This window comes from Fibrivirga algicola (genome assembly GCF_011742925.1).
Taxonomy (GTDB): domain Bacteria; phylum Bacteroidota; class Bacteroidia; order Cytophagales; family Spirosomataceae; genus Fibrella; species Fibrella algicola.
In genome coordinates this window covers 1-57,671 of the sequence record NZ_WAEL01000010.1, presented here as the reverse complement: position 1 = coordinate 57,671, position 57,671 = coordinate 1, and the positions used below count along the sequence as shown (strand labels likewise).

At 54.1% G+C, this 57,671-nt stretch carries 42 protein-coding genes (1 of these 42 running past the window's edge); 10 read left to right on the top strand and 32 right to left on the bottom strand.

Translation table 11 applies throughout. The features are described from left to right. The 7 genes from F7231_RS22890 to F7231_RS22860 all read right to left on the bottom strand — a co-directional run. A protein-coding gene (locus F7231_RS22890) for a hypothetical protein (protein WP_166693693.1) crosses the window boundary here: on the bottom strand, positions 1 to 654 show its beginning. It extends 1,041 nt beyond the left edge of the window; the window shows 654 of its 1,695 coding nt (coding positions 1-654); the start codon lies at positions 652 to 654; the stop codon falls past the left edge of the window. A gap of 186 nt (positions 655 to 840) precedes the next feature. Continuing rightward, the gene (locus F7231_RS22885) at positions 841 to 3,102 is read right to left on the bottom strand and encodes a hypothetical protein (RefSeq protein WP_166693692.1); all 2,262 of its coding nucleotides are present in this window, start codon (positions 3,100 to 3,102) and stop codon (positions 841 to 843) included. An 89-nt stretch (positions 3,103 to 3,191) separates the two neighbouring features. After that, positions 3,192 to 4,388, bottom strand: coding sequence for a BatA domain-containing protein (locus F7231_RS22880; RefSeq protein ID WP_166693691.1), 1,197 nt, complete (start codon positions 4,386 to 4,388; stop codon positions 3,192 to 3,194). A 26-nt stretch (positions 4,389 to 4,414) separates the two neighbouring features. Continuing rightward, positions 4,415 to 5,263, bottom strand: a complete 849-nt coding sequence (locus F7231_RS22875) for a DUF58 domain-containing protein (RefSeq protein WP_166693690.1) — start codon at positions 5,261 to 5,263, stop codon at positions 4,415 to 4,417. Positions 5,264 to 5,325: 62 nt separating this feature from the next. Next, the gene (locus tag F7231_RS22870) at positions 5,326 to 6,294 is read right to left on the bottom strand and encodes an AAA family ATPase (RefSeq protein WP_166693689.1); all 969 of its coding nucleotides are present in this window, start codon (positions 6,292 to 6,294) and stop codon (positions 5,326 to 5,328) included. Between the two features lie 173 nt (positions 6,295 to 6,467). Then, on the bottom strand, positions 6,468 to 7,088 hold the full coding sequence (locus F7231_RS22865; protein ID WP_085415113.1) for a DUF4159 domain-containing protein: 621 nt from the start codon (positions 7,086 to 7,088) through the stop codon (positions 6,468 to 6,470). Between the two features lie 65 nt (positions 7,089 to 7,153). Further along, entirely contained in the window at positions 7,154 to 9,448 is a 2,295-nt protein-coding gene (locus F7231_RS22860; RefSeq protein ID WP_166693688.1) for a fused MFS/spermidine synthase, read from the bottom strand. Positions 9,449 to 10,318: 870 nt separating this feature from the next. Here F7231_RS22860 and F7231_RS22855 point away from each other — a divergent pair. Beyond that, entirely contained in the window at positions 10,319 to 11,008 is a 690-nt protein-coding gene (locus F7231_RS22855) for a YetF domain-containing protein (RefSeq protein ID WP_166693687.1), read from the top strand. Positions 11,009 to 11,386: 378 nt separating this feature from the next. Here the strand turns inward: F7231_RS22855 and F7231_RS22850 are convergent, their stop codons facing one another. From F7231_RS22850 to F7231_RS22785, 14 genes are all read right to left on the bottom strand, one after another. Further along, positions 11,387 to 12,601, bottom strand: coding sequence for a helix-turn-helix domain-containing protein (locus F7231_RS22850; protein WP_166693686.1), 1,215 nt, complete (start codon positions 12,599 to 12,601; stop codon positions 11,387 to 11,389). A gap of 38 nt (positions 12,602 to 12,639) precedes the next feature. Then, the gene (locus F7231_RS22845) at positions 12,640 to 13,317 is read right to left on the bottom strand and encodes a hypothetical protein (protein ID WP_085412543.1); all 678 of its coding nucleotides are present in this window, start codon (positions 13,315 to 13,317) and stop codon (positions 12,640 to 12,642) included. A gap of 146 nt (positions 13,318 to 13,463) precedes the next feature. After that, a complete protein-coding gene (locus F7231_RS22840) occupies positions 13,464 to 15,905 on the bottom strand; it encodes a TonB-dependent receptor domain-containing protein (protein ID WP_166693685.1) in 2,442 nt (813 codons plus the stop codon). A 140-nt stretch (positions 15,906 to 16,045) separates the two neighbouring features. Next, entirely contained in the window at positions 16,046 to 17,467 is a 1,422-nt protein-coding gene (locus F7231_RS27785) for a S41 family peptidase (RefSeq protein ID WP_166693684.1), read from the bottom strand. Between the two features lie 312 nt (positions 17,468 to 17,779). Next, a complete protein-coding gene (locus tag F7231_RS22830; protein ID WP_085412540.1) occupies positions 17,780 to 19,117 on the bottom strand; it encodes a TldD/PmbA family protein in 1,338 nt (445 codons plus the stop codon). An 82-nt stretch (positions 19,118 to 19,199) separates the two neighbouring features. Continuing rightward, complete coding sequence (locus tag F7231_RS22825) at positions 19,200 to 20,840, bottom strand: TldD/PmbA family protein (RefSeq protein WP_166693683.1); 1,641 nt, start codon at positions 20,838 to 20,840, stop codon at positions 19,200 to 19,202. 35 nt (positions 20,841 to 20,875) lie between these two features. Continuing rightward, positions 20,876 to 21,511 (bottom strand): ATPase, encoded by a 636-nt coding sequence (locus F7231_RS22820; RefSeq protein ID WP_166693682.1) that lies wholly within the window; start codon positions 21,509 to 21,511, stop codon positions 20,876 to 20,878. After that, positions 21,508 to 21,750: a M20 family metallopeptidase gene (locus tag F7231_RS22815; RefSeq protein WP_166693681.1), complete on the bottom strand. Its 243-nt coding sequence runs from the start codon at positions 21,748 to 21,750 to the stop codon at positions 21,508 to 21,510. The genes F7231_RS22820 and F7231_RS22815 overlap by 4 nt, the downstream gene beginning before the upstream one ends. Positions 21,751 to 21,846: 96 nt before the next feature. Next, positions 21,847 to 23,487, bottom strand: coding sequence for a TldD/PmbA family protein (locus F7231_RS22810; protein WP_085412536.1), 1,641 nt, complete (start codon positions 23,485 to 23,487; stop codon positions 21,847 to 21,849). 146 nt (positions 23,488 to 23,633) lie between these two features. Continuing rightward, positions 23,634 to 24,980 (bottom strand): TldD/PmbA family protein, encoded by a 1,347-nt coding sequence (locus F7231_RS22805; RefSeq protein ID WP_085412535.1) that lies wholly within the window; start codon positions 24,978 to 24,980, stop codon positions 23,634 to 23,636. A gap of 110 nt (positions 24,981 to 25,090) precedes the next feature. Beyond that, positions 25,091 to 26,734, bottom strand: a complete 1,644-nt coding sequence (locus F7231_RS22800) for a TldD/PmbA family protein (RefSeq protein ID WP_085412534.1) — start codon at positions 26,732 to 26,734, stop codon at positions 25,091 to 25,093. A gap of 260 nt (positions 26,735 to 26,994) precedes the next feature. After that, positions 26,995 to 29,367 carry a M12 family metallo-peptidase gene (locus F7231_RS22795; protein WP_166693680.1) on the bottom strand — a complete coding sequence of 791 codons (2,373 nt, stop codon included), beginning with the start codon at positions 29,365 to 29,367 and terminating at the stop codon, positions 26,995 to 26,997. A gap of 496 nt (positions 29,368 to 29,863) precedes the next feature. Further along, positions 29,864 to 30,931, bottom strand: a complete 1,068-nt coding sequence (locus F7231_RS22790) for a hypothetical protein (protein ID WP_229370262.1) — start codon at positions 30,929 to 30,931, stop codon at positions 29,864 to 29,866. A gap of 83 nt (positions 30,932 to 31,014) precedes the next feature. Beyond that, positions 31,015 to 31,800, bottom strand: a complete 786-nt coding sequence (locus F7231_RS22785; RefSeq protein WP_166693679.1) for a helical backbone metal receptor — start codon at positions 31,798 to 31,800, stop codon at positions 31,015 to 31,017. A gap of 184 nt (positions 31,801 to 31,984) precedes the next feature. On the opposite strand from F7231_RS22785, the gene F7231_RS22780 reads away from it, so the two are divergent. The 3 genes from F7231_RS22780 to F7231_RS22770 all read left to right on the top strand — a co-directional run bounded on the left by F7231_RS22780 (position 31,985) and on the right by F7231_RS22770 (position 37,219). Next, the gene (locus F7231_RS22780) at positions 31,985 to 32,875 is read left to right on the top strand and encodes a GLPGLI family protein (RefSeq protein WP_085412531.1); all 891 of its coding nucleotides are present in this window, start codon (positions 31,985 to 31,987) and stop codon (positions 32,873 to 32,875) included. Between the two features lie 129 nt (positions 32,876 to 33,004). Continuing rightward, a complete protein-coding gene (locus F7231_RS22775; RefSeq protein WP_166693678.1) occupies positions 33,005 to 35,863 on the top strand; it encodes a TonB-dependent receptor in 2,859 nt (952 codons plus the stop codon). Between the two features lie 192 nt (positions 35,864 to 36,055). After that, positions 36,056 to 37,219 carry a glycosyltransferase family 2 protein gene (locus F7231_RS22770; protein ID WP_166693677.1) on the top strand — a complete coding sequence of 388 codons (1,164 nt, stop codon included), beginning with the start codon at positions 36,056 to 36,058 and terminating at the stop codon, positions 37,217 to 37,219. A gap of 97 nt (positions 37,220 to 37,316) precedes the next feature. Here the strand turns inward: F7231_RS22770 and F7231_RS22765 are convergent, their stop codons facing one another. The 3 genes from F7231_RS22765 to F7231_RS22755 are packed head-to-tail and all read right to left on the bottom strand — an operon-like array spanning position 37,317 to position 39,881. Next, entirely contained in the window at positions 37,317 to 37,910 is a 594-nt protein-coding gene (locus F7231_RS22765) for a class I SAM-dependent DNA methyltransferase (protein ID WP_166693676.1), read from the bottom strand. Beyond that, a complete protein-coding gene (locus tag F7231_RS22760) occupies positions 37,907 to 38,713 on the bottom strand; it encodes a PIG-L deacetylase family protein (RefSeq protein WP_085412527.1) in 807 nt (268 codons plus the stop codon). The genes F7231_RS22765 and F7231_RS22760 overlap by 4 nt, the downstream gene beginning before the upstream one ends. After that, positions 38,697 to 39,881, bottom strand: a complete 1,185-nt coding sequence (locus F7231_RS22755; RefSeq protein WP_166693675.1) for an acyl-CoA dehydrogenase family protein — start codon at positions 39,879 to 39,881, stop codon at positions 38,697 to 38,699. The genes F7231_RS22760 and F7231_RS22755 overlap by 17 nt, the downstream gene beginning before the upstream one ends. 197 nt (positions 39,882 to 40,078) lie before the next feature. Between F7231_RS22755 and F7231_RS22750 the strand changes: the two genes are divergently transcribed. Together F7231_RS22750 and F7231_RS22745 are read left to right on the top strand one after the other, a co-directional pair. Further along, complete coding sequence (locus tag F7231_RS22750) at positions 40,079 to 41,764, top strand: hypothetical protein (protein WP_166693674.1); 1,686 nt, start codon at positions 40,079 to 40,081, stop codon at positions 41,762 to 41,764. 136 nt (positions 41,765 to 41,900) lie between these two features. Next, positions 41,901 to 42,929 carry a phytanoyl-CoA dioxygenase family protein gene (locus F7231_RS22745; protein ID WP_166693673.1) on the top strand — a complete coding sequence of 343 codons (1,029 nt, stop codon included), beginning with the start codon at positions 41,901 to 41,903 and terminating at the stop codon, positions 42,927 to 42,929. A 5-nt stretch (positions 42,930 to 42,934) separates the two neighbouring features. On the opposite strand, the gene F7231_RS22740 is transcribed toward F7231_RS22745, so the two are convergent. Together F7231_RS22740 and F7231_RS22735 are read right to left on the bottom strand one after the other, a co-directional pair. Next, positions 42,935 to 43,876, bottom strand: a complete 942-nt coding sequence (locus F7231_RS22740) for a homoserine kinase (protein WP_166693672.1) — start codon at positions 43,874 to 43,876, stop codon at positions 42,935 to 42,937. A 223-nt stretch (positions 43,877 to 44,099) separates the two neighbouring features. Continuing rightward, a complete protein-coding gene (locus F7231_RS22735; RefSeq protein ID WP_085412523.1) occupies positions 44,100 to 45,800 on the bottom strand; it encodes a sodium:solute symporter family transporter in 1,701 nt (566 codons plus the stop codon). A 238-nt stretch (positions 45,801 to 46,038) separates the two neighbouring features. On the opposite strand from F7231_RS22735, the gene F7231_RS22730 reads away from it, so the two are divergent. Then, a complete protein-coding gene (locus F7231_RS22730; RefSeq protein WP_085412522.1) occupies positions 46,039 to 47,106 on the top strand; it encodes a DNA topoisomerase IB in 1,068 nt (355 codons plus the stop codon). 48 nt (positions 47,107 to 47,154) lie between these two features. Here the strand turns inward: F7231_RS22730 and F7231_RS22725 are convergent, their stop codons facing one another. Continuing rightward, entirely contained in the window at positions 47,155 to 48,546 is a 1,392-nt protein-coding gene (locus F7231_RS22725) for a TolC family protein (protein WP_166693671.1), read from the bottom strand. Between the two features lie 171 nt (positions 48,547 to 48,717). Between F7231_RS22725 and F7231_RS22720 the strand changes: the two genes are divergently transcribed. From F7231_RS22720 to F7231_RS22710, 3 genes are read left to right on the top strand one after another with little or no spacing between them, the layout of a single operon-like run. Further along, complete coding sequence (locus tag F7231_RS22720) at positions 48,718 to 50,379, top strand: amidohydrolase (RefSeq protein ID WP_166693670.1); 1,662 nt, start codon at positions 48,718 to 48,720, stop codon at positions 50,377 to 50,379. 46 nt (positions 50,380 to 50,425) lie between these two features. Next, on the top strand, positions 50,426 to 50,860 hold the full coding sequence (locus tag F7231_RS27860) for an Rpn family recombination-promoting nuclease/putative transposase (RefSeq protein WP_166693805.1): 435 nt from the start codon (positions 50,426 to 50,428) through the stop codon (positions 50,858 to 50,860). After that, a complete protein-coding gene (locus F7231_RS22710) occupies positions 50,857 to 51,153 on the top strand; it encodes a hypothetical protein (protein WP_166693669.1) in 297 nt (98 codons plus the stop codon). The genes F7231_RS27860 and F7231_RS22710 overlap by 4 nt, the downstream gene beginning before the upstream one ends. Position 51,154: 1 nt before the next feature. On the opposite strand, the gene F7231_RS22705 is transcribed toward F7231_RS22710, so the two are convergent. The 5 genes from F7231_RS22705 to F7231_RS22685 form a co-directional block, all read right to left on the bottom strand. Further along, positions 51,155 to 52,333 (bottom strand): amine oxidase, encoded by a 1,179-nt coding sequence (locus F7231_RS22705; protein ID WP_166693668.1) that lies wholly within the window; start codon positions 52,331 to 52,333, stop codon positions 51,155 to 51,157. 110 nt (positions 52,334 to 52,443) lie between these two features. After that, on the bottom strand, positions 52,444 to 53,268 hold the full coding sequence (locus F7231_RS22700) for a hypothetical protein (RefSeq protein WP_166693667.1): 825 nt from the start codon (positions 53,266 to 53,268) through the stop codon (positions 52,444 to 52,446). A gap of 20 nt (positions 53,269 to 53,288) precedes the next feature. Beyond that, a complete protein-coding gene (locus F7231_RS22695; RefSeq protein ID WP_166693666.1) occupies positions 53,289 to 54,161 on the bottom strand; it encodes a hypothetical protein in 873 nt (290 codons plus the stop codon). A 7-nt stretch (positions 54,162 to 54,168) separates the two neighbouring features. After that, positions 54,169 to 54,744 (bottom strand): hypothetical protein, encoded by a 576-nt coding sequence (locus F7231_RS22690; RefSeq protein ID WP_166693665.1) that lies wholly within the window; start codon positions 54,742 to 54,744, stop codon positions 54,169 to 54,171. Positions 54,745 to 54,812: 68 nt separating this feature from the next. Next, positions 54,813 to 57,671: Ig-like domain-containing protein (locus F7231_RS22685; protein ID WP_208295668.1), on the bottom strand; the 2,859-nt coding region annotated here is incomplete at its 5' end.

Genomic DNA, 57,671 nt, shown 5'->3' with positions numbered 1-57,671 from the left:
TGTTTTGTCGAGCCAGAGAGTTAGCTGGGTACGTCCGCGCGAGAAAGCCACATACGCCAGTTTAAACGCCTGATCGTCGCCGGTAAGCCGTGTACTATCAACCGTTTTCTGGCCAAACTTTAGCCGAAGCATCCCGCCTTCTTCCGTATTTAGTTTACCCGTTACGGTTTGCTGCTCGCCCTGCCGAACAACCCCTTTCCAGCGTAATTGCTGAAGCTGACCGGGTGCATTGTATGGCAACCAGGTTACCAACTGCCGCGACAGTTTCGCCAACACATCGCCCGGGAAGTCCTGCCCCAACAGCCAGACCGTATCGACGGGCACGGTTGTTTTCATCGCCCGAAAAGCGGCAGCGGAGAAGGTTGTTTTGATACCCAGGTCAGCGGCCGTCGAGCGCACATAGTCGGCAGGTACGTTATCGGCGGCCAGCAGGATTGATCCCGACGGCAGCGTCTGTTGCCAGCGTGGCTGAAGCCACAAACCCAGCACGGCCAGCCACAGCAGGCCGTGTAAGCCCAGCCGAACCGCTTTGCGACTAGGGCTCAGTCCTCGCTGTCGGCGCTGTAACCAGATGGGCAATACCAGCAGTGCCAACACTAGAAAAGCCAGTAACCAGGTTTCGGGTAACGTCCAGTCGAGGGGAGAAATGGTCATCGGAAGGGGAGAAATGCGACTTAATGGGTAGTTGATATAACGTCGGCTTCGCTAGTCGTGCCCTTCGACCAGGCCGGTTCGCCGCCGCGATCCCCGACAGGTTCAGGGTGACAGAATAACCAAGTCTCTCATGAACGTACCTGGGTTTCCTGTCTACGTACCACGGACTTGAGTCCGTGGTACGGTTCATTTCATGCCGCGCCAGAAAGCATCTTCCAGGCGTTTTTCGGCTACCGACGTTGGGCGGCTACCGGCAGTTGAGGCAGGAACAAACAGCGCCAGTTTAGTCTGTAGTTGTGCAATGGCTGCTGGCGATAACCGTTGCCCCGAAGCAAGCCGCTGCAAATCGGTCAGGACCGACCAGTTGGGCATACCACTCCGCATCAACGGTCCACTCAGTGCCGCACTCAACTGACTAACCTGTTGCCGCTGACCAGGCGTTAGCTTCGGCAAATCGATCAGGCCCAGTACCTCGGCAACGAGCGTGGCCACGGGTACGTTGGCATATTGGCGCGCCATCTGATGCTTTTCGGGAGCGTCGCCTAGCTCACCGGTCAGGCGGGTTTCTTTCTCTTTCAGCGGTGGCGGATCATAGCCACTCTTTTTGGCATAGGCACGAGCTTTCTGCTGGGCTATTTTCAGGTATTCGAGGGCTTTCACCTCAAATGGACGTGCTTTTTCGGGTTCATACAGCCGCAACTGCAGCTCTGACTGCCACATCTGTTCCAGGGCCATTTTCAGCAAACTGCGCGTCGATTGTTCGTAGAACGTGTTCACTTCGCCATTGTCGTGGTTGTGCACATATTGCTCCATCATAGCTGCCAGGGGGTCTTTATCGCCATTTTGTGCGCTGTGGTCGTCGTGATCGTGGCCCACTTCGGCTTTGGCAGCGGCCTGTTGTTCGGCTTTTTCAGCCAGTTTAAACGCGAATGATTTGGGGGCGGCTTCACCGCTTTTTTCCTGCTCAGTGTCGTGCTTGTGCATATACCCATCGAGCAGGTTAGCGTCGTTGTCGGCCAGGGGTGTATGACCACCAATCTGGTTTTCAAACTCCTCACCCATGTACTGCCCGTAGCGCAGGCGAAGCACTTTCTGATCGAAGCCAATCTCGTTCGACTCCGCGTTGAACGCTTTGGCCGCTAGCTTTTTCCGCTTGGCAATCAGCTTGTCCGTATCGATAATGATCTGCCGCTGACTACGAAAATACTCGGGCATGATGTTTACGGCCATTGTGGCCAGTTCGGCTTCTTCGTTTCTAGCCGTGTCTTTAAACACCACAAAATATGTATCCGATTTGGTCAGTTGGGGTTCAGGTTGGCGGTTATCGATGGCTGCCCAGTAGTAATACAGTTCGTCACCGGGAGCAAAACCGAGTTTGGCCAGATCGAGCGTGTGGCTGGCCTGCGCCATTTTGAATGGCCCATTGCTCACGGGGAAACGGCTTTCGCGAAACTTTACGTTCTCGCCCGACCCGCGTGCCAGGGTAGCCACAATGAAGGCCTGCTGCACCCGAAAATCGTCGGAGATCTGGGCCGTCACCCGTACCTGCATCGGCTCGCCCATCTTGTGAAACCGGTACAGCTCCTTCGCCGTGGGTTTAATCACCGGCGGAATATCGGCCCGGGCATCAAGGCGGTAGAAGTCGGACTGGTAAATCAGGGAGTCTTTGTTGGCTGGCGTTTTCCAGTAGGCCCGAAGCGCATACAGCCCCGAATTCAGCAGCCGATCCTGATACCGAAAACCAGTCTGTTGGCGGGAGAACGGCAACTCATCGCCCCGGCTATTCACCAGCCGCACCGCCACCCGGCTTGTTTCGCTCAGAGTCACCTGCCAGCTTAGGGACGAGCCGACGTAGGCCGTCACGTTCAAATCGCCGCTGGTGCGGGTAGGTAATCCGGTGTAAGCTGGGGGTGATACCGTCAGTTCGGCCGACCGGAACGCAGGCGGTACGATGGGTGTAGCTCGTTTTTCAGAGGAACTGGTCGGCAACTGTACTACCTCATCGGCGGCTTTGGCTGATTGGTTCGGCCAAAAGTGGATCACGCCGAAAACAGCAGAAGAAGCCAGGAACAGGAACAGATACGGCCGAAGGTTTTGAAACGCGACAAGCGGCTGGGGCGTCTGTGCGGCTTGCTCAGCAAGGCGTTCGAGTTGCAGTTGTTCAGCCAGATTTGGGTGCTCTTTGGTCAGCAGCGGCAGGCTATATTCGGTCTGGCCCAGCGTTTTGTGCAGCAGTCCGATGGCTGCTTCCCGCTTGGGTTCAAACGCACCGAGCCACCAGGCAGCACCAACGGTGGTCAGCACCCACGTACCCAGCACAAAGCCGATACCAACCGGCAGCAACGCAACCAATAGTCCAGCAGATAGGCCAATCAGTACACTTTTCAGCACGCCGTTGGTATAGAGCTGCGTAGTAACAGAACGAATAAGTTGATGAAGTGACTGCATAACCAGGTAGCACCTAACCGGGCAGTCGCTTCTGCTCCAGCTTTGGTAGTATGTGTTTTTTTACTCCTGAAGCTTCGGCTTCAGGCTACTTACGCCTGCCGCTGACTGGCCAGGTAGCGTTCGGCCAGCAACAATCCTAAAAATAACAGCAATAACCCGGTCTGTAACCAGTTTACGGGATGGGTGGCGGTATTCACCGTCTCGGCGGACTGGTCAGCCACGAACAACGACGCCAGTTGTGCACGTGGTAGCGGAGCCACCTCTGCCGACATACCCAGGTGATTCAGCAATTGGCCAGCCAGCCACTCGGGCAACTGCCCGCTCGTAACCAGTTCGTTTGTTTGCGGCATTAGCGGCTCGGGTACGTAGGTAACGTTTGCTCGATCTGCGTTCCCTACCTGCCCGGTGAGCGTATACAACGTACCTGGCAACGGGTCAGCTACCGCCTGGTCGGTCAACACCCAGGCGTAAGTTATCCCCTGAACAGGCTGATTGTCGATCGTGAACGGCAGGCCATACACCGTTGTAAGTGCAGTAAGCGCTGCCTGAATAGTACGTCGTTCATCGGCCTGCCTGACCTGCAACAGCACCCGCAACGGAGCCGTAGCTGCCACCCTGTCGGGGGATACGGCCCCGGCGACCACCGCCAGCCGCTTATCCGAGCCGAGGGTTAGCTGCTTGCCAGAGGGCAGTGCAATAGCCCGTAGCGACGAGTTCGTAGCCGGGGCATCGGCCGCATGTAGCACAAAACCGGTGGGTACGTGTAAGCGGGGCGCATCGGTCCAGGCCGTGCTGTTGGTCAGGTACGTGTGCAGTTGTACCTCGGGTTCAGCCAGTTCATGGATAGCCGTTTGCCACTGTAGTAGGTTAGGTAAGGCGCCCGTCGGCAAGTCGGTCAGTGACGTAACAGGTGTAAGCGGCGTAGTGGCCCAAACCAGCCGTTCCTGCCTGGCCAGGGCCTGTTCCAGCTCAAACCGGTACGCACGAATCACCGCCGTGCTCGGCTCGACTAGGTGTATTTTCCGACCGGCGGGAGCTTTGTCTGGTGTATTCAGCGAAGGGCGGGCCAGCAGCAGCGTGAGCGCGATGAGCAGCAAACACCGTAATAGAAGCAGCAGCCAGTTGTCGAACCGGAATCCTCGTTTAGGCGGCTGGTTAGGCGTTTCGAGCCAGCGCAACATGGCCCAGGGCATTGGTTTCGCCTGTTGCTGATGCCAGAAATGCAGGGCAATCGGCACGGCAACAGCAAGCAAACCCCAGAGAAGCGATGGATGTTGGAAAAGCATAATGTGTTAAACAGCGTTTTACCCGGTTAGCTCAATAATTCCCTCAATACCAACGCGGGGGGGTCGGTCAGTAAGGCACGTACCCGACTCAGATAGGGCAAGTGCAGCTGTTCATTCAGCGTTTGAAAATAGGCCGTTGCCGCCGCCCGAACCTGCGCCTGCACCGCTTCAGACTGCACCTCAACAGTCTGGCCCGTTTCCAGATCCTGAAACTGGTAAAAGCCACTCAGATTGAAGTCGACCTCCTGCTGCCCCAGCACCTGAATCAGCAATACCTCGCGGCGCGGTGTCGCTGCCGTTCGAAGTAGGGTGAGCCATTCGTCATTGAGTTGCAGCAGGTCCGATACCAGCACCAGTAGTTCAGTTTGGTTGCGTCGCTGCCCCGGTAATTCAGGTACGGTATCTGCCCAGCCACCAGCGGCTTTTGCGCCTGCCAACGTACCCAGCACTTTCTGAAATGCCTGTTTACCCGGCGGCACGAGTGCGTCGATGGTTCCATGCTGCAAGCCGTAGAGGCTCAACTGGTCGCCCTGCCGATTGGCAATGTACGCCAGCGAGGCCAGCAAGACTTTGGCGTATTCCAGCCGACTCACCCCACCTTCGGTGTAGTTCATCGACCCCGACAGGTCGAGCAGTAGCCGTACCTGGTGGCTGCTTTCGGTTTCCGACTCGCGCACCAGGTGTTTATCTGTTTGGGCGAACCGTTTCCAGTCAATCCGTTTTGGATCATCGCCGGCCCGGTAGTCGCGGTACTGCGCAAACTCCACCCCCACCCCCGACCGGCGGCTCTGGTGCAGCCCCAGCGTCATTTCGTCGCTGACGAGTTTTCCCACCAACGGAAGATTGTTGAGTTTAACGAGTTCTAAAGCGGTCATTTTCTAAGAGTAATGAACAAACGCAGACGACAACCTACCCAGGCGAGTGCATGAGTAGCGTACTATCCCTTCACAATCGCTTCAATAACCTTGTCGCTGGTGATCCCTTCCGAATCGGCCCGGAAATTCAGGGCGATGCGGTGACGAAGCACGGGAAAAGCCAGCGTGGCAATGTCTTCGGGAATAACCGAGAAACGACCATTCAGCACAGCGCGGGCTTTGGCGCACAGGATCAGGGCCTGACCCGCACGCGGACCGGCACCCCAGTCGCACCACTGCTTTACAAACGACACCGGGCTGTCGGCGGGGCGGCTGCTGCGCACCACCTTGTTTACATAGGCCAGCAGTTCGTCGGAGATAAATACCTGACGGGTCAATGTTTGCAGTTCCGTTACGTCAGCATCAGTCAGGATAGTCGACAGCGTGGGGCGATCGGTGCCGGTGGTAGCGCGGAGTACGGCCAGCTCTTCCTGCTCTGAGGGGTAACCGAGGCGGATATACAGCAGAAACCGGTCGAGTTGTGCTTCGGGAAGTGGGTATGTACCTGCCTGCTCAATCGGGTTTTGCGTGGCAATGATCATAAACGGCTTCGGCAGCGGGTAGTCGGTACCGGCGTAGGTGACCTTGTATTCCTGCATGGCCTCGAGCAGCGCCGCCTGCGTTTTGGGCGGTGTCCGGTTAATCTCGTCGGCCAGCACCATGTTGGCGAAAATGGGTCCCTTGTTGAACTGGAAAAACTTCTTGCCGGTGTTGTGGTCTTCTTCCAGTACTTCAGTACCCACAATGTCGCCGGGCATAAGGTCGGGCGTAAACTGAACTCGTTTGAACGACATGCTCAGCGTTTTAGCCAGCGTACTCACCAGCAGCGTTTTAGCCAGACCCGGAACACCTTCCAGCAGGCAGTGTCCGCCAGCCAACAGCGTGATCAACACTTCGTCGATGGCTTCTTCTTGACCAATGATAACTTTACCAATTTCCGCTTTCAGCAGGGGTAGCTTGGCAACCAGTGATTTGTAGTGTTCTGTATTCATGGGTTGTAGTCTGACGAAGAAAATAAGGCGCTATAGCACGGAGTTACGCCGGTCCGGCGTGCCGGGAGATTTATAGAGGTACACGGAGCTTATTTCACGCTTATGAATAGATTTCTGTGTACCTGTGTGGATCTCCCGGCAGCTCTGTGTCACAATTCTTTTTCCCCCTGAACTCATATGCCGGTAAGTGCGTGAACCACAATATTGACTCCGAACTTGGTGTTGTCTTCGGCCAGGAACCGCTTGTTGCGGAAATCATAGTCCCACTCGCAGCCATAGTCTTTATTACTGTACAGCACCCCAATGCGCCCGTTGACCATGATGGCCTTCAGGTAGTCGTGCACCAGATCGTCGCCCCAGCCGTTGAGCTCAAACGACGTGGTGGGCGGGCCATCGGGAAACCAGAAAAACGCTTTATACAGGGGGTGATTATTCGGAATCTTTTGCAACGCCTTGGGCCCAAACGTGCGGGCCATTTCCTGCTCAAACGACTTGGCAAATAACCCGTCAATGTCATGGTTACAGTCGTCGACGAACACAAAGCCGCCATTCTGTACGTAGCGCTTGAAATGGTCGCGCTCGGCTGCCGAAAACTCAACCAGTTTGTGGCCGCTGAGGTAGCAGAACGGACTTCGGAACAAATCGTTGCTGTTGAGTTGCACAACGCGCTCTTTCTCCTCAACCGGAATGGTTGTGTACTCAATGAGCGAGTGCAGTATGTTGGCGGGCATCCGCTGGTCAGTGTCCCAGTCGCCGGAGGTATATTGGATGCGCGTGAAGATGAAGGGTTTCACTGAGCCAATATACACAAAAATGAGCCAAAACCGCGTTTAAAGCCTTAATTAGCGATAAAATACAGTTAATCAAAGGCTAGTTTATCCCGTCCGCGGAGGCTGTATTCGTCTTTCGGGAATAGATCGGTGTTGATCTCTTTAGGCATCTCCGTCAGGCGGGGAAGTAACTTCAGGGTGGGTTTGTACTTCGCCAGCAGAGCCTCAACGGCAATACCCGACCGCCCGTAATGGTGTTGGCTGAAGGCACTGGCAGCCCGCTGATCGATCTGCGGCCAGTTGAGGCTAATTGGCTGATTACTACCAATCAGCATGAGCTTATCGCAGTAGGCTACGTACGGAAAAACCAGACGAAATGTGTTAAGCACCCGAACGGTAGGGCACCAGGTAACAGCCAGTCCCTGCGGCGCCAGCCGCGATCGTAACAGCTCGAAATATTCTTTCGAATAGATATTTCCTGAAAAAGCGGACGAGGGACGCAGGGCATCGGCCTCGATTACATCGTACTGAACCGCTTGGTTGCGAATGGCGTACCGGCCATCCCGGAAAATCAGGTGCAGACGCGGATCGCCGAGGACCGACCAAACGGCCGTGTCGCCTGCCCGGGTAGCATATTTCGCCAACACCAGTGCTTGATTACTGGCAATCTCGAAGCAGTCGATTCGTTTGGTTTCGGCACGACCGGCAATGCCATTAACTGTTCCGGCCGATCCCAGACCAATGACGGCTACCCGCCGGGGGTTGGGGTGAATCAGTACCGGCAACGCCCCCAGCAACGTATGCACTTCATCGTGCAGGTAGGGCATGCCACTTTGCCCCAGCCCATTGACGAACACAATACCGCTTTTTTGGTCGGGTGCCAGCTTAATCACAGAAACCGCCGACTCATTTTCGTGGTACAGAAACTGACCGGCCGACGATACCCCATTGATCACCTGCCAGAACCGATCATTACCCGGTATCAGCATCAGCACGCCGACTAATGCGCCCGCTGCCAGCACAGTGGGCATCATGGCCCAGTAGCGACGCACAAGCAACAGTAACAAGTACAGCAGGCTAAACAACGCAATGATTTTGAGCAGCACAGCCGTACCCAGGCTCGGAAAACCAACCCAGGTGGTAGCCCAGGCCCCAACCGCCGACCCGATAATATTGATGAACTGCAACCAGCCTACCCGACGACCTACCTCACTGTAGGTTGTTTGAACAAGCGATTGCGACAGGGAAAAGCTGAGACCCATTAGAAACGTAGGAACAAACAGCAGAAACAATGGAACAGCCCCGTAGATGTATACGCTGATCTGCCAGCCGATGGTAGGCTCGTAACTACCAAAATAGTCCCACAGAAACCGAAGGGCCGGCAGTCGGTCAATGACGTTGATAAACACGGCCATCGACACCGCCGTGTAGGCGTAGAGGGTCACCTGCGCCAGCAGAAACGCCCGCTCGCGCCAGGCAGCGGTACGTTGGGCTGCCGACCGGCATAGATACGTACCTGCAGCCGTACCTATGGCCATTGACCCCAGGTAAATGGCCAGCAGCACAGCAAACGTGAGCGACACTGATTTGATCAGCGTTTCCAGAATGCGAAACCAGATCAGTTCGAGCGAAAGGGCCGCAAAACCAGACAGGGCATAGTGCACTGACCAGGCGGTCAGTGCCGGTGTAAACGTAAACGGAGTAGCAACCTGTTCGGAGCGCTTTTCGCTGGCGACTTCACTTGGTTGCCGCCCGGACAGCAGCAGCGCCGACACCACGCATAGCCCATTACAGGCCGCCCCTACCCAAAGCGACTGGTCGTAGCCCAGTTGCCGAACAAAAACAAAACCGGTGACCAGCGCCCCGAATGCCGCCCCCAGTGTATTCACAAAGTACAGTAAGCTAATGTAGCGGGCCTGCTGCCCCACATTGCCAAACCGAAACGCCCGCGACAACACCGGCAACGACACGCCCATTAGAAACGTGGGCAGAATAAGTACGCCAACAACCACTGTGTAGAGCAGTACAGGTACGTTACCCAGCGAAGGTGCCGACGCGTAGAGCAGATCGTAGAGTATAAACTTACTGCAGAGCGCAAAGAGCAGGATACCCACTTCGGCCCCAATAAAGTAGCGAAGATTCTGCCGGGCCGTCGACCGGTCGGCCAGACGGCCACCCACCAGATACCCCACCCCCAGGCCCGTCATAAAGGCAGTGACAATCAGGCTGACGCTGACCGTGTCTGAACCCGTGTAGAAAACCAGTAACCGCTGCCAGATAATCTGATATAGCAGCGCGGCAAAGCCCGAGACAAAGAACAGAAACAGAAGACCAGGTACAGAGATTGACTGTCGTTCCTGAGTGACGGGTAGCGGTGTGATCATATATAGAGAAATTGGCCGGGCAAACTAACACCCGGCCGATTCTGAACAACCAGCTAGTCCTTACTTTTTTTACGCTTTCTGACCCGATGAGTATACAGCGACTCCATTGACGTAAACGAGATATTCAGTTTTAATGAGTTGAAAACCAACGCTCATCACTTACTATAGGGCAAGGCTGTCTTGGTAGCTACATACAACGCGTAGGAAACACAGGAGCGCACGTTGGCGTGCAGATCCAGCACTCTACAGGGGTTAGTTCAGGCTTTTAAAACTCCCACTCTGTGGCGTTGTCATCGTCGCTTTCAGGAAGAATTTAGTCTGACGAAGCGACTCTCAAGCCGATGGGTCGACTCCGCTGAGCCTTTCAGAAGGTACACTTTCTCACTGATATCGGTGGTTTAGCCAGTTCACCTCCTGTCAAACTACTGGTAAGGGTGGCCTGTATAATTTTAGAAATAACGGCGCCCCTGTGCGCTACTTTGCTGAGTTTCTTTCGGCCATCAAAGTGTGATTTCGACCACAACGATGAAGTTAAATTCGTTCTATGACGGCATTAGTACCAACAACCTGCGGAACTACATCATACCAATTAGCCATATGAACTAAAATTTTCCGAAAAATTATCGGACTATGTGTATACCCTGAAACCTTTTGGCTGCTTTACTGGTTTTACCCATAACTATCGCATAAAGCCTGTCTGCCCGCCGCCGACAGGCTTTTTTTATTTGTCTATTCATCAGCCAGCATACTGCCGTCTACGGACAACTTTGCCTGGTGTGAACTCACAGTGCCCTGGTCAGCTCGTAGAATAAGTTACAACAGGCTGGATCACGATTGAACTAGTTATCATTGAGTTCACTACATGATTTAATGAAAGAACCTGTTTCGCCGTTCGACTGGCAGCGCATTTGGCTGCACGATTACCCGATAACGTACCTGGGCGAAGTGGCCTTTCGCAGCTTTTTCATGTTCGTTATTATCCTGACGGCCCTGACTGTCTCCGGGAAACGCGAGGTTCGACAGCTGTCCGTCTACGAATTAGTCTTGCTGATCGGCCTTGGTTCAGCGGCCGGTGACCCCATGTTTTATGATGATGTACCGCTGGCCGCGGTAATTGTCGTTTTCATTGTGATTATGGTCTGTTATAAGTTCATTACTCGGCTTAGTGATCGCAATGAAACCATACGCCATAAGATTGAGGGGGTTCCCGTTTATGTGATCGAAGACGGTTGTATCCTCACGAAGAACTTTAACGACGAAGACCTGGGCAAAGATGAACTCTTCGTCGATCTACGACAGGCAGGTATTGAACAGCTTGGTGAAGTGCGCGTGGCGATTCTGGAGCCCAACGGCCAGTTGAGCATCTACAAACAACCCGACAACCAGATAAAACCGGGCCTTCCTATTTTGCCTAAGGCACTGGAAGCTCAAACCACTCACATTGTTACATCAGGCACATATGCCTGTGCACAGTGTGGCCACACGCAGTCCATGCAGCCCGATCAGGATACTACCTGCCCTGGCTGTATACACCATGCATGGGTCAAGGCGCAGGGCTGATGAAAGTTTTCCGAAAAATTATTCGACAATTTTCAAACAGTGCAACTTTTTGCCCTTTACCATCGTTTTACCCATAACTATCACAGAAAGCCTGTCTGCCTCCGCCGACAGGCTTTTTTGCGTTGTTGCCAATCTGCGCCCAGATAGCGCTGTAGTACTCCTCAATGCAAACCAGCCTACGAAGGTTATCAGCAGGGTTAGGGGCGACAAAGAGGCAAAAACAAAAATTTTCCGAAAAACTATGCGGCTATTTTCAAACCACGAAACCTTTTCCTTTTCTCCGTGGTTTTACCCATAACTATCACAGAAAGCCCGTCAGCCATCATGCCGACGGGCTTTTTTTGTATTGATTTCGACAGGCAGTCTGGATCGCCCTAGTTAGGCCGTAAACTCTTTTGGCGACGTACCCGTAAATTTTTTAAACGCCCGGTTGAAGGTCGCTTTTGAGTTGAAGCCACAGTCGAGGGCCAGGCCCAGGAAACTCAGGTGCGCATTGGCTGGGTCACGTACCTGCCGCTTGAACTCATCAACGCGGTACTCATTCACAAAATCATTGAAATTTTTGCCCGCCCCCGCATTGATTACCTGCGAGAGTAACACCGGGTTGGTGTGCATTCGCCGCGCCAGATCAGGCAAGGCCAGATCTGGTTCCAGATACGGCTTTTCGCTGTTCATAAAGTCCAGCAAGGTTGAGAGCCGTTCGGGCAAGTCGGGCAGAATGGCGGGCACTTTTGCCTGATCAGCGGATTGTGTAGGTACGTTCGCCTGACCGGTGGATTCCGAACCATTGCCTTCGATTAACGCTGGCACGTTACCCTCCGGTATAACGGGATCACTACCGGCCAGCTCAGGTTTGAATACTAATTTCCGGGCCAGTTGTGTTTGGGCATAGCCTTCGATGCTCACATAATAGATCAAAACAACTCCGGCGAGGTTTCCCCACCAATCCTGCCAGAAGGAGAGATCGAGCCACATATCGACCAGCGTCACAGTCAGGCTGATCGTAGCGGTGACAATCAGGGCAACCAGGAAATTGCGATACCAGCGAAAACTGATGGTGTCGGTTTCAGAAAACTGGTGCTTGATCCACCGCCGATAACCCCGGTATAATTGAAACGATAAGTACAGATACACGTATTGCTGTACAATCAATACCACGAATTCAATGTTACCCAGTTGAAGCGGATTATGCACGTTCGTTTCCCACTGTTGTACGAAAGCCGGCCCCTGTGCAAACACAGTGACGTGATAAACCCAATGAAGGATAAACGGCAACGCATGCCAGCCATCACGAAGTCGAAATCGAAAGGTGGCGTCGAACTGACTTTTGAGGTAGAAATAAATAAGCGGCCCCAGCAGGTAGCCTACATCACGGGGAAAAAACTCCAATTGCTGCCATAAGATTTCGATACCACCGAACCCGAGCATATACACCCAAATCTCGAAGCAAAGGCCCACCAACACGCCCCCAAGCAGTTTATCTGACAGCCGTTCTTCACGGTACCCCCTTATCCACAAGAGAATAGCATAGACCCATCCCTGTACAAAGCCAAACAGTAAGGGGGTTGAATAAGCGGAGAAGTAAAACGTCATGGATAGATCGGGTGTTGGCGGGAAACGAAATGGCTAAACTAGTCGAGATCAATTACTCTACCTGCGTCTTCTTTTTTTACGACCAGAAACGGCTTGCCTGCGTCGATGCGCTTGCCACTCATTACCACATCTACCTGCTCACTATTGGCTAGATAAAGCTTTGTACCGACTGGAAATGAGAACCGTTTGTTACCTTTTGGCCCAATCATAAAACCGGTAGTACCATTTCCAGTTGCAGTAGGTTCGTAACTGATCAGCGTTAGTTTTCGGGGTAATAAGCTTGTGCTGTGCAGCACGAATGTAATCTTCCCAGCGTTGGCCTCAACCGCGGGTTTATAATCTCGTGTTTTGTCGGCAGTGCCCTCACCCGTTGTCAGGGTTTTCCCCCCATCCGCTGCTGACACGGTCAGGATCAACCCTTTGGTTGTTTCGCCGTCGTTACTGAAATAAAGTTTAGAGCCAACCGGCCAGTTACACGGAATGGTTTCCCGCTTATTCATGGTAAAGCCATAAGCTATACCCGGCCCCTCGACCCGGAACATGCGATGATAGCCAAGCGTATTCTTCAGCATGAACGATACCCGGTCAGTTGTCGCGTCGCCCGATACAGATGCGATGGCTACCGGTGCAGGTGCGTTGGGCGTTTGGGCGGGCGTAGTCTGAGTGGCACCTAGTACGAAACTGTAGGCAAATGCGAGTGTGACGATTGATTTCATGAGCTATGTTTTTGCGATTAATTGTGACAAATTTGGCTGCAGCAGGCGTGGTGAATCGCCTCAAAAAAGAAGTTGAGACACGTTAATTCTAGTTATATCAGGGAGGATAATACCCTGCAAATCGACTTCAGTCAGATAGATCCCGGTTACAGATTCCCCTTCGTTTTGATACGCTCGGCGCCGGTGTTGTCTTTCCGCTCGCGGGCACCTTTCACCTCGTTGTTCCCGAAACGGTAGCTGAACCGGATGGTAGCGCGGCGGCTTTCCCACTTGCGGTAAATATCGAATTGCGCACCGCTGGCAAACTCGCCCGCCTGTTTCCACCGCATGGTGTTTAGCAGGTCGTCGATGCCGAAGCTGACCCGGCCGCGACCATCCAGTACCTTCTTCTGCACATTCAGGTTCAGGGCGCCCAAGCCACCAATCTGGTAGATCGTCTGGCGGGTTGGAGCGTTCCAGAAGCCCGACACCTGCGCTTCCCATACTTTCGAGAGCGTAAACGAATGCTGCATGTACCCCTCGAACGCAAACGCCCGCTGATCGAACGATTGGCCTGCGGTGATGCTGCCCTGATACCGGTTCCAGGTAGCCCCGGCGTAGAGGTAGGCGTTCCACCATTTGGTGATGGGCAACGGCGTGTTTACCGACAGGTTCAGCACGTTCGCTTTGCCCACGTTGGCAACTGTTTGGTAGCCCGTCAGGCCCTCCTGCCGAATGACGTCGGTCGAGAAATCGCTGGTTGAACTGTAGGCGATTTTCACCGTCATCGCCCATTTATAGGTGTAGTTCAGTTCGGCATTGTGCGTATAGGCAGGGCGCAGAAATGGATTGCCGCGCTGACTGGTATACGGGTCTATCTGGTACACAAACGGATTCATGTCCTGGTAATTGGGCCGCCCAATCCGCCGACCGTAGTTGACCGACAGCTGCCCGTTTTTCGATACCTGGTACTGCACGTAGGCCGTTGGAAACAGATTCAGGTACGTGGTATCGGGGCGATTGATGGTGCGATTGAGCAAATCGGTTGACCGGCCGTTTACCGTCGAATTCTCAGCTCGAAGCCCCGCCTGCAGGGTCAGTTTGCCCACCTTCCGGTTCAGCGAGGCATAGGTGGCCGTCACGATTTCGCGGTAGGTGAAGCGGTTAGTGCGGTTTACGTCAGGTTGGGCGGGTGTACCGGGCTTCTCGAAACCCGTGAACGCCAGCAGGTCGTTATCGGTATCTACGTCGGTGTGTTTGAGCCCCGTTTCCAGTGTCACTGAAGCATCGGACCGGTGGCTTTTCCATTCTTTCGTCAGGTCAGCCCTGACCGTCAGGATCGTGATGTCGGTGGTGGCATCGAAGCGGTTTTGGCGGGCGAATAGTGGCTGACCTTCCGCGCTCGTGTACTCGCTGGTGATACGGCTGGGGGCGGTGTTGCCAAATTTAGTATAATCGGCATCCACATACAGGTTCAGGCCCAGCGTGTCGGTATACTGGTAGTTGAGGGCCGCGTTGATCCGGTTGTTCTGACTGGGACTGTCGACCCGGTTGGTCAGGCTCGAATCGGGCATGGCGCGCTTACCGAAAATATTGGTCGTGGTGTACGTACCGAACTGGTTATTGGCCCTGTTGCCCGCTACGATCAAGCCGATGGTATGACGCGTTCCGATGGTATAATCGGCACCCGCTTTATAGACGCCCGCCCGCGTTCCGTCGGAATCGAACCCACGTTGGAGAAATTGTGCTCCGCTCAAGTATCGGTTGATGCTTACGTTAGTGTTCTGGAAATTGTCGCTTCCCGACAGGTTGCCGAACAGGTTCAGGCGTTTGGCGCGGTAGTTCAGGTCAACGGCGGCATTGACCCGGTAATGATCGCTTTGGCCATAGCCTGCCGACGCATTACCGTTCAGACCCAGACTTTTGTCACGCCGGAATTTGATGTTGATGATCCCCGCTCCGCCCTGTGCATCGTACCGCGCCGAGGGGTTCGAGATCAGTTCAACCGTGGCGATGTTGGCCGCTGGCGTTGCCCGAAGCAGATTGGCCAGATCACGCGCCGATAGGTTCGATGGCTTTCCGTCGATGAATACGTTCACGCCCTGCTTACCCGCCATCCTGACGTTATCATTCGGATCGATCACCACACCGGGGGCCTGCTGAAGTAGTTCGTAGGCGGTTTTGCTCTGCGCTGAGGCATTAGCCGCCACGTTCAACACCGTCTTGTCGGCCTGCTGTTCTACGTAAGGCTTACTGGCCCGGACCGTCACCGCAGTCAGCGTCTGAGCTGCTGATCGAAGCACGATAGGTTCCAGGTACGTTGCCTGACCAGCCTGCACCAGTACGTCGTTGCTCGTGGTGTTGATCATACCCACGAACGACGCCTGAACCCGGTAAGCGCCTTCAGGTACGTTGCTAAACGTGAAGCGACCTGCCTCGTCGGCCACGGTGCCTTTCACAAAGGTGGAGTCGACAGCGCGAAGCAATTTCAGCGCAGCAAATGAGGCGGGCGTGTTTCCAGTGTTCTGAACAGAACCTGTAATGGATTGGGCTGTGGCGAAACCCATCACCATGCATACCAGAAAAGCGGAGTAGAGCAGACGTACCATTGGTCGGATCAGCAGCGGCACGTTGGTCGACGTTGACCAGTTGGTGCGCTGAATGATGAACCAAAGGTGGTCGATGCCCCCTCCCCGCTCGCCTCAGCTTTAATTTGAGACGCCTCAAATCATAAATTGAGCCTAACCGGCTATTTCTTCTGACTGACAAGCTGACTTTTCAGGTACGTTGCTGCGCGTTCCAGCACGGTATCATGGCCACTGATGAGGTCGGTTACCATTGGTTTTACCTCTATATCGGGCAATACACCGATGCCTACGAAATCGGTACCGTTGGCGTAGGTGTCACGTTTCGTACAAATTCGGGCAGAGCCGCCGCCCGGCAGGCTGAGCGGTAAAGGCTGCCCCGTACTTCCGGCCGACGGTTCACCGATGATCGGAATTTTCCGTCCGGTAAGCTGCTTTACCAGAATCAGCATATCTTCGGCCGCCGACCCGGTGTTGTTTCCGGCCAGAATCACCGTAGGCACCAGCAGTTTGGGGTCAGATACGTCACTTTCAAACGTATTTGCGTCAGGGGTATACCAGAACTCACCCTTTGCCGTCTTCACTGATCGACCATACCACTCATCCTTCTTTAGCTTGGTGGTGTCAACCGCTTCCTTCATCATGTATGTACCCCATGCCTTGTACGCAGCACGGTGTTCACGGGTGCGCCAGGTTGAACCAAGTAGCTGCTTTTGCTCTGTGAAATAATACAGGATAGCCGCTCCGGTCCCGGTGCTACCGCCCCCATTTTGCCGGATGTCGAGAATGATACCCTTCGCCTGTCTCAGCTGGGGCAGCATGGCTTTAAACTCATCAATGATTTTATCGTCGCCAAATGAGTTGAGTTCTACCCGGGCAACATCACCGGGCATCATCGTCAACGTCGACAGTTGCCACTTGGGTACGCTGCTGCCATTGCCATTGATCCAGGCAGACCCATCACGCTCGCGCTGAGAAAACATACGTGAGTTATAGGTCATCACCTTACCCTCTGGTGTACGCAGGGTCATGGGATACAAAGTGGTGGTGTCAGCAGTAGCCATCCAGAGCCGCCTCATGGCCGAATTCCACTTTTCATGCTCAGCCGACGCAGACACATAGGGAAATACCTGCTGTTCGAGGTACTGCTGAAGGGGTTGCCCATTAACAGTTAATAACTGGGAGCCCACTGGCACTGAGTCAGATAGCCCTTTCAACACGCGCGACACATACGCTTTCTTATCTATAATAATATACTGAAGGGGGACGTACGTAGAAAACTTGTAGATCGAAAAGGGACTATATATGTTGGTGTGCCCATCCTTAAGCAAGGCACAAAACCGCTCCATGGTGCGGTAATACTCGAAGTCATTTTTAGTTGCCAACACCTGCGGGATGTAGGCCCGGTAGGCACTATCCCAGTTGATCCTGGCTTTGTCGAAATAAGCAAAATTGTATTTCGCTTCTGACCAGAAAGTGCTTAGACCGTATAGTTTTTCAGTATCGGTAATGGTAGCTGGCCGAACCACCTGCGCGCGGAGCGTAATGGACAACAGCAGACTCAGGAATAGGTAGAGGAGTTTCACAAGCAGTTGGAGTTGAGTTTTGGCAACTAATGTAAAGATGCTCATTTAATAAGTCAGGTTGCACGAAGGTTTATTGACGCCTGTTTCAAACCTGCCCACCTGGTGTTTGATCGGTAGGCTATTCACAGGCATGCCTATCAATAAGCCTACTCATTCAGTCGTGCCGGGCATTTCGAATTACGCCCCTGACGCCGAGCGTTTCGAACAATACGGGTATAAGACAAAAAAAGTGGGTATGTCAACGATAACTTCCCCGTTGACATACCCACTTTTCCGTAGCCTCGCCGAACCTTGTTTCGACGTACCTAGCCGCTATACTGCATCAGACAGACTACTAAAGGTAAACTCGCGAATTTTCATGGTTGGAATCAGGTAATTGGTGTCTGATTCGGTGCTGACAACGCGCTCGGGCTTACCCAGCATTTCGAGGTTATTCAGCATGATGATCGGGCTTTCATTAAAGCGGAAGTTTTTCACAGCATGCTTGATCTTACCGTTCTCGATATAAAACGTCCCGTCGCGGGTGAGGCCCGTGAGTAGTAGCGTTTGCGGATCGACGGGGCGGATATACCAGAGTTTGGTGACCAGAATACCGCGTTGTGTACTCTTGATCATCTCTTCGAGCGAGGCCGTACCGCCCGCCATAATCACGTTATTGGGGAACGGTACTGGTTTTACTCCTTTCTTCTGCGCCCAAAACCGTGAGTAGGCCATGTTCTTCACCACGCCCTTCTCAACCCAGTTCATCTTTTGCTGCGCCTGTCCATCGCCCGCCCAGGGAGAAGCGGGCAGTTCGGCATTAGTCGGGTCGGAATAGATGGTGACGCGGGGATCAACGATTTTTTCGCCCAGCTTGGTCTTACCGCCGGGCTTGCTCAGAAAGCTCCGTCCTTCATCGGCCGAGCGGGCATCCATGGCGAAAAACACGTTTTCGAGCAGAACGGCCGCCGCAGTAGGCTCCAGAATAACCGTGTATTTGCCGGGCTCCAGGGCTTTGGCATCAGCCGAAGCCGAGGCTTTTTGCATGGCAATGCGCGTGGCGGCAGCGGTATCCAGCTTATTCACGTCACTGAACCCTTTGATCACATACCCGGAGCCTTTGCCATCGTCGGTTCGTACCGTGAGGGAAAAATTCACGTTGGTATCGGGGTAGTACGCAAACAGTCCCTTCGAGTTCATCATGGCCTGGTAACCGTGATAATCTTCCATGAATCCGGCGGCGGTTAGTTTAGCGGCGCGGGTCAGCTCCAGGCTTTTGGCAACGGCTTCGGCGCGGGCATCGGGGGTGATGTTGGCCGTGCTTGCAAAATAGCCGTTACTTTTCAGGTACGTCTGCGGGCCAAGAACACCCATGTATTCCGGATTTTCGGGGGCTAGTTTAGCCAGCTCTTCCGCCCGACGTACCACTTTTTCCAGCGACGCATCGTCGAATTCGTCGACCGTAGCCGTTCCCACTCGTTTGCCAAATGCCGACTGTACCACTAGATTCTGGTTGGCTTTGGCACCGCTGGTCGAGACTTCATTACGGGCATAGCGGATATTGCCCCGCTTCTCACCCGACAGGTTTACTTCGCACTCGTCGGCCTTCGAGTAGCTCAGCACTTTGGTCAGCAGGGCTTTAGCCTCTGCTTCAGTTAAGATTGTTGCCATGTTTGGGAAGTTTCAGGTACCAAGTTTCAGGTGTCAAGTGCTTTGCTTTGTCGGCGGAGCATTTGACACCTGAAACTTGACACTAAATTTTACGGGCTGTATTGATCACATTGACGCCATTGAACCGGGTGGTACTCGATCCGTGCGAGACAGCACTTACCTGTGAGGGTTGCCCTTTGCCATCGAAGAACGAACCACCGAGGCGATAGTCGCGGTCATCGCAGATGGCGGCGCACGAGTTCCAGAACTCCTGGGTGTTCGATTGGTACGCCACGTCTTTCAGCATACCGGCAATCTGCCCATCCTTGATTTCGTAATACAACTGGCCACCAAACTGGAAATTGTACCGCTGCTGATCGATTGAGAACGACCCATCGCCTACGATGTAGATGCCTTTTTTCACATCCTTGATCATGTCCTGTACCGACAGTGGCGTTTTCCCCGCGGCCAGCGATACGTTGGGCATCCGCTGAAACTGCACCGTACCCCACGAGTCGGCGTAGCAACAGCCGTGCGATTCTTTCTCGCCGATGATCGCGGCCTGGTCACGGATGGCCTGGTAGTTTACCAGCACCCCATCTTTCACCAGATCCCAGCGCTTGGTTTTCACGCCCTCGTCATCGTAGCCCACGGCACCGAGTGACCCATCCTGCTGCTTGTCGGCAAAGAAATTGACCAGCTTACTGCCATACTGAAAATTCTTCGATTGCCATTTATCGAGCGTAGCAAAGGACGTACCTGCGAAATTAGCTTCATAGCCCAGCACGCGGTCCAGCTCCAGCGGGTGACCTACCGATTCATGGATGGTCAGCCAGAGGTGACTGGGGTCGAGCACCAGGTCATACTTACCTGCTTCTACCGACTTGGCCGATAGTTTTTGCTTGGCCTGCTGAGCGGCGGCCGTTACATCTTCGAGCATGTCGTAGCCCTTGCTGTAGCGGGTGGTGATGCCGGCAACCTTGTCTGATGGGTTCACCTGCAGGTACTCATAGCCCATGCCCATAGGTGAGCTCAGCGCGTTGCGCGTTTCGAACTTACCCGATTTTGGGTCGATACACGTCACGTTGAAAATAGGCCAGATGCGGTGCACATCCTGATCGGCGTAGGTGCCATCGCTCGAGGCGAAGTACTTCTGCTCGTTGACCATGAACAGCACTGAGTTTACGTAGTTCGCCCCGTTCTTCATGGCTGCCGCGTTTACGCCCAGCAGCAGATCTACTTTCTCCTGAATGGGCACCTCAAACGCGTTTTTCTTGATCGGCGCCTTCCAGCTTACTTCGCCATAGCCCTTCTGCGGAGCCAGCTCAACCGGTTTTTTCATCAGGCGCGAATTGGCTTTGGCAATAGCCACGGCCTCTTCAGCCGCCCGGGCCACATCGGCTTCGTTGCGGGCATCGACCAGCGCCGAGAAACCCCAGCAACCGTTAGCGATAACGCGAACGCCTACACCGTAACTTTCGGTGTTGACGATGTTCTGCACTTTATCTTCCCGCGTAACAACGAACTGGCGCAGGTAGCGGCCAATGCGGACGTCGGTGTAGGAGGCTCCTTTCGCTTTGGCGGCGTTCAGAGCGGCATCGGCGAGGCGTTTCTTCACGGCCACATCGAGGCCGCTTTCAAGCAAGACAGCCGGGTCGACTTGTCGACCGAAGGAAGAAACGTTGGGCAACAGAATACCTGCGGCACTCAGACCCAGCAACTGATTAAATTCTCGGCGGTTCATTGGTTTTCAGATAAAAGGGTGGATACGTATTCAGATTACGCACTTCCCCTGTCGAAAGATGATCGGGTGACACCTGGCGTTGCATCAGCCGAAGCTGCACCAACGTGTCTGGATAAATTTGTGGTAATCCAACCGGGCAGGGCCGATGCCTGATTACGTACCTGACCGCTGACCCGCTGGTAGCTAAGCGCTGGCCGGTTGGCCATATCGAGCAGCGTGACCGAGTCGGGTTCGTCGAAGAAGTGAGCCAGTACCGATAGTCCGGCCACGTACTTCCTCCGGATTGTTTCTTCGTTGACGAATTGGCCACCCTGCGCCTGTCGATTACGGACACGTTGATAGAGCAGACTCAGTTCATCGACAGCCAGAAACAGTAGCCTGAATTCATAACCGGCCTGTTGGATGGCCAGGTAGTACTGCCAGGTTTCTATATCGTGCAGGGTTGTTTCAACGGCAAAGGACGTTCGGCGACGCAGGTGGCGTTGAACGCGTTGCTGTGCTTCATCATGCGCCAGTTGCAGGGCTACCTCCAAATGGGTCTGTTCCCGTTGCAATTGACCGGCAATATCGTCGGCACTGACGAGCTCCAGCCCGTTTGGCAGGTACAACGAGGCGATGGCTGACTTACCTACGCCATTGGCTCCCGCCAGCAGGTAGAAGAACGGTTTCATGAGGGTAGCGGCTCCAGGCGACCATCCGAAAACTCACTGACAATCTGCCCATTAACGACGACCAGTACGGGAAGCCCCTGACTGAACGCCTGCGTACGTACCTGACGGTACACCTCGTCGGCCAGGGCATTTAGCTCCTGGTCGCTCATCGTCTCAATAGCCGTTGCAGCCTGTCCAACGAGCGATGATACAGCAGCAGAACCACCCTGTGGCGAATCAAAATCAAACAGTGATTCCATAAAAGTGAGTGGACTGTTTCCCGTTTACCAGCGAGCGGCTCATTCACGGTATTGTGCATTGCCAACGCGGCAGTAAACGGAAAACAGTCTACTCGTTTAAATCTTCCTCGCTGTGTTGATCACGTTCACTCCATTGAAGCGGGCCGTAGCGCTGCCGTGTGACACCGCACTCGACTGTGAAGGCTGACCCTTACCGTCGTTGAAGGCACCACCCAGGCGGTAATCGCTCTGATCGCAAACGGCCGAGCAGGAGTTCCAGAATTCGCGGGTATTAGCCTGATACGCTACGTCTTTGAGCATACCGACGATTTCCCCGTTCTTGATTTCATAGAAGAGCTGGCCACCAAACTGGAAGTTATACCGCTGCTGATCGATCGAGAACGACCCATCGCCAATAATATAAATGCCCTTCTTGACGTCTTTGATCATGTTTTCGACCGACAGCGGCGTTTTTCCGGCCGCCAGCGATACGTTGGGCATGCGCTGAAACTGTACCGAACTCCAGTTGTCGGCGTAGCAACAGCCATGCGACTCTTTCTCGCCAATGATGTGTGCCTGGTCGCGAATGGCCTGGTAGTTTACCAGAATACCATCTTTCACCAAATCCCATTGCTTGGTGCCCACACCTTCGTCGTCATACCCAACGGCACCCAGTGAACCCTCCTGCCGTTTGTCGGCTATCAACGTTACCTCCTTGCTACCATAGGCGAAATTCTTCGACTGGAGTTTCTCCAGCGTAGCAAAGGACGTACCTGCGTAGTTGGCCTCGTAGCCCAGCACGCGGTCCAGCTCCAGCGGGTGACCTACCGACTCGTGGATGGTCAGCCAGAGGTGACTGGGGTCGAGTACCAGATCGTACTTACCGGCTTCGACTGACTTGGCGGTTAATTTTTCCTTAGCCTGTTTAGCCGCCAGGGTGATGTCTTCCAGCATGTCGTACCCCATTTTGTACCGGGTTGTCACGCCGCCGACTTTATCGCTCGGGTTGGTCTGCATGTAATCGTAGCCCATGCCCATGGGTGAGCTCAGCGAGTTACGGGTCGAGAACTTACCGCTCTGCGTATCAACGGCCGTTACGTTGAAGCTCGGCCCAATCCGGTGAATGTCCTGATCGGCATAGGTGCCATCGCTGGTAGCAATGTACTTCTGCTCATTGACCATGAACAGCACCGAGTTCACGAAGTTGGCCCCGTTTTTCATCGCTGCGGCATTGGCTGTCAACAGCAGGTCCACTTTCTCTTTAATGGGCACTTCAAACGCATTTCGCTTGATCGGCGCCTTCCAGCTTACTTCGCCGTAGCCTTTCTGCGGAGCCAGTTGAACGGGCTCGGTCAGCAGGCGTGCGTTGGCTTTGGCAATGGATACGGCCGTGGCGGCGCACTTGGCAACGGTGGCTTCGTCTTTCGGATTGGCTACAGCCGCAAAGCCCCAGCACCCGTTGACAATCACCCGAATACCCACCCCGTAGGATACGGTGTTGATGATACCCTGCACCCGATTCTCACGCGTGAGCACCGACTGGTTCAGATACCGGCCAATACGGACATCCGAGTAGGTGGCGCCCATCGCTTTGGCGGCGTTTAGACCGGCATCGGCCAGGCGTTTTTTCATCGCCACATCGATGCCTGGTTCAAGCAGCGCTTCGGGCGAAACAGAATGAGCAAAGGCAGGGACGGTAGGCATCAATATGCCAGCGGCACCCATGCCGAATAATTGGTTAAAATCGCGGCGGTTCATTGGTTTGATAGTTGACAGTGTAAGTTGAGAACGGTTCTGATAGGACATCCACCCAGCGGCATAGACATCAACTATGCGTTTGAACCGGCGTAGAGACGCACTATTTTGCCGCACCGGCGGACCGGTCTCTGCATTCGCGTCAGCAACTATACCGCGTCTGACAAACTACTAAACGTGAAGTCACGGATTTTCAGCGGCGGCACTAGGTTACCGCTGATGCGTACGGGCTTACCCATCGCTTCCAGGTTATTCAGCATGATGACCGGACTTTCGTTGAAGCGGAAGTTCTTCACCGGGAATTTGATCTGACCATTCTCGATGTAGAACGTCCCGTCGCGGGTAAGGCCGGTGTAGAGCAACGTTTGGGGGTCAACGGCCCGGATGTACCACAGGCGCGTCACCAAAATCCCTTTCTCCGTACTCTTGATCAAATCCAGTAGCGACTGGGAGCCGCCAGCCATGATAAACGCACCCGGCGGTGGAATCGCCTTCACGCCTTTTTTGTCGGCCCAATAGCGTGAGTAGTACATATTCTTCACAACACCCTTGTCGACCCAGGTTACTTTCTCCTGCGGACGGCCGTCGGCACCTCCGCCCCCACGACCACCGCCGCCACCGCCAAAGGCCGACGTTGGAATTTCAGGGTTTGTCGGGTCCGAATAAATCGTTACGCGCTCATCGAATAGCTTTTCGCCCAGCCGAGTGCCGCCCCCCTTCTTGCTGAGGAAACTGCGTCCTTCGTCGGCATTCCGGGCGTCCATACTACCCATCATGTTTTGCAGCAGATCAACCGAAGCGGCAGGCTCCAGAATAACCGTGTATTTACCGGGCTCCAGCGCCTTGGCGCTCACCGACGCCAGGGCTTTCTGCATGGCAATCTCGGTAGCCTCTTTCGTGCTGAGCTTCGATACGTCAGTCACATCGCGGATGGCGTAACCAGAGCCCAGCCCATCGGCCGTGCGGACCGTAATCGTAAAATCGACCGAGGTACCTTTGTTGTATGCAAACAGCCCTTTGCTGTTTCCAATCGCTGAAAATCCGGTCGAATCCTCCAGATAGCCAGCGGCCGTCAGGTTCTTCTTCCGGCAGGGATCAAGACTGTCGAACGCCGCCTTAGCCCTATATTCAGGATCAATTTTAGCGGTGTTTTCCGAATAGGGATTCGTCGTCAGGTACGTCTGTGGCCCCAGCATCGGCATGTATTCCGGATTTTCGGGAGCCAGTTGGGCAATCTCCTCAGCCCGACGAACGGTTTTTTCCAGCGAAGCATCATCAAACTCATTGATGGTTGCCGTACCAGACCGCTTGCCATAGACCGATGTTACCGCCAGTGCCAGGTTATTGCTTTCGCCACTCGTCGACACCGAGTTGCGCGCATACCGGATGTTACCTGTGCGCCCACCCGACACACTAACGGCTGTTTCGTCCGCCTTGGCGTAACTCAACACCTTGTCGATTATCTTTTTTGCTTCCTCTTTGCTTAAAATAGCCATGTTGATAGAAATTGGGCCACGGGTTACCTGGAGGTAGCCGACCTACACAACGATTTTTTTAGATCTCTGCGTAGCTCTGTGCATCTCCGGGTAGCTCTATGGCATACTGTTTAGATTTTCCGTCCGGTATTGATCACGTTGACACCGTTGAAGCGGGTAGTAGGACTTCCGTGTGAAACGGCGCTTACCTGCGAAGGCTGGCCTTTCCCATCGAAGAACGACCCGAACAGGCGGTAATCGTCTTTATCGCAAAGCTGTACGCACGAGTTCCAAAACTCCTGCGTGTTGGCCTGATACGCCACATCGTCGAGCATACCGACCACTTCGCCATTCTTTATTTCGTAGAAGAGCTGACCGCCAAACTGGAAGTTGTACCGCTGCTGATCGATCGAATATGACCCGCGACCAATGATATAAATGCCTTTTTCAACACCCTTGATCATATCAATGACCGAACGCTTCTCGGTACTGGGCTGCAGCGATACGTTGGGCATCCGCTGGAACTGCACTGAATCCCAGTTGTCGGCATAGCAGCAGCCATTCGACTCTTTCTCGCCCAGGATAGACACCTGATCGCGGATGGCCTGATAATTTACCAGCACTCCGTTCTTGATCAGGTTCCATTCTTTTGCGGGTACGCCCTCGTCGTCGTAGCCAACCATGCCCAGGGAGTTGGGTTGCTTTTTATCGGCCACGATGTTAACCAGATCGCTACCGTACTTGAACGACTTCGTTTTCCATTTGTCGAGTGTGGCAAACGACGTACCTGCGTAGTTGGCTTCATAGCCTAGTACCCGGTCCAACTCGGTCGGGTGACCAACCGATTCATGGATCGTCAGGCCGAGGTGGTTCGGGTCGAGCACCAAGTCATATTTACCAGCCGCAACCGTCTTGGCGGTCATTTTCTGCTTCGCCTGCTTCGCCGCCAGGGTGGCATCTTCAACAATGTCGTACGAGTTGCGGTAACCAACCAGTCCGTTGGGACCAGGTATCTTCTCCGACGCCAATCCGTCCAGGTATTCGTAGCCCATCCCCATTGGTGAACTCAGGGCGTCGCGGGTTTTAAATTTACCAGCCGCCCGATCAACTGCCGTTACGGTAAACGTAGGCCAGATGCGGTGTACGTCCTGATCGATGTACGACCCATCTGTCGACGCAAAGTACTTCTGTTCGTTGATCATGAACAGGTTTGAGGTCACAAAACCCGCCCCGTTCTCCAGCGCCGCATTGTTAGTCCGCAGCAACAAATCAATTTTCTCTTTAACCGGAATGGCGAATGCATTTTTCTTGATGGGTGTTTTCCACGACACCTCGCCAACGCCTTTTTGCGGGGCCAGCACCACCGGCTCAGTCTGAATTTTCGAGTTGGCTTTGGCAATAGCTACGGCCGTCTCGGCACATTTGGCAATGCCTTCGGGCGTTACGTCGCTGGTAGCCGAAAAGCCCCAGGTCCCATTGGCAATGACCCGAATACCTACCCCGAACGATTCGGCGTTGCTGATGTTCTGCACCTGCTTCTCACGGGTAAACACGTACTGTTGCAGGTAGCGGCCAATCCGAACGTCGGTATACGACGCCCCCCGGCTTTTGGCCGCGTTCAGCGCAATGTCGGCCAGCCGTTTTTTTGTGGCCACATCCACTCCGGGTTCCAGCAGTTGCTCAACCGATACGGTGCTCCCGTAAACGGGTATGCTACCGACTAGTAAGCCCCCCACGCCCAGTCCAGATAGGTTGATGAAGTTTCTTCTATTCATATAGAACGGATTGTATTGATTTATTGGGCAAACACACCAAAAAGCAGCACAATCTACGGCCTACACGGCCCACAGACAACTTTTTGTGATAAATGGCAACGTGATTTATACGATATAGCTTACCGCAAGTACCCCAGCAGACCGGTCGTAGACGTGAGGCAGCCAAAAATTGATCTGGCTAACTCCGTAAACTAGTCTGGTACGCAACAAAAAGGTCCAAACCATGTGGTTTGGGCCTTTTTGTTGCGTACCAGACTAGTTTACTGCTTAATAAACTGACGACTAATTGTCCGGCCTGACTTACCAACCATACGAATGATGTATAGACCCGTTGGTAAGGCCGATACGTCGATCTGCTCGCTTACCCGGTTCATACGCTGCGTAAGTTTGAGCACGCCTTTTGCATCATATATACTGTAGGTAGCTGCACCGCCCACTTCTTCTGCATTAGTAACCTGAGCATTCATAATCGGCCCAACCGGGTTCGGGTAAAGCAGGAACCCATTGTTTTTACTAATTTCTCCGCTATCAGCCAGTTGGTTAATCAGCGCGGCTGGCGTGGCAAACTGGACTGTGGCCGAATATGCCGAGCAGTTGGCCTTTACTTTCCACTGGTAGATACTGCTCCGTGTAAGCCCCGTCAGTGTATAAGTAGCGCTGGTAGTTGCGGGGCTGGTGGTCCATTTTTTGGCCGACGACAGCTTATACTGTACCGTGTAATTGGCCGCACCCGGAATCGCGGTCCAGGAAAGACCGGCCGACGTAGCCAGTAGATTGCTGGTAGTCAATCCAGTAGGGGCGGCACAGTTAGTCGCATTGGTAGTAAAGTTCACGATTGCCGAATACCCCGAACAGTTGGCTTTTACCTGCCATTGATAAGCAGTTCCCGCCTGTAAGCCCGTAAGCGCCTGCGATGCACTAATGATGGGGCCTATTGTGGTCCAGGCACTGGCCGACGAGGCTTTGTACTGAACCGTATAGCTGCTAGCACCGGTCACGGCGCTCCAGGCCAGCGTTGCCGATGTGGTAGCAAGCGTAGTTGTGACCAGATTGATCGGTGCATTGCACGTACCTGCCCCCTCAGTAGTGAACGAAGCTGTGGCTGAAAAAGCGGAACAATCGGCTTTAACATGCCAGTCGTAGGTTTGCCCCGACAATAGCCCGCTGATCGACAGCGTAGCTGCCGCTGTCGTACCTGCACTAAGCCAGGTAGCACTACTGCTGAGTTTATACTCGACTGAATACTGAGTAGCATTGGGCACGGCCACCCAATTCACGATTGCCGATGCGCTACCAATACCGCTGGTTGTCAGACCAGTAGGTCCAGCTCCCGTTGCCGTTGCCGCTACGCACGAGGCATTCACCAGCCGCTGCCGGATCACGTTGCCAGGCTGAGAGCCAAACCCGTTTACAAAATTAATTCCGGTGGAAGTCAGGTGGCAGTAGCTCATAATAGTGCCGCCATTGGTTGGAGCTGGCCCGGCCGGGCACCCCCCCTCTGTGGTATAGCAATTGTCGAGTGCCCCACCGGTCCAGCCACACCACTGCGTGTGGTTCGATCCGAAATTATGGCCCAGTTCATGGGTCACCACCTCTACTGTCCAGGAATAAGTTGGCACCGCCTGATAGCTGTTGTAGATCTGGCTGACCCCAAAGCCATACGATTTATTGCAGAGCACATCCAGGTAGGCAACACCGCCGCCAAGGCTACGAGTCGACAGGAAATGAGCCAATGTTCCATTATAATTTGTGCCAGTACGCGTTCTGAAGGCACTGAGTACATTACTGGTAGTGGTATAGGAAACGTACGGATCAGCTGAGGTATACACATTGATCTGCGAGATCTGAATGTCTATGTTCTCATTCTGATACAGCGTGGCAACCTGGTTGAAGAAGCCCGTCACATAATTGGTTACGTTAGTCACGTTCGACCCCTTATCGAGGTACAACTGGTAATCGCACTCAAAATAGACCGTCACGGTCTTACAGGCGATCCCACTACTTCCAAGACGACCACCGCTCGGAACATCTTTATCCTGCGCACTACAGCTGAAGCCCGATGGCACTTTTAAGTCTTTGTCGTTATACAGCAGATGGTCATCGGATTTGTCTCCGAGTTTCCCCAGTACGTAATTGCCTTTGGCGGTGGCAATCATGCCCATCAGTTCACCGTCGAACAGGCTGATCGACACGGCTGAATTTTCGTCGCCCTGCACAATACCCCGGTAGTGTACGCCACCTTTATAATCGATATCCTGCTGTGAGTTTACCCCTAACGTACCCAGCGCAAAATCGTCGGAGGTGACGTCGACGCGGGCCAGCTCAAGTTTCAGGGGCGTGTCTCCTGCCACCGGCAACACCAGTAACATAGTTGGGCGGGGGCTGTTTATCAGCCGATTCAGTGTTCCCTGGTTGAGGCGCAAGAGCGTACCATCACTCAGTGTCTGCTGGTTCTGTCGGTAGGGTGTACCACCCAGAAATGGCGTTTCGGTTTCGAACGTATGCCCCGGACGTACTTCGTTCAACCATTTTGCTACTCCCCGCTGCGCAAAACCGGGAGTTATAAGACCAACAGTCAGTAAACTTAAAAGAAGCCACTGCACTAGATGTAAGCGAGTAAAGCGGTGTTTCATGATACCTTATTGTGTTTTTGAATGGTTGGAAAGTGGGCAAACTAGTTACCAAAATAGTGATAAACAAACTCAGTATTGATACACAAACAAATTAGTTAATTATACAGACTATCAATCTGTAGTGTATACCTGATACGTTAGCCTGTTCCCCATTTTAATCCGCAATAAATGTTCCACAATGCATCGTCAGGCTTACCAAATAATGTCGACAGGCAGAGTTTAAGAACTGCTTATTACTTGCTGTAGAAATGAAGCAGACGCTTGACCAGCCAGTTGGTCAGGTTGCCCAATGTTGACCCATTAGTAGTGCGGTAGCCGTTATCATCGGGTGTACGGTTGACCAGATGGCCTCACAATTAGATTGACTATCCAATGGCTACATGCGCGTCTATAGTACACCTAAGCTGGGTACGTACCTATATAAACGAGCCGGTCTGGGTACGTAACAAGAAGTTGTTACGTACCCAGACCGGCTCGTTGTTACTCGCTGTACGGTTTATTGATATTGAATATAGAGCGGTTTTGGCGTCAGTGACAGCACTTCCGACGGGGTCATCAGGTGCGGCACTTTATGCTTCGAACGCAGATCTACTTTTTTCAGGTCGTTCTTGTAAAACAACTTGAAACCGGTGTACTGCACGGGCTCCGTCTGAATGTAGTCATGGTACGTGTCGCGTTTGAGTGACGGCGGTCCCCAACCATCCATGTGCATCACGATCTGTACATTCGGGTCGAGCTTGATATTTTTGTAGTTGGTCACCATACGGCGCGTAAACCGGTGCACAACCAAAATTTTGGGCGGTAACTTCTTGTCTTTAACGATACGGCTCAGAAACTGCACAGCCTGATTAACGTCAGCGGCATCGTACGTACCGATTTTCGACCCTGGACGAGCACCCGTTTTCATCGAAAATTCGGGGTCGATACCGAGGTGAACGTAGGGTAGCTCAATGTAAGGTTTCAGGAACTCCATTTCGGGACCGAGCGGGGCCAGGCCAACCTGAATATCGAGGAAGCAGATTGCATTGTGCTCGGCGGACCAACGGATGACTTTGCGAATCGTCTTGTCTGACATCCGCATGCTATAATAGCCATTCTTACCGGGCGAACCCTGCGCTGAAATGGCGACGAGGTGCAGCGCTTTCTGGATAGGCGTTTTGGCCGAATCCTGCTCAACCCAGGGTATAGCCTGCTGGTCGAGTTTGCGGAGCATTTCGTCTTTCGGGTATTCGCCCAGGATACCCATCTTTTTTGAGTGAGGGTTGCCGTAGAACGCCAGAATACGCTTGCCAGGTAGGATCGCACCCGTGATTTTCGGGCCGATCGTTCGCAACGAATCAAGGGGCGACAGGGCTGCACCCGCGGCAGCCGTGGTGTCGGTCGTGGCGGGTTTGGTTGTCGACGTATCGGCAGGTAACGTGGTGGCGGAATCGACGGGAGCCGACTCTGAGGTGGTAGTGACTGTACTGTCGGTGGCCGTCTGGTCTTTACCGGCTTTCGACTGGCACCCCTGCCCCAACCACAGGGCCGAGAACACAAGTACGGGTAATGCTATTTTCATCATGGGGTGAAAATTACGAATGCCTACTGATTAATCCGGTAGGCCAACAGGTTAAATTGGGTACTATTTTTTTGTAACGCTTCATCTTACCCGATCAGGTTACTGCGCAACTTCGCGAAATAGCGAGCCGCATGCAACAGCCGACTTCCATACCAGCTAAACAGTTCGCCGTCGACCAGTTGTATATCGGCATCAGGGCAGTATTGCGCCAGTTCGCCGATGTGCTTTTCACGGAACGGATACGGCTCCGACGACAGGAATAGCAAATTTGGCCTGGCCCGTTGCAAATCGGCTTCAGTAACAACCGGATAACGTACCCACTCCGCATTCGGCCAATTTGGATCGGAAAAGGCATTACTAAAGCCTGCTTCGGCCAGCATGGCATCGATAAACGTGTCACGGGCGGCTACCATCCAGGGCTTACGCCAGATCAGGTACGCCACTGATGGCCCAGTGCTTTCGCCTACCAGTCGGTTAGCAGCAAAAGACGCACCAATTTGTCGGGCCATAGCGTCGGCGGCAGCCGCCCGACCCACCAGCCCCCCCACCTCACGAATCATAACTAGGGCGTCGGACAGGGTTTTCACATCCGTAACATGCACGGGCGCAATTGGCCGCAGGGCCTGCACATCGGCTTCTGTATTTTCCTCATAATTGGCTAAAATCAGCGTCGGTTTTAGGGCCGCTATCCGATTGATGTTCACGTTTTTGGTGCCGCCAATGAGGGTGCTGGCAGCGACTTTATCGGCCGGGTGAGTGCAGAATTTGGTTATGCCGACCACCTCCCGGGTTAGGCCTAGATCGAACAGCAGTTCGGTTTGGGAGGGCACTAGCGAAACAATACGCTGGGAAGCTTGAGACAGACGATTCATGGGCTGTTGACCAGTGATTACGCCCCGACAAACAGGGGCACATTAGTAAACGGGCAGACGGTTAGTAGGTTGCCAAGCTACGCAATTCCCCGGTTGTCTACACATACGCTCATCTCATCGGCAGAAGACCGCCATTTTGCGTCAGCACCGTGCAACGTTCTTTCTAAATGCGCTACTTTACACTATGAAACTCTATCACATCTCGATACTGGCCATGAGTTCGCTGCTGACCCAGGCGGCTCTAGCTCAGACATCGGCCCCATCGTCGGGCACAATCGCGTATGAAACAATGCGCCGGATCGACCCGTCGGCCATGCGCATTAACATTAATGGTCAGGAGATTAGGCCAGGTGGCACGCTCCCAAACGGGCAAACGTTCAACGTACCTGAAACAATGGAAGGCACCGAAAGCTACCGGTTTGCCGGGCAGTGGGCCATGCGTGAGCCAATGGATCGCCGCAACATGATGCAGATGGGTTTCCGGGGTGGTGGCGGCCCGGGCGGCGGTGGACCAGGTGGTGGTGGCGGTGATGGCGGCGGAGGTCAGCAGGGCCCAACGGCCGAGCAGCGCCAGCGGATGGAGCGGATGCGGAATATGCGCCCCCCGATCGAAGAAACGATGCACACCAATCTGGCAACCGGCAAAGCGTACACCATTACAGCCCTGGCCATTGATTCGACCCACAAGGACTACTACCAGTCTGAACAGCCCGTTTCACGCCCGGCCGATTGGGAAGTGACCAGCAAGACAAAGAAAATTTTGGGCTATACCTGCCAGCGGGCTACCTGCACGGTGAAAGATCAGCCCTGTACCATCTGGTTCACCACCGAGTTACCCTTTACATTCTCACCCGCCCCGAACTTTACGCCTGACAAAGGAGTAGTGCTACTCATTGAGAGCGACGACCTGTTGTATCGCGCGACGAAAATAAGCGCCGGCACCGTTGACGAAGCCAGTCTGAAACCAAGCTCGTCGGCTAAGCCAGCTACGAAAGAAGAACTGGCCGAGATCCGTCGCAAGGCTATGGCTACCTTCCGGCAGCAGAGCGGTATGCAGATGCAAATGCGTAATTAATTCAAATTGTCATAGGCTTACGTGAGCGGCCTTTGTCTCGTCTTTTCAGGGCGCAGATAAAGGCCGCACAAGTATAGTACCCCATTGCCCGCGAGCGGCTTTCCTTCTCAACTTTCAGTTATTCACTCCATGCTCAAATATCTACTGCTTTTCTTTTTCCTGATTCCTGCCAGCCTGATGGCTCAACGTGCCTCGACCGCTAAAGTTGGGGTAATCAAGGGGTTGGTGATCGACTCGACGTCGCAAAAAGCTCTGCTTGAGGCCAATGTATCGCTGCTGAACGCCCGCGATTCGTCGTTCGTGCAGCTTCAGTCGACAGGCGGCGAAGGCGATTTTACCCTGACGGGTATTGCGCCAGGTACGTATCGACTGTTGGTCTCATTTGTGGGCTACCGCACAAAAACAGTCCGCGTTACCATAACGCCCGAGAAACCTGAAGTGGTAGTAGGTACCATTCTGGTTCAGCCACAGGCCCAGAACCTGGGCGAGGTAGTCATTGTGCAGGAGCGCCCGCCGGTCAGTGTACGCGGTGATACGGTTGCCTTCAACGCCTCGTCGTTTAAAACACAACCCAACGCACAGGTCGAAGATCTGATCAAGAAATTACCGGGCATGGAAGTGGACCGCGACGGGAACGTAAAATCGCAGGGTCAAGACGTAAGGCGGATTCTGGTCGATGGCAAACCGTTTTTTGGTAATGACCCCAAAATGGCGACCCGTAACCTGCCCGCCGACATGATCGACAAGGTGGAAGTATTTGACCGGCAGTCGGATCAATCGCAGTTCTCGGGAGTCGATGATGGAGAGCGCGACCGGACGATTAACCTGGTAACTAAACGTGACCGGCGGCGGGGCGTGTTCGGTCAGGAAACGGCTGGCTTTGGCACAGACGATCGCTATCAGGGACGCATCAGTGTCAACCGGTTCAACAACGGGCAGCAACTTTCGGCTATCGGGCAATTGAACAACATCAACCAGCAAGGTTTTACCGGCGAAGGGCTTGGTGGTGGTGGCAACGTTGGCGGCGGAGGCAACAACCGGGGCGGAGGCGGTGGCCAAACAGGTGGACTGGCCGGACCAACCGGCATCACCCGTGCGGGCGCAGCTGGTCTGAACTTCTCAGACGCGTTCGGCACAAAACTGGAAATGAGCAGCAGCTATTTTTTCAATCAGACCGATGCGTTGAATAACCAGGTGAGCCGTCGCGAAACTTCGCTGCCCAGCACAAACGGCGGCACGGAACGTACCCAGAACTTCACCGATCGTAGCAACGGTAGCCGATCGATCAACAATTCGCACCGGTTCAATGTACAGCTCAACTACCGCATGGATTCGTTGAACTCACTTCGGGTTATTCCCAACTTTACCTATACGCTCAGCAACAGCAATACCAACAGCAACTCCCGCACGGTCGACGGCCTGAATCAGCCATTAAACACCAGTGTGAGCCTGTTCAACAGCAATGGAAATAGTATTTCGGGTAGCAATACGCTGCTTTGGATGCACAAATTCCGGCGGCGGGGTCGCACGTTCTCGGTTAACCTGATTACGTCTGTAAACGATAATACAACCAACAGCCTGAACCAGTCGCAGAACCAGTTTTTCCGATCGGTCAGCACAGGCCCCGGCAGCAGTACCGTAACCGGAACGGGCAGTGGGACAGTAACCGGAGCAGGCAGTGCTACAGGCGTTTTCGCCACGATCGTTAACCAGCAAAACCGCCAGTTGACCAATGCACTGACGAATAACCTGACGCTGTCATACACCGAACCGCTTTCGCTGGCAAAAACCATCGAGTTCCGGTACAACCTGAGTCTGTCGAACAACGAATCGGACCGTCGCACGACTGATTTCAACCAGGAGACGGGTCAGTACGACCGGATTAATCTGTTGCTATCGAACAACTTCGTCAACACGTTTGTGACTAACCGGTTGGGTACGTCCTATCAATACCGCCGGGTGAAATACCAGTACACCGTGGGCTTCGACATGCAGAATGCAAGCCTGCAGTCCGACAACCTTTCGCGCGATACAACGATCGCCAAGATGTTCCAGAACATTCTGCCGAACGCCCGTTTCCAGTACACGATTGCCCGGAACCGGACCTTCACCGCCGATTACCGAACCCGTGTCAATGCGCCTTCGGTAACCCAGCTACAGCCCGTGATCGACAACAGCAACCCACTGTATATCCGATCGGGTAACCCGAACCTGCGGCCTGAGTACACTCATACGCTGAACCTGAACTACCGGAATTTCGATCAGAACACGTTCAAGAGCTTCATTGCCACTCTGGGACTGACCAGCACCTATAATCGCATCGTGAACGCAACGACCATTACGCCTTCCGGTGCGCAGGTTAGCCAGCCAATCAACACAGATGGGTACTATTCGCTGTTTGCCTTCACCAGTTTTGGCAAGTCGCTAAACTGGGGTGACCAGAAAGTAAACCTAAACTGGAACAGCAACGTGAATGGCTCGCGCGGCATCAGTTTCGTGAACGGGTTGCAAAACGCGTCGGTCAATATGAACATCGGCCAGGGGCTAAGCCTGAACACGAACATTAAAGAAAAGACCGACCTGAACCTGTCGGGCAATGTGACTTACTCGGTGGCAACATACTCGATTCAGCCACAGCAAAATACCCGGTACTTCACCAATACGGCCAACCTGCGAGCCTATCACCGGTTCGGCAACCGTCTGTTCCTGTCGACCGACGTGTATTACATCGCCAACACCGGCCGGGCAGCGGGGTACAACCAGCAGTTTACGCTTCTCAATGGGAGCTTGGGGCACTTTCTGTTCAAGCAGAAGCAGGGCGAGTTGCGCATAACGGGTTATGACCTGCTCAATCAGAACCAGAGCATCACCCGGAACACCACCGAAACGTACATTGAAGACACGCAGAGCCTTGTTCTTCGGCGGTATTTCATGGTGACTTTCAGCTACTCGATCCGTTATTTCGCCGCTATGCGCGCAACACCTTAGGGTATCTGATTTGGGGGGATCGGGGTAAGGATTTGGCTTACGCAACTGGGGTCTTACTCAGCCGTAAGCTAAATCCTTACCCCGTTAGCCCCAATCCCAACTCCTACAGTCAGATTTTGTAACATTCGCCAGGGCTCCCGGTTCGGTTTATACTGTTCGGCAGCTTACTCAACCAGCCGGCGTTTTCTGATTATGACTGTCACGCTACCGACTTTATCGGATGAGTTATTAGCACCTGTATTTCTCTTCACCGACTGCCCGCCAACTGCCTCGCGCCGGGTATCGGTTGTGGTGCCCGTTCGCAATGAAGCCGACGGTATCTGGCAGACGCTCGATGCACTTCGCAACCAGCTTACCTTGACCGATCAGCGACTGTCGCCGGCTCTGTACGAGGTGCTGGTACTGGTCAACAACTGCACGGATAACTCATATGATCAGGTACGTCGATATCAACAGCTACACCCCTCTTTTGCCTTGTGTGTTGCTAATATCACATTATCGACCGAGTCAGCCCATATCGGCACGGTGCGTCGACTCCTGATGGACGAGGCCTGCCGCCGGCTTCAGGAGTCAGGGCATCCGCAGGGCGTCATTGCATCTACCGACGGCGACACCCTGGTTGATCCGTACTGGATCAGCCATATTCTTCGTGAGATCGACGCCGGTACCGATGCTGTTGGCGGGCGCATTCTCACTAATCCGGAACCTGGCCCGGCCCGCCTTCCCCACCTTCGGGATACAACCTATCGTCATTTACTGGCCAAAGCCGAATCGGCCATCGACCCGCGGCCGCATGACCCCTGGCCCTGCCATTATCAGCATTTCGGTGCTAGCCTGGCGGTTACTTGTCAAGCCTACCTGAAAGCAGGCCGTTTACCAGTAGTACGGTACCTGGAGGATGATGCACTGGTGAAGGCGTTGCAGCGCATTGATGCCCGTGTGCGTAAAAGCCCTGCCGTACGCGTTTACACCTCGGCCCGCTTACAGGGGCGCGTCGAGGTTGGTTTGTCGTGGCAGTTACAGCAGTGGGCCAACCAGAACGAGGCTGGCTACGCTCAACAGGTTGAAGACCCATTGGTGTCAATCACCCGGTTTCGGCTTCGCCACGAGTTGCGCCACATCTGGAACCAGCGCCACCAACCCGGCAATATGGCTCGCTTGGGGCCTATGGCCCGTCAGCTCGGTGTATCAACCGATTGGCTATTGTCTCAACTGACGAACTCGGCTTATTTCGGTCAGTGCTGGGAGTTGGTCAATGCTCAGTTCGACACCGTTCTCTACGCCACCGAACCGACTACCGTTCCCATCACAGACGCCATTACCGGACTACGTACCTGGCTAGGAACGCAGGAATAGATATCGGTCCTTTTCGTCTTCTGTTGCGCTGCTACTTATGGGCAACGTACCTAAACAACACAACAGAAGACGCAAGACAGAGAGCTGTTTATTTTACCTACACCCGTTCGAACAGATCGAGGCGGTAGTTTTCTTCGCGGTGACCGTGCAGGTGGCGTAACGGCTGATTATCACCCGTTTTCGCCATGAATGCGTCGTGTACCTGGTCGCCCGTTAGCGGATAATCAGGTACGAGGGGTGTCCAGTGGACCAGTAGCAAATGGCCACCGGTCTCTAAGTGATCGATCATCTGTTGCTGCGCTTTCAGCAGATCATTCATCGACCAGTAATACCCCACTTCAGACACGACAATCAGATCAAACAGCTCGTCGGGAAAATCGGTGGGGATGACTCGGTTTTCGATGCGCACATGCGGCGATCCCGCCAGGCGTTGACGAGCCTGCCGAAGAGCTACTTCGCTCACATCCACCGACAGCAAACTGTGGCAGCGGGTGGCTAACTGCTTTGTCAGCACCCCGATAGAGCAGCCAATTTCAAAGCCTGAGCCGTAAATCTGCCGGGGAAGGGATGCGACAGTATCGGCGTATTTATCCCGTTCGTAGGGGCTGGTCGTAAATTGCCAGGGGTCTTCGTTTGCCCCGTACACGTCGTCGAAGTACTGGGGCTTCAGGGTGTCTTTAGCGTCGCTCATGCGGATAATGGCTTTTCAAGGAAGAGTTCGTAAGGAGTATCAAAATGGCGTAACAATTCGGGCGACAGGTAAAATGCCGACGGATCATCGTCAATCATCCGCGTTACCTGCGATCGGTGGGCAGCAATGGCACGCTTTTTCTCAGCCACTACTGAGCTGATATCTACACTCACGGCCAACCGCTCGTTCGTACGGGGCATGTCGTCGGGGCGGCCTAGTTCCCACAACCAAATCAGGTATTCCAATACGCGTGGTGGTTCTTTCAAGTGAGCCAATGCACCCTGCATCAACTGATACGTGGCCCGATGGTCTGGATGTGGATCGCGTTCGAACGGCACCAGAATAGATGTTGGTTCCACGTCCTCTAGCACGGCACGAAGCCGATTAACGGCTTCGGCAAAACCAACCGAATCCGTGACGGGTACCTGCCGGTCGGGAAGGCGCATGAAGGTTACGTCTCGGTCTGAAACGCCCAGTTCACGCAAGGCATCCAGTGCTTCAGCTTCGCGAAGGTCGCGCAGGCGGGTAGCTGGGTACGTTGCCGAATTGGGGTGCGACTGCGTACCGTCGCTGACAAATACAACATGTACCAGAAATCCAGCCCGGCGCAGCAACGCCAGCGTTCCACCACACCCCAGCGACTCATCGTCGGGGTGCGGGGCCAGTACCACCGTCCGACCCAGCGAGCGGGCGTCGATAGGGGCCGGTCCGTTACGAAGCACATTGGCCAGGCTCGGGGGCAACGTACCCGGCAGGGTCAGACCAGCGTCGTTATCCGCCTGATGATTAGTTCCAGAGATCATGGGTAAGGCTATTTTGCTGACTGACGTACTGGCCAATATCGGTCAGAGTAGCATCGGGAGCAGGTTGTCGGAGATACATGGTCAGGTCGCGGTGAATACGCTCGAACGGCAGCGGCCGCAATAGCCCCCTCGCCCCTACCGACCGTTCGGCCAGTTGCATCACATCCAGGCAGATTGCCTCAATGGCGGTGCGGGTCATGTTGGCGTAGGCAACTGTTTTCCGGGCCAGTTCATCACTCAGTTCGGGCTTAGCCATGCGTTGGCGATGCCAGGTATCCGTATTGGCACCGGCTTGCGCCAGCCACAAATTGCCCGATTCCAGGCGGATCGTCATTTCGGCCAGGCGGGTCTTCTGAAACGGATCATCGGTGCGCCCCATCGACCGTAACAACTCCCGCGTCGCGTCGAGCATGGCTTCGGCCCCGCCGAGTTGCACGGCAGCAAACCGGATAGCCCCACCACTGAAATAAGGCTGCCGGAAATAATCGCCGGGCTTACCCAGCAGATCGTCGTCGGTAAGGAGAACGCCGGTAAAATCTATCTTGAAACTAGCTGACGCCCGCATTCCGAGCGGTGTCCAAAACTGATCGTCAATCGTACTTGCGTCAACAGCCGTGGCAGGCAAAATGCACATCTGCCATCCCCTCGCCTGCCCATCGACTATCAATTCGCCGGTAATCAGCGGCCGGTCGATCCAGCCTGCGCCGGAGCAAAATGTTTTGCTGCCTTCGAGTTCGTAGCGACCATCACCCAGCGCATGAATCCGGACACCGTCACCAGCCTGCGTATTCCACACACTGAACAGCGCATTTCGACGGAGCACGTCGCCATACCAGCGCTCCTGCTGTTGCGTAGTACCGTATATGCGGGCCAGTTGCAAGGCGTTGATATGCCCTTCATACACGCGGCCAACGGCCAGGTTGGCCGCTCCGACCCGTTTCAATAGGCTAAGCAACGCAGGCGTATTGGGACCGAGCGCATCAAGCGGCTGATCGGGCAACGAGACCGCCAGCAACCCCGCGTTGCCCAACTCCAGAAAGGCCTGTTCGGGAAACTGACCCTCTTCGTCGGTTTCGGGTGCCAGCCGGGCAACCGATAGCAGCACCTCCGAGAGAGCATCGGGGTGGTCCTGCCAGTGGGAAATTGACGTATAATCGTGCGTAGTCATGTCATCGAGCTGTGTAGTTACCCAACACCCCAGCAAACCGATTCGCTGAAAATCAGATTGAACGGACAGCCTGCCAATATCAGGGCCAAGCAAGGCCGTTTATCCCTCTGGGTAACCTGATTACCAGTCTTGCACATACCTTCTGAAGCGAGTAGGTGAAACCCATATCTTTGTGCCATCACATTCACTACGTCCTGTTGCGCCTTTCTTCACCAACCCCGCCCTCGTGGCTTCGATCACTTACCGCCTCGCTGATCGTTGTCCCCCTACTTATCTGGCTGTGGGTCTTGATCCGGTACGCCGCCAACGTCGTTTTCAATGACGATTACGCGCTGCTTATTTTTGTGGCCCGCTGGCATGACCCAGCTCAGTCGTGGGCAACGCGATTAACCGAGCTGGTGGCGCTGCACAATACCCACCGCATCATTTACGACCGGTTGGTCTGTCTGGGTACGTATTACCTGACCGGTCAACTCAACGTCCAAGTCATGATCGCGCTGGGTAATCTGGCGCTGCTGGGCATTGGCTGGCAGTTGTGGCGGGGGTTCAGGCAACTGGGGCTCTCAACCTGGTATTTTCTGCCGATCCCGTTCTGGCTGTTCAGCCTGCAATCGCACGAGAACATGTTTTGGGGAATGGCCGCCCTACAAAATTTTACGGTGATCTGGTTTGTGCAGGAAACGCTGCATCAGTTGCACCGCCGCGTTCCACTCATTTGGCCATTGCTCCTGGGCATTGCGGCTACGCTGACCAGCGGCAACGGCATACTGGCGTTCCTGATCGGCGCGGTCCTGCTCATCAGTCAGGGCCGACGCGACAGGTCGTTGTGGATATGGCTGGGTAGTACGGCTCTTGTGATCTGGGTCATGATCGGCCTCTCGTCGGTGGCCCACGAACGAACGCCTATAATGGGTTGGCTTCCGAACCTGTTTCTGGCACTGGGCGGCGCATTTACCAACGAAACCAACACCAGTTTACCCATGCTGGCCGGTCTGCTGTTGACCGTAGCCATGGCGCTTGCTGTGCTGCTGTGGCAAACCGGGTATAGTCAGGTAGGAAAACGGTTGCGTCAACTGCCAATCACACCCGAATGGCTGTCGTTTGGTTTATTCATGCTGGCAACAGCCCTGCTATTGGCTATGCACCGGTTGCCCGACGAAATTCTGCGCGACCGCTACAAGCTGTATGCGCACCTGATGCTGAGCTTGGTTTACCTGCTTGTGCTTGGCATTACCAGCGCCCGGCTGCGGGTCGTCTGGGCGATTGGCACCTCGTTTATGGCCATCGTGATGAATGTGGGAGCTTTTCACGCCTGCTTACCCCGAATTGTGAGTGGGTCGCAGCAGCGGTATGCCGACGCCTTCAATTTCCATACGAATAACACCACGATGGTTATTCCGTACCTGCGCCAGTACACCGACAGTTTGCTCACCAGCGTGCATCAGCAGGGCATTTACCGATTCCCAAACACCATTGCCCCCCCAACGGCCTGGGTACCTACGCCTTCCTCCGATTCACTACAGATCAGCAGTTTTCAGGACGACTTTATCAAGAATTCGTTTCTGGGCGATAGTCCCTGCTACATCGAACTCGACAACAAAGAGATCACCCACCACCTGACCGATGGCACAGACCGGGGCATTTTCCTCGTTGCCGAGTCGGCCGACCACCGCAGCTACCTGTTTCCGGCACCGCCCAACAAAGGAGGGATGAAAGATTTTCTGCGGGGGCGCGGGCCATTCAAGGTGGGCTTTGCAGTGTCGTTTCTTTCCGGCAGGCTTAAACCCGGCACTTATCAGGTCAGGATACTTCGTATTGTAAACGGCACCAGCTACCAACTGCTCGGGAAGGGCCAGCCACTAGAAATCCGTTCGATATATTGATTGGCTATCGGTTGACTATAAGGTACTTCACCCGGATATTAGCAGATGCTTCGACAAGAGCATCTCAATTCTCGTCACTATCCCGACGTCGATCCGTTTCTGAAACGTGACCAAAGTCAGCTAATCGGTTTGTATCATGGGCATTACCTCCACCCTTAAATCAATCATTAAAAAGGCGATTCAGCCTGCCCCAAAAATCGTCCGCGAGTTTGATTCCAATACCCTGCCGTGGATCGACCGGCCGAATGCTGATATTGACGGCTTTGCCCGGCAGTTTGCCAGCAGCCACGAAGGGCTTTCGTACAACATGGCTGAGAAGCTGCGGTTCTGGCAGGCAAATGGGTACGTCATTCTTGAGCAGGCGATTTCGCCCGAATGGGCCGATCAGCTTTGGCGGGAAACCGAAGAGTTGATCCTGCACAACGATCAGTACAAGGTCAATGTGCGCGTCGATTTGCCCGAGTATCAGTCGGCCCCGGTGCAGGAAGCGCGGGCTTTACCTCAGTCGGTGCTGGGTGGTAAATTCATTAAGTTCATGGATTTCCACAACGCCTCGATCATCGGGAAGAAGATCATGCTCCATCGGAACATCGTCACCTTTCTGGAAGCCGTTTTCGGCGAACGGGTCGTGGCCATGCAAAGCCTGCTGTTCAAATTCGGAAGTCAGCAGGCTACACATCAGGACTTCGCCTACGTGGTTTCTGAGATACCCAGCCACCTGGCCGCTGCCTGGATCGCCCTGGAAGATGTGCAGTACGACGCCGGACCGCTGTACTACTACCCCGGCTCGCACAAACTCAAAAAGTTTGACTTCGGAAACGGCATCTTCTTTAATGGCGAATCGACGTATAACCCCGACGACTTTGCCCGCTACCTCGACAAAGCCTGTCAGGATGCCGGTATGGAACGGAAAACGTTGCTTATCAAAAAGGGTGATGTACTCCTCTGGCACGCGTCGCTGGCGCATGGCGGCGATCCGATTCGCCAGCCAGACATGACACGAAAATCATACGTTTGTCATTACTCATCGGTTAGCGCTTACAAACACCACCGACTCCGGGCAGCCGACGAGCCGCAACGCTACTCCCTCAACGGAGCCGACGTATTTCTGAACCCGTCGCTCCCTGATCAGGAAGATATTTTCCGGGCCGGGGAAACCATGTAGGTACGTTACTCGCCCTCGCCCAGAATGCGGGGCCCAACCGTGTTGATACCCGACACGTATACCTCACCGGTGATGCCTACCGACAGAAATGCCTGCTGCATGGCCTGACCAACCCGTTGTGCTGTTTCAACGTCGCGGCTCAACGCAAACATCGATGGGCCGGAGCCGGAAATACTACAGCCCAGCGCGCCATTATCAAGCGCCGCCTGTTTTACTTCGTTGAATTCAGGAATCAGAATCGAGCGCACCGGTTCAATGATCACGTCGACCATCGAGCGGCCAATGAGGTCGTAGTCGGGCTTGGTTAGACCAGCAATCAGGCCAGCTACGTTGCCCATCTGGATAATGGCATTTTTGAGCGACACTTCATTTTTCAGGATGAAACGGGCATCTTTTGTATTCACCTCCACGTCGGGGTGAACCAGCGTGGCAAACAGGCTGGCTGGCGTCTCAATCTTGATAACGTCGAGGGGCGAGTAGCTGCGAACGACGACAAAACCGCCCAATAACGACGGGCCTACGTTATCGGCATGGGCCGAGCCACAGGCAATGCGCTCGCCCTCCATGGCAAACGGGAGCAACTCAATCGTAGTGAGCGGGCGACCCAGCAGTTCGTTGGCGGCAAATACGCCCGCCACGGCACTGGCCGCGCTGGAACCAAGACCACTACCCAGCGGCATATGCTTGGTCAGGACCATGTCGAAGCCAACATCGGTCCGGCCAAGTTTAGCCAGAAATGCCTGAATGGCAATACCTGCTGTGTTACGGGCCGCTTCGCGGGGAAGCCGTCCTTCGTCGCCGATAATATCGAGAATACGAACACCCGGCTGGTCAGAGAACCGGAGTAGCACCTCGTCGCCGGGCTGGTCGACGGCAAAACCAAATATATCGAAGCCACAGGCCACATTGGCGACGGTAGCGGGAGCAAATACGCGGATTTCGTTCACGGAAAGAGGCAATTGAGGCGGCAAGTTACGGTCAAAAAGGGTTTGATGTTTTTGGTTTGTCGTTTGATGTTTGTCGTCGCGTGGCTAATCAACCGAACGGTGAGTCAGCAACGCGACGACAAACCAAAAACAAATTGAGGTTTGCTGTTGCGCTTCCTGATCACATTCTGGTGACCAGCAGCACAACAACAAACCTCAACCCACAAACGTCAAACTTTCCCTCTTACCAGAATCGGATGTAGAGTACTGACAGGAGCATGAAGATGATAACGACAAGCACGATATTCGATGGCTCCAGTTTGAACATCGACGAATCAATTGCCAGGCCTCTTGGATTGATCTTCGGTCCGGCCAGGCTGATCAGTACCATAGCCAACACGGTAAATACGAACGACCAGCCCATGCAAATCAGGAATGGAATCTCCATGTTGCCTGAATCGCTGTTGTAGAAGGCCGTATACAGAATGGTTTCGTTACCGAACAGGCTTGGTGCGAAGTTGTTGAACAGTACCGCCAGCGCAAAGCCAAGCAATACGCCAACGATCGCCGCAGTACCCGTGGTGCGCTTCCAGAAGAAGCCTAGAATAAACAGGGCGAAAATACCGGGGCTTACGTAGCCCGTATATTTCTGGATGAACGTAAATCCACCTTCGCCACCAATACCCAGTGCATCACCCCAGGCCAGCGCAATCGAGATCAGCATGGCCGCTACGATCGTTAGTCGACCCACCCAAACCAGTTTCTGCTCCGACGCCGCTTTATCTACATACTTATGGAAAATGTCGAGCGTAAAGATGGTCGAGATCGAGTTGGCTTTACCAGCCAGAGATGCCACGATAGCAGCCGTCAGGGCGGCTACCGACAGGCCTTTCAGACCGTTGGGCAGGAAGGTCAACACCGCCGAATAAGCGTTGTCGGCCATTACTTTGCCGTTGGTTGTCATCTCGGCCTGCAAACCACCATTTTTGAAGATCACGTACGCGGCAATACCCGGCACCATAACAACCAATGGCATGAAGATTTTCAGAATAGCGGCAAACAGGATACCAGTACGGGCCGTTTTCAGATCGGCACCAAGCGCACGCTGGGTAATATACTGATTACAACCCCAATAGTTGAGGTTCACAATCCACTGACCAGCCAGGTACATCGAGATACCGGGCAATGTCAGGTATTTATTCACGTCGACCTGCGGCGTGTTCGGACCTGGTTTCTCGAAAATCATGTGGAAGTGATCGTCGGAATTGGCCATCATCCCTTTGAAGCCGTCGATAGCACCGCTCCCAACGCCTAGTACTTCGGCTACTTTATCGAGCGCCAGGTACGTAGTTACCAGACCACCAATAATCAATACAAGTACCTGGATCACGTCAGTGTAGCCGATCACCTTCATGCCGCCCAGTGTAATGACGATGGCGAAGATGCTCAGGCAAATAATGATTGTGTGAAACGAATCGCCGCCAATCAGGTTCGAGAGGGCCAGCGCACCCAGGAACAAAATAGAGGTCAGGTTCACGAATACGTACAGAAACAGCCAGAAAACGGCCATGATCATACTTACGGTTTCGTTGTAGCGCTGGCTCAGGAACTGCGGCATCGTGAAGATGTGGTTCTTGAGATAGATAGGGATGAACCAGACTGCCACGATAATCAGGGCAATTGCCGCCAGCCATTCGTAGGCCGCGATGGCAACACCCAGTGTAAAGCCACTTCCCGACATGCCGATAAACTGCTCGGCCGAAATATTAGAAGCAATCAGAGATGCCCCGATGGCCCACCAGGTTAGTGACCCTTCGGCCAGGAAAAAGCCTTTTGTATCAAGATTATCAGTCTTTTTTTGTTTGTAGATCCAGTAACCGTAGGCCGATACACCGACGAAATAGAGGAGAAATACAATGTAATCTGTTGTAACAAGTTGGTTCATGGAAAATAATTCGGAAGATTATCCAATTAGAGGTAGAACAAGCTGGGTCAAAAATAAGCGAATAGGTAAGACAACATCTCTTTAATATGTTCTCCTTTATGCACTATTCTGTCTTTCAAAGGGAAGTATATTCGAATTTACCCCTGCCCAAGCTGGAATCGCCTTACAGACTACGACTAGTAAATTATAAAAACCTCTGTAGCCGATTCCAGGTTAATGGTTGACTCAACCCTAGATTATGAATCTTCTGGAATTAGCGCAGGACCCAGCCAGTGTGGCTAAAGCAGCCAAATTGGTTTACGTCAGTGATACCATACCCGGCATTACCCGACAAACACGCGGCGATCGGTATGAATACATTGACGCCAAAGGGAACGTTGTCGAAGACGACGCTACGTTGGCGCGCATCCGGAAAATGGCACTTCCGCCCGCTTATCAGAACATCTGGATCTGCCCTAAAGCCAACGGCCACTTGCAAGCCACGGGCATCGACACCAAGGGGCGCAAGCAATATCGTTACCACGCCAACTGGAACGCCATTCGGAGCGAGACGAAGTTTTATCGGATGATTGCTTTTGGCGAAAAACTACCGTTGCTGCGTAAACGTATTCACAACGACCTGAACAATCGACAGCTCGATCATGACAAGGTTCTTGCCCTTGCTCTGAGCGTCATGGAACAAACGCTGATTCGAGTGGGTAATGCCGCGTACGAAAAAGAATATGGCTCATACGGGCTTACCACCCTTAAAGACCGGCATGTTAAGACCAGCCCAAAGGAGGTTCGTTTCAGCTTCAAAGGCAAAAAGGGAATTTACCACGACATTACACTGCAGGACAAACGGCTGGCCAAACTCGTGAAAGCCTGCCGCGACATTCCCGGCAAAGAGCTGTTTCAGTATTTCGACGACGAAGGCAATCGTCACAGCATCGATTCGGGGATGGTAAACACGTACCTGCAGGAAACGATGGGCGATGAATTCTCGGCCAAAGATTTTCGGACATGGGCCGGCACCACCAATGCCCTGCGTCTGCTGGTTGAACTGGAGCCCTGCGAAACGGAGAAAGACGCAAAGAAGAACGTCAACACTATTCTCGATGAGGTTGCGCACCGGCTGGGCAATACCCGCACCGTATGCCGTAAACATTACGTACATCCCCAGATTCTGGAAGCCTACGAATGTCAGGACCTCAACCCATACATCACAAAACGAAATCGGTACCGCCAAACAAGCCCCCACGGTCTCGACGGCGTTGAGAAGCTGCTGCTGGCATTTTTGAGCGACCAGGTCGGGAAGAAATCGTGACAGTAGGTAGTTGCTCCCCACCCGACCCGTCGGGTGGGGAGCAACTACCTACTGCTTCGCCCCCAGAAAGGCCTGGCTAATGGTGCTGCTTAAGCGGAGGAGTTCAATTTCAGCAGCTTTGGCGTTGAATTCGGCGTCAAACAAACGGGCCTGCGCGGCAACTGAGTTACGCTGTACATCCCGAAATTCGACGGGGGTTGAGTTACCCACCCGGTAGCGGTCGTAGGCAATGTCGATATTTTCGAGCGCGATCTTGTAATTCTGCACCTCCACATTCAGTAGGGCCAGGCTGTTCTGATATTGAGTAAATGTCTGCGCGATAGCCTGATCGAGTACCACTTTCTGGTCGGCCTGCTGGTATTCGGCAGCCAGCGCATTCGCCCGGGCATTGGCCTCCAGCCGGCGCAGGTTGCCACCGTTAAAGATCGGAATAGCCGCCTGCACGGAGTAGGTTAGCCCCCGGTTGCGCCCCTCGGCCACCCCAAAACCACCTTCATTGTCGATAAACGTGAAGTTGTAGCCCGTTTGCAGACTAATGGTGGGCTGCCGCTGCGCGCGGGCCAGCCGAATGCCAATGTCGGCCACGCGCCGATTCAGGGCAGCGGCGGCCAGTTGTGGGTTGTTGCTCAGGGTCTGCTGGCGAATCTGCTCCAGATTGATGTTCGGGTTCGCGAGAATAGTGTCCCGAACGGCGAAATCGGTTAGCGGATCGCGTACCAGCAGTGTATTCAGCAATACTTTAGCCGACCGCAGGCTTTGCTCCTGCGTGAGCAGCGTAACGCTGTCGGCGTTGTAATCGACCTGCGCCGTCAGGTAATCCACTTTCGAGCGCGTACCTACTTCATAATTCGCTTTGGCCAACTCACGCCGGTCGCGTGAAATGTCGAGGGCCTGCCGGAATGAAAGTAGTTGCTGTAGCTGACGCACCACGTCGTAATAAGCCGTCGCCACGTTAGCTATGGTTTGCTCTACACTGGCCCGCGTATTTACTTCACTGATGCGAACCAGCTCACCGAACCGCTCGTAGGTAGCAAAGTTGGCAAAGCCATTGAACACCGTCCAAGTCATGTTGACGCCCGCCTGGGTGGTCCGGTTGAAGATGCCATTGAGCGTTTGGGGCGGACGGATGTTGTCGACAAACGTTTGATTGATACTCTGCTTGCTGCCGTTCGTGTTCACGTTGCCTGTAATGAGCGGGTAGAAGCCAGCGTTGGCGGGAATACGTTCGTTGCGGGCAATTTGCTCCTGAGTCTGCAGGCCTTTGATCTGGTAATTCTGGGCCAACGCCGTAGCAATGGCATCGGGCAGCATCAGTTGCTCACCCTGTTGCGTGATATAGGCATTTTGCAGCGCCCGTTGTACTGGGTTCTGAAACGGCTTCTGCTGGGCAATCGACTTGGTAATCAGTACTGAAAAGAAGAGTGTAACTAGGAGGCGCATCGAGCGATACTGGTTAAATGAAGACATATGATCGGGCCAAACAGCCTACCGACAGACGATTTTCGAAATAGAAGGATAAAAGTAGAGCAAAAAGCATTGCCTGTCGCTGTTCTAAGCATTGGCGAACGTACCTGAATCGGTATGTTTGTCCAATCTGTCATCAAACTCTTCATGCAAAGACCCTCTATTTACCTCTGTCTGCTGGCGACCCTCCTGCTGGCGGCCTGTTCAACCCGCCGGTCGGTCGATTTCATCTTCACAAACGCCACCGTCTACACCGTCGACTCAACCTTTACCGTGGCTCAGGCTTTCGCCGTCGACAAAGGCAAATTCGTAGCTACTGGTTCTACCACGTCAGTTCTCGATCAGTTTAGCTCAGACAGCATTATTGACTTGAAAGGCCAACCCGTTTACCCTGGTTTCTACGACCCGCACGCCCACTTTCTTGGCCTGGGCCAGATGCTCGACCAGGCCGATCTGGTGGGGGCTATCTCCTACCAGGATGTTATCGACCGTCTGAAAGCCTATCAGGCCAAACACCCTGATGTGCTCTGGATCATTGGCCGCGGCTGGGATCAAAACGACTGGCCAAAAAGCGATTCACCGGTCCGTGGTTTTCCAACCAATAAACTGCTGAATGATGCCTTCCCGAATATTCCTGTTGCCCTTACCCGCATTGACGGCCACGCGCTGCTCGTCAACGACAAAGCCTTGAAGCTGGCCCGCGTTACCGGATCAACGGCCATGCCCGGCGGTGAAGTGGTGCTGGCGGGGACCCAGCCCAGCGGCGTTCTGGTCGACAATGCCATGCAGGTAGTTCGCCGGGTCATTCCGCAGCCCGATGAAGAAGCCAAAACCCGGATGCTCCAAGCCGCCGAAAAAGCGTGCCTTGAACTGGGCCTCACCACCGTTTCCGACGCCGGCCTGAACCGCCCGGACATTGAACTGATCGACAAGTTGCACCAGCAGAACAAATTGAAAATCCGTGACTACGCGATGATCAGCCTCGGCGAATCGAACATGGAGTATTACCTGAGAAAAGGCCCTTTTCAGACCGACCGCCTCACGGTAAAGTCGTTTAAACTATACGCAGACGGGGCCCTGGGGTCGCGCGGAGCCTGCCTGCGCAAGCCCTACAGCGACCGCCCCGAAACAACAGGGTTCCTGCTGCTCAGCCCCACCGAACTGGAGCGAATCACGAAGTTGCTGGCTAACAGTGGGTTCCAGGCCAACACGCATTGTATTGGTGATTCGGCCAACCACCTGATGCTGAACCTGTATGGCACGTACCTGAAAACCAAGAATGATCGTCGCTGGCGCATCGAGCACGCCCAAGTAGTATCGCCGGAAGACGTGGCCAAGTTCGGCCAGTATTCCATCATTCCGTCGGTGCAGCCTACCCACGCCACTTCCGATATGTATTGGGCCGGCGAGCGGCTGGGCAAAGCGCGCGAAAAAGGAGCCTACGCCTTTAACGACCTGATGAAGCAGAATGGCTATATCACCTTTGGTAGCGATTTTCCCGTCGAGTACGTCAATCCGTTGTTTGGTTTCCATTCGGCCGTCGCCCGGCAGGATGCGAAGAACTTCCCTAAAGGCGGTTACCAGCCCGAAAATGCCGTATCTCGAAAAGAAGCCCTGATGGCTATGACCCGCTGGGCCGCCTATGCCTGCTTCGAAGATAGCTTGCGCGGCAGCATTGCCCCCGGTAAACAAGCCGACTTCGTTATCCTCGACAGCGACATCATGACCGCCCCGAACGAGAAATTGCGGAGCGTGAAAGTCCGGCAGACGTGGGTCGGTGGTGAACGCCTGTTTACGGCCACGAAGTAATGACAGCCAATTCTGGCAACCCGTACGACCGGTATTTTAAAGAAGCATTCTCTCCGATTTCCTGAATGTCTACTTATCCGATACCCTACGCGAGTCTGACACGTATACAGACGAAACGTTAAGCGAGCATTTTGCTGATTTGATTTTCTCGGCCACCTTAGGTGACAAGCAGGTTTGTATTGCCCTCTTGCTGAAACATAAAAGTTGTAAAGAACCGCATATTCATTTCCAGCTAAACCGGTACCTGCTCAATGCGTGGGACGATCAGCTAGCCCAGAAAAAACCGTTGCTGCCTGTGATTCCGATAGTGGTCTATCACGGGCGGCGGCGGTGGAAAAAGCGCGCCGTATCTCTTTATTTTGATCAGTTACCAGCAGCAGCGCTTTCCTACGTACCCAGTTTCGACCGGGCAGGGAGAATAATTTTTCCGCACGTCACTTATCTACCTAATTTGGGTCACCTCCAACGATCGAGCTGGTGACTATTTTTAGTGACGTTTCAAAACAAGCAGAGAATTACAGCATATCGCTATACGACCAACTGATTCAGGAAGGAGTAGAGAAGGGCATTGAAGCAGGCATTGACCAGACGAACAGAAAGGCGATCAGAGCCATGTTGACGTTGAACATGGAGAAAGCAATGATTGCCAGTGCGCTGGAACTCCCTATTGAGCAGGTAGATCGCTACATTGAGCAACTTAACTCCAGTAAACTACAACCCTGCTCAGCCTATGTCACAGGGGCTTCGCTACACAGCAAAGACCCTGTGACATAGACTAACTGATGACGGCCTGAGCCTGTTTTAATGCTTCGGCGTAGGGCTGGTGCAGGTGTCGGCCCGGAGTCTGGCCAATTTCCATATCCATACCAATCGGGGCCGCATCCCACAAGCCAGCCCGGTGCCAGGGCGTCATATGATCCCAATCGGGCCGATCAATGATGGGGTACAGGCAAACACCTTCCAGCGGTATTCCCGCCTGCCGGGCTTTTATACACTCGCGCGCGACCATCTGTATCCATTGGGGCCGGTCGATGCCGGGGTGGCTGGTTTCGCTGAGCACAATCGGCTTGCGGTATCGTTTGTACGTTTCCAGAAACAGTTGATGCAGCGGCCTAAACCGCGGGTCATTGCCTTCATTCCCCCAGGGCAAAAACTCATATGTAGGAATAGCCCACTGGTTGTTGTAATAAAAGTTTACGCCTACAATATCGACCATATCGGGACGGCCGCCCAACTCAGGGTGCAACCTGCCCAATAGCATATCGACCGCCTGATATTGATTGACGTGAGCCGCTTTGGCATCGGCAAGCTGTGAGCGGGATGCATTGAGTGGCGCTACGATGTTGACCAGCGGCTCGGTGGTCATAATCAACACGTTTGGGTCAATCTCCCGCATGGCTGTAATGCCTTCCAGGTACGCCCGAATCAATCCCCTTTTTACTTCGAAGCCTTGTTTTGTGCAATAAGGTGACGTACCACATACATCACCACCCAGCCATGATATGAAGCTTACTTCATTTATGGGCGTCACCACCAGCGGCCCGTCCGGGTACGTTTCCCGATAAACGGAGACGAACGCCCGGCAGATAGCGGCAAACCGACGGGCAAACATGGGATGTAGCGGCGTCAGATCATCGGGATACCCAAAATGGCAGATATCCCATATTTGTTGAATACCCAGCGCTTTGCCGCGCTGTAGCATATGGCGTACCACCGCCCAGTCATACACGTACGCTCGTTTTTCAACCTGGCTCCAGCGAATACCCTCACGAACTGTTCTGATATTCAGGCTGGCGATATCGGCGTAGTCGGCGTCGAGCCGATCCAGGTGGCCGGTCAGGGGCAGGAAATCGACGCGGTTACCGAAAGCGTTCTGTTGGTCGGTACATTCATAGCCACCCCACCAAAATGTATTGAATCGGTTGGGATTAGGCAGCGCAGCGGGTAAACTCATGGTGTTGAAATAGGAAGTGGTAGTCCCTATCAGAACTACCACTTCTTTGTGCTTAGCTACCTAAACCGAGCAAACGGTTTTTAAACCGTTTGGTATGTATTGATGTTTGCCTACCGAATCCAGATTTTCTGCGACAGTCGCTCAGGCTTTTCGGGCCGTTCCAGGCTAATAACGGTGTAGCCAGCAGCCTGACCGGCGTCGATCTCCCGGCCTGCCAGCGTTTCTACCCGTTCGGCAAACGACCGAAGCACCACGCCCCGGTTATCGAGCAGCCGCACCGTCACGGTCTCCTTTGGGTCGAACCCCTTCATGTATAGTCTGAACTTACCGCCGACGCTCGGGTTAGGATACGCCACAATCCGGGCTGAGGTTTCCTGCACTTCACCGGCCTCCTGCGCTTGTACCTGCAACGGAGCTACCTGCGAATCGACCTTCAGGTAGTCGGTGCCGTGGTCATCGGCCATGTAGCTCCGGAAATCACCTCCTTTCATGCCTGCTTTCGATGAGTTCGGGTCTTTAGCAGGGTCATAGAGCCGTACATTGGCAACGTACCCACCTTTCAGGCCAAAATCAAACAGCACATACTCCTGCCCGGCTACCAGATCCATCTTTTCACCTTGAGTCGTCAAGCCGTGAAAATCAGCATTGGGCGCAGCAACGGAGCCATAAATAACTGAATTGTCGGACCAGGAACCTGCCGCCAGACTCCGAATTGATAGTGTCTGGTCAACGACTTCTGCGGGCAATACGACAGACACCTGCGAAGGCCCCCAGGTGAAGTTACGAGCCGAAAAAGTGGGCTTGGCAATCACCTCATAGCGATTCGCTTCGGTGTTGAACGACAGCCGCAACGCAATCTGTGGCACTGTCTGCCCCCAGGAGGCAGTACCTAACAGGCAACTAAGCCCGACGAGCAATGTGTGACGTGTAATCATGTCAAGGTCTGAGAAAAAGTTTACCGAATGCGCGTCACCACCAGTGGCAAACAACGCGGTGAACAGCCACAAAGCGTTACTGACAAAGCCGGCGACATAGCCAGACAATCGGCGGTTACCTGGGCAAGGGTAGTCACGCCATTGACAACCAGGTTGGTCACCGTCGCGTTATCTGAGTAGGTCAATGCATAAGCCGAATAAGTACCGTTGGCCAGGCCGGTCGACGTGAAGGATGGCGTTTCCGACACACGCACCAACGTACCCGCGTTATTGATCAGCACATAACTGGTTTTGATTCCAACGCCCGTGCTTCCACCCGCTGCCTGAAGCACGATCTGCTCGCCAATCTGATAATCGCAGGTGGGCGGTTCCACTGGCGGCGGTGCTACACAGGCCTTGAACACCAGTGCCTCCGACCAGTCGTAACAAGCGGCCGATACAGCACTGAGTGAACTGCCCACAGACAGATTACTGATGGCCCCTTCGTAGGTCAGCGCCACAGCCATGTACGTAGCTGTGCCGCTTAAACCCGTGAAGCTGGCCGTTTCGTTTACCTGCAAAATAGTACCGGTGTTACTGGCCAGTACATACCGGGTGGCTACCGCACTGCCACTGCTGCCGCCAGCACTGGTGAGCGTTACCGTGGCAGTTGTGTAATCGCAGGTTTCGCGCGCCAACGGGCAGCCATACGCGTTGACGGCCACGCCTGTTGGTGTGTCGGGGCACAGGTCGGCTGTATCATCAACACCGTCTAAATCGGAGTCGACCAGCCAGCCGCTACCTGGCTCGCCAACGGACTCGCCTGGTATTGGGGCGGCGTAGCTTTGGCCGAGCGCCAGCCATAAACAAACGCAAAGCCCCAGCAGCAGACAAATAGGTTGTTTTGTATACATGGGCCAGTTATTTGCTCAAGGTGGGCGCACTCAGATTACAGGCGGTACAGAATGTACCTGTATTGGCGTAATTTCCTACATACAGATTGAACGCACCGTTTGGATCTCCGGCTGAATAGAGCGTATTGGTAAAGTCGCCGCCGCCCATACCCGGTGCCGCTGAGTTAGGGTCCGATCCGTTCACGTAGAGCCGCAGGCCCGGCAGACACACATTACCGGGAAGGGTGAACGTAAACAACAGCGTTTCGGTATTAGCTACCAGGTCAACAGGCGTACCGTTCGACGCGAAGCCGTGAAAATCAGAACCTTGGACGTTATACGCACGTGACAAATCACCCCAGGGGCCGCCCGCAACGGTAGTCACCGCCGTGATAGCCACATCGGTAAGTGACGAAGGAGTCACGACGGTTATTTGAGAACTCCCCCAACTAAATGCAGACTGACTTGTGTTGGGCCGGGCATATACTTCGTAACGACTCTGGAAGAGATTATACCGCAAGGTGTACTCAACAGAAACGGTTGTCTGGCAAAGGCCCGTCAGCGTTACGCTCAACAGACACAACAGGAGAAAACTTGTCTTCATAATAGTAATTAGTAATACGGTAGATAAAGTTGGGGCGCAGTGCAAGTCACTACGCCCCCTGTTGGTTGTTAAGGAATCTGCTCGATCATGAAATCGAAGTTGTACAACCTGGCATCATTGAGCAGGTAATAGGTCAGGATGTTAGTGAAGACCAGCGATGGGTCCGTGGCCGTACCCTGATACTTGACCTTTCCGTCCATATTTACGTCGCCGAAGTAATAGCCCAGCGCATTGTCGAAGTTGTAGACCGGATTACTGGTGTTTTGTGCACCAAGCACTTCCGTGAATATTGGCACCAGGTCATTCATAGACCCCTGGTATTTCACCTGCCCATTGTGGTTGGCATCACCAGCCCACAGTGCCTGCTTGCCACTTTCGGTCCGTTGTTCGTACCCTTCGAAATTGTATACGCCGATCACTTTGTTATAGAGTTGGGCCCCTGTCATGGTGGTGAAGTCAACGACTGTTCCGGTGGTCGATAGCGGAACGGCAGTGGCCGTCATGGCACCCAGGTGGTTGCGGTGCTTGACACTCACGTAGAAGTCGTTGCCAGTCAGTCCGGTGAAGCTCAATGGCGAGACACCATCGCTGGCCAGTACTACATCACCATCGCGTTGCACCAGTGCCGAGCGGGTAGCTACAACCAGCGACATGTTGCTTGGGCTGCGGAGTTCAACGAATACCCAATCAACGACCGCATCGCCTGTACCGGCATTCTGCGCCGTCACGCTGGCAGGCATCACCTCGCCACCGCTGTTCACATGCGTGAAGCGAGCACCGCCAATAGCCGCGTAGGGTTCTGCCGATGGTAGGAATCCTTTACTCCGCAGGTCGTCGCGCATCAGGCCGCCGGTCCCCCCAATTAAGGCACCCTGCAACATGACCTTCATCTTCAGAACGAGGATTTTGATCGCCGTGAAGCTAGTCACGTCTGTCGACGTACCACCCACGTTGCTGACAATGGCCGTTACGCTGGCTGGCCCATCCACGAAGGTTAAGCTGGCGCACGCAAACGTACCTGACACACTGGCCGTGGTGATGCAGAATTGACCGTCGGGGCCAAGCACCGTTACACTCGCCATTGGTGTAGCTGTACCTGAGATGGTAGGCGTTGTGGTTGCCGTACCGCCTTCGGCAGGAGACAGAATGGCGATCGTTGGCACACCCACCGTTGTGAAGCTAATCGGCTGTGACGTAGAGCCACCCGGACCGATCGCTGTTACAGTCAGGTTCGTTGGTCCTTCAGGCAGTGGGCTGGTCAGCGCACAGGCATACGTACCGGAGGCACTCGCCGTAGTAGTGCACAGTGTTACCGGACCCGGTCCTGTGATTTCGATGGCGCTACCTGGCGTGGCCGTACCCGAAACAGTAGGCGTGGTAGTCGTCAGGACGTTTACCGGCGAGAGCACCGTCAGCGAAGGTGGACCAACAACCGTGAAGTTACTGATGGCCGGAGCCGAGGTGCCCCCCGCATTGCTGGCTAGTGCCGTGATGCTGGCGGGCCCATCCACGAAGGTCAGGCTGGTGCAGGTAAACGTACCTGACACACTGGCTGTGGTGATGCACGACTGCCCGTTGGGGCCCAGCACCGTTACACTGGCAAATGGCGTAGCGGTGCCGCTAACCGGCGGGTTTAAGCCATAGACAGTGGTGCCATCGACAGGGTCGGTAATGGCAATCGTTGGCGGCACCGCAATGGTGAAGCTACTCACCGACGGAGCTGATGGTACGCCGTTGTCGTAGGCAATGGCCGTTACACTTTGCGGACCATTGGCCAGCGGGCCAACCGTGCACGACCATGAGCCTGTCGCCGTTGCGGTTGTACTGCAAAGCGTAGCGTTAGTCGCATCGGTCAGAACCACCACCGTATTTGGCGTAGCCGTACCACTGATGGTCGGCGTAAACGTAGCGACGACACTTCCTGGCACCGGATCATTGATCGTTACGCTTGGCGGAGCAGCCACCGTGAAGGTACTGACCACCGGTGTAGACAGAACACCCGCCATGCTGGTGGCGATAGCTGTTACACTTTGCACCCCGTTAGTAAACGTCAGACTTTCGCAGGCATACGTACCCGACGCCGATACGGTCACTATGCATGGCCCACCTGTTGATCCCGGCCCTCCGATCACCGTGACACTGCTACCAGGTGTAGCCGTACCCGAAATTGGCGGATTCTTTACTGTCACCAGCTCGTCAGAGGGACTCAGGATGGTCAGCGTTGGCGGTACCGTTACGGTGAAGTTCGTCACACTTGGCTCACTAACCAGCCCGTCATTGTAGGCGATGGCTGTTACGCTTTGAGGACCGTCGGTCAGCACCGGAGATAGACACGAGAAGCTACCCGATGAAGTTGCCGTTGTTGAGCAGAGGGTTACCCCTACCGGACCAGTAAGTACAACCAAGCTACCCGGTGTAGCTGTACCGCTCAATACAGGCGTATATACCGCAACGACGCTACCCGGTGCGGGACCATCGATAAGCACTGTTGGCATGACACCGTCGGCCGTTACGATAGCCAGCGCCGTAGCACAGGTCACCGGCGAGAGCTTATCGCAGAGTTGGTAGACCAGTGTGTACGTGCCTGGGTAGGTGCCAACAGCGATACTTACCGCCCCCGTAGTCGGGTTGAGTGTAATGCCGGCCGGGTACGTACCAACCGCTGCTACAGTGGCGTTACCTGTGTTGCCAAGCGTAGCCGGTACGCCGTTAACCTCATCGTTAGCAGCCACATTGGCAATAGCAGCGCCACCTGTACCTGTTAAAGCCGTACCAGCATCATTCACAGCGATTACGCTCGGTGTTACTGTCACTACAGCATTGGCCGTAGCACAGGTCACTGGCGAGAGCTTATCGCAGAGTTGGTAGACCAACGTGTACGTGCCCGGTACGGTGCCGATTGCCACACTGACGGACCCCGTATTCGC

Excerpts from the sequence above, each read along its gene's own strand:
- F7231_RS22820 (WP_166693682.1), bottom strand. The coding sequence starts at position 21,511 with ATGAAACCGTTCTTCTACCTGCTGGCGGGAGCCAATGGCGTAGGTAAG.
- F7231_RS22700 (WP_166693667.1), bottom strand. The coding sequence starts at position 53,268 with ATGATTACACGTCACACATTGCTCGTCGGGCTTAGTTGCCTGTTAGGT.
- F7231_RS22830 (WP_085412540.1), bottom strand. The coding sequence starts at position 19,117 with ATGGCAACAATCTTAACTGAAGCAGAGGCTAAAGCCCTGCTGACCAAA.
- F7231_RS22790 (WP_229370262.1), bottom strand. The coding sequence starts at position 30,931 with ATGATGAAAATAGCATTACCCGTACTTGTGTTCTCGGCCCTGTGGTTG.
- F7231_RS22885 (WP_166693692.1), bottom strand. The coding sequence starts at position 3,102 with ATGCAGTCACTTCATCAACTTATTCGTTCTGTTACTACGCAGCTCTAT.
- F7231_RS22850 (WP_166693686.1), bottom strand. The coding sequence starts at position 12,601 with ATGACGTTTTACTTCTCCGCTTATTCAACCCCCTTACTGTTTGGCTTT.
- F7231_RS22825 (WP_166693683.1), bottom strand. The coding sequence starts at position 20,840 with ATGAACCGCCGAGAATTTAATCAGTTGCTGGGTCTGAGTGCCGCAGGT.
- F7231_RS22730 (WP_085412522.1), top strand. The coding sequence starts at position 46,039 with ATGAATCTTCTGGAATTAGCGCAGGACCCAGCCAGTGTGGCTAAAGCA.
- F7231_RS22795 (WP_166693680.1), bottom strand. The coding sequence starts at position 29,367 with ATGAAACACCGCTTTACTCGCTTACATCTAGTGCAGTGGCTTCTTTTA.
- F7231_RS22780 (WP_085412531.1), top strand. The coding sequence starts at position 31,985 with ATGAAACTCTATCACATCTCGATACTGGCCATGAGTTCGCTGCTGACC.
- F7231_RS22845 (WP_085412543.1), bottom strand. The coding sequence starts at position 13,317 with ATGAAATCAATCGTCACACTCGCATTTGCCTACAGTTTCGTACTAGGT.
- F7231_RS22760 (WP_085412527.1), bottom strand. The coding sequence starts at position 38,713 with ATGATCTCTGGAACTAATCATCAGGCGGATAACGACGCTGGTCTGACC.
- F7231_RS22765 (WP_166693676.1), bottom strand. The coding sequence starts at position 37,910 with ATGAGCGACGCTAAAGACACCCTGAAGCCCCAGTACTTCGACGACGTG.
- F7231_RS22735 (WP_085412523.1), bottom strand. The coding sequence starts at position 45,800 with ATGAACCAACTTGTTACAACAGATTACATTGTATTTCTCCTCTATTTC.
- F7231_RS22855 (WP_166693687.1), top strand. The coding sequence starts at position 10,319 with ATGAAAGAACCTGTTTCGCCGTTCGACTGGCAGCGCATTTGGCTGCAC.
- F7231_RS22705 (WP_166693668.1), bottom strand. The coding sequence starts at position 52,333 with ATGAGTTTACCCGCTGCGCTGCCTAATCCCAACCGATTCAATACATTT.
- F7231_RS22815 (WP_166693681.1), bottom strand. The coding sequence starts at position 21,750 with ATGGAATCACTGTTTGATTTTGATTCGCCACAGGGTGGTTCTGCTGCT.
- F7231_RS22725 (WP_166693671.1), bottom strand. The coding sequence starts at position 48,546 with ATGCGCCTCCTAGTTACACTCTTCTTTTCAGTACTGATTACCAAGTCG.
- F7231_RS22695 (WP_166693666.1), bottom strand. The coding sequence starts at position 54,161 with ATGTATACAAAACAACCTATTTGTCTGCTGCTGGGGCTTTGCGTTTGT.
- F7231_RS22785 (WP_166693679.1), bottom strand. The coding sequence starts at position 31,800 with ATGAATCGTCTGTCTCAAGCTTCCCAGCGTATTGTTTCGCTAGTGCCC.
- F7231_RS22860 (WP_166693688.1), bottom strand. The coding sequence starts at position 9,448 with ATGATCACACCGCTACCCGTCACTCAGGAACGACAGTCAATCTCTGTA.
- F7231_RS22875 (WP_166693690.1), bottom strand. The coding sequence starts at position 5,263 with ATGACCGCTTTAGAACTCGTTAAACTCAACAATCTTCCGTTGGTGGGA.
- F7231_RS22810 (WP_085412536.1), bottom strand. The coding sequence starts at position 23,487 with ATGAACCGCCGCGATTTTAACCAATTATTCGGCATGGGTGCCGCTGGC.
- F7231_RS22840 (WP_166693685.1), bottom strand. The coding sequence starts at position 15,905 with ATGGTACGTCTGCTCTACTCCGCTTTTCTGGTATGCATGGTGATGGGT.
- F7231_RS22880 (WP_166693691.1), bottom strand. The coding sequence starts at position 4,388 with ATGCTTTTCCAACATCCATCGCTTCTCTGGGGTTTGCTTGCTGTTGCC.
- F7231_RS22690 (WP_166693665.1), bottom strand. The coding sequence starts at position 54,744 with ATGAAGACAAGTTTTCTCCTGTTGTGTCTGTTGAGCGTAACGCTGACG.
- F7231_RS22800 (WP_085412534.1), bottom strand. The coding sequence starts at position 26,734 with ATGAATAGAAGAAACTTCATCAACCTATCTGGACTGGGCGTGGGGGGC.
- F7231_RS22870 (WP_166693689.1), bottom strand. The coding sequence starts at position 6,294 with ATGAATACAGAACACTACAAATCACTGGTTGCCAAGCTACCCCTGCTG.
- F7231_RS22755 (WP_166693675.1), bottom strand. The coding sequence starts at position 39,881 with ATGACTACGCACGATTATACGTCAATTTCCCACTGGCAGGACCACCCC.
- F7231_RS22805 (WP_085412535.1), bottom strand. The coding sequence starts at position 24,980 with ATGGCTATTTTAAGCAAAGAGGAAGCAAAAAAGATAATCGACAAGGTG.
- F7231_RS22775 (WP_166693678.1), top strand. The coding sequence starts at position 33,005 with ATGCTCAAATATCTACTGCTTTTCTTTTTCCTGATTCCTGCCAGCCTG.
- F7231_RS22720 (WP_166693670.1), top strand. The coding sequence starts at position 48,718 with ATGCAAAGACCCTCTATTTACCTCTGTCTGCTGGCGACCCTCCTGCTG.
- F7231_RS22770 (WP_166693677.1), top strand. The coding sequence starts at position 36,056 with ATGACTGTCACGCTACCGACTTTATCGGATGAGTTATTAGCACCTGTA.
- F7231_RS22745 (WP_166693673.1), top strand. The coding sequence starts at position 41,901 with ATGGGCATTACCTCCACCCTTAAATCAATCATTAAAAAGGCGATTCAG.